46 protein-coding genes (2 of these 46 cut by a window edge) are annotated in these 57671 nt (G+C 60.8%); 14 read left to right on the top strand and 32 right to left on the bottom strand.

What is annotated here, in order from left to right; translation table 11 throughout:
* The 7 genes in view from AAF358_17450 to leuS are tightly spaced (at most 60 nt apart) and all read right to left on the bottom strand, a layout consistent with a single transcriptional unit that may run on beyond the window.
* Positions 1-381 carry the 5' portion of a Maf family protein gene (locus tag AAF358_17450; protein MEM7707348.1) on the bottom strand. 225 nt of this gene lie to the left of the window's left edge, so the window shows 381 of its 606 coding nt (coding positions 1-381); it begins with the start codon at positions 379-381; its stop codon lies beyond the left edge, outside the window.
* Entirely contained in the window at positions 374-844 is a 471-nt protein-coding gene (rlmH, locus tag AAF358_17445) for a 23S rRNA (pseudouridine(1915)-N(3))-methyltransferase RlmH (GenBank protein ID MEM7707347.1), read from the bottom strand. The genes AAF358_17450 and rlmH overlap by 8 nt, the downstream gene beginning before the upstream one ends.
* A gap of 46 nt (positions 845-890) precedes the next feature.
* Positions 891-1292 carry a ribosome silencing factor gene (rsfS, locus tag AAF358_17440; protein ID MEM7707346.1) on the bottom strand — a complete coding sequence of 134 codons (402 nt, stop codon included), beginning with the start codon at positions 1290-1292 and terminating at the stop codon, positions 891-893.
* A 60-nt stretch (positions 1293-1352) separates the two neighbouring features.
* Positions 1353-2018, bottom strand: coding sequence for a nicotinate-nucleotide adenylyltransferase (gene nadD, locus AAF358_17435; protein ID MEM7707345.1), 666 nt, complete (start codon positions 2016-2018; stop codon positions 1353-1355).
* Positions 2015-3061 carry a DNA polymerase III subunit delta gene (holA, locus tag AAF358_17430; protein ID MEM7707344.1) on the bottom strand — a complete coding sequence of 349 codons (1047 nt, stop codon included), beginning with the start codon at positions 3059-3061 and terminating at the stop codon, positions 2015-2017. Before holA ends, nadD begins: the two co-directional genes overlap by 4 nt.
* Entirely contained in the window at positions 3061-3552 is a 492-nt protein-coding gene (gene lptE / locus AAF358_17425; GenBank protein MEM7707343.1) for an LPS assembly lipoprotein LptE, read from the bottom strand. The genes holA and lptE overlap by 1 nt, the downstream gene beginning before the upstream one ends.
* Complete coding sequence (leuS, locus tag AAF358_17420) at positions 3549-6152, bottom strand: leucine--tRNA ligase (protein MEM7707342.1); 2604 nt, start codon at positions 6150-6152, stop codon at positions 3549-3551. The genes lptE and leuS overlap by 4 nt, the downstream gene beginning before the upstream one ends.
* A 195-nt stretch (positions 6153-6347) precedes the next feature.
* Between leuS and AAF358_17415 the strand changes: the two genes are divergently transcribed.
* From AAF358_17415 to AAF358_17400, 4 genes are all read left to right on the top strand, one after another.
* Positions 6348-6926 (top strand): DUF6491 family protein, encoded by a 579-nt coding sequence (locus AAF358_17415; protein ID MEM7707341.1) that lies wholly within the window; start codon positions 6348-6350, stop codon positions 6924-6926.
* Between the two features lie 224 nt (positions 6927-7150).
* Positions 7151-8659, top strand: coding sequence for a succinylglutamate desuccinylase/aspartoacylase family protein (locus AAF358_17410; GenBank protein MEM7707340.1), 1509 nt, complete (start codon positions 7151-7153; stop codon positions 8657-8659).
* 395 nt (positions 8660-9054) lie between these two features.
* Positions 9055-11178, top strand: coding sequence for a TonB-dependent receptor (locus AAF358_17405; GenBank protein ID MEM7707339.1), 2124 nt, complete (start codon positions 9055-9057; stop codon positions 11176-11178).
* On the top strand, positions 11178-12239 hold the full coding sequence (locus tag AAF358_17400; protein MEM7707338.1) for a PepSY-associated TM helix domain-containing protein: 1062 nt from the start codon (positions 11178-11180) through the stop codon (positions 12237-12239). Before AAF358_17405 ends, AAF358_17400 begins: the two co-directional genes overlap by 1 nt.
* Before the next feature lie 114 nt (positions 12240-12353).
* Here the strand turns inward: AAF358_17400 and AAF358_17395 are convergent, their stop codons facing one another.
* The gene (locus AAF358_17395) at positions 12354-12851 is read right to left on the bottom strand and encodes a hypothetical protein (GenBank protein MEM7707337.1); all 498 of its coding nucleotides are present in this window, start codon (positions 12849-12851) and stop codon (positions 12354-12356) included.
* Between the two features lie 252 nt (positions 12852-13103).
* Between AAF358_17395 and AAF358_17390 the strand changes: the two genes are divergently transcribed.
* The 5 genes from AAF358_17390 to AAF358_17370 all read left to right on the top strand — a co-directional run bounded on the left by AAF358_17390 (position 13104) and on the right by AAF358_17370 (position 19147).
* The gene (locus tag AAF358_17390) at positions 13104-15332 is read left to right on the top strand and encodes a TonB-dependent receptor (GenBank protein MEM7707336.1); all 2229 of its coding nucleotides are present in this window, start codon (positions 13104-13106) and stop codon (positions 15330-15332) included.
* Positions 15329-15610 carry a hypothetical protein gene (locus AAF358_17385; GenBank protein MEM7707335.1) on the top strand — a complete coding sequence of 94 codons (282 nt, stop codon included), beginning with the start codon at positions 15329-15331 and terminating at the stop codon, positions 15608-15610. The genes AAF358_17390 and AAF358_17385 overlap by 4 nt, the downstream gene beginning before the upstream one ends.
* Before the next feature lie 2 nt (positions 15611-15612).
* Positions 15613-17274 (top strand): PepSY-associated TM helix domain-containing protein, encoded by a 1662-nt coding sequence (locus AAF358_17380; protein ID MEM7707334.1) that lies wholly within the window; start codon positions 15613-15615, stop codon positions 17272-17274.
* A complete protein-coding gene (locus AAF358_17375; GenBank protein MEM7707333.1) occupies positions 17274-17519 on the top strand; it encodes a hypothetical protein in 246 nt (81 codons plus the stop codon). Before AAF358_17380 ends, AAF358_17375 begins: the two co-directional genes overlap by 1 nt.
* An 803-nt stretch (positions 17520-18322) precedes the next feature.
* Positions 18323-19147 carry a class I SAM-dependent methyltransferase gene (locus AAF358_17370; GenBank protein MEM7707332.1) on the top strand — a complete coding sequence of 275 codons (825 nt, stop codon included), beginning with the start codon at positions 18323-18325 and terminating at the stop codon, positions 19145-19147.
* A 57-nt stretch (positions 19148-19204) separates the two neighbouring features.
* Here AAF358_17370 and AAF358_17365 read toward each other — a convergent pair whose 3' ends face one another.
* The 14 genes from AAF358_17365 to AAF358_17300 all read right to left on the bottom strand — a co-directional run bounded on the left by AAF358_17365 (position 19205) and on the right by AAF358_17300 (position 37276).
* Positions 19205-21688: a TonB-dependent receptor gene (locus tag AAF358_17365; GenBank protein MEM7707331.1), complete on the bottom strand. Its 2484-nt coding sequence runs from the start codon at positions 21686-21688 to the stop codon at positions 19205-19207.
* An 88-nt stretch (positions 21689-21776) separates the two neighbouring features.
* Positions 21777-22799, bottom strand: coding sequence for a FecR domain-containing protein (locus tag AAF358_17360; GenBank protein ID MEM7707330.1), 1023 nt, complete (start codon positions 22797-22799; stop codon positions 21777-21779).
* A gap of 62 nt (positions 22800-22861) precedes the next feature.
* Positions 22862-23356 (bottom strand): RNA polymerase sigma factor, encoded by a 495-nt coding sequence (locus AAF358_17355; protein ID MEM7707329.1) that lies wholly within the window; start codon positions 23354-23356, stop codon positions 22862-22864.
* Between the two features lie 296 nt (positions 23357-23652).
* Complete coding sequence (locus AAF358_17350) at positions 23653-26175, bottom strand: TonB-dependent receptor (protein MEM7707328.1); 2523 nt, start codon at positions 26173-26175, stop codon at positions 23653-23655.
* Between the two features lie 117 nt (positions 26176-26292).
* On the bottom strand, positions 26293-27342 hold the full coding sequence (locus tag AAF358_17345) for a FecR domain-containing protein (protein MEM7707327.1): 1050 nt from the start codon (positions 27340-27342) through the stop codon (positions 26293-26295).
* A 76-nt stretch (positions 27343-27418) separates the two neighbouring features.
* Complete coding sequence (locus tag AAF358_17340; GenBank protein ID MEM7707326.1) at positions 27419-27910, bottom strand: sigma-70 family RNA polymerase sigma factor; 492 nt, start codon at positions 27908-27910, stop codon at positions 27419-27421.
* 71 nt (positions 27911-27981) lie between these two features.
* Entirely contained in the window at positions 27982-28560 is a 579-nt protein-coding gene (locus tag AAF358_17335; protein MEM7707325.1) for a nitroreductase, read from the bottom strand.
* Between the two features lie 193 nt (positions 28561-28753).
* Complete coding sequence (locus AAF358_17330) at positions 28754-29335, bottom strand: M23 family metallopeptidase (GenBank protein ID MEM7707324.1); 582 nt, start codon at positions 29333-29335, stop codon at positions 28754-28756.
* 678 nt (positions 29336-30013) lie between these two features.
* The gene (locus tag AAF358_17325; protein ID MEM7707323.1) at positions 30014-31045 is read right to left on the bottom strand and encodes a DUF1513 domain-containing protein; all 1032 of its coding nucleotides are present in this window, start codon (positions 31043-31045) and stop codon (positions 30014-30016) included.
* A 64-nt stretch (positions 31046-31109) separates the two neighbouring features.
* Complete coding sequence (locus tag AAF358_17320) at positions 31110-32183, bottom strand: imelysin family protein (GenBank protein MEM7707322.1); 1074 nt, start codon at positions 32181-32183, stop codon at positions 31110-31112.
* A 14-nt stretch (positions 32184-32197) separates the two neighbouring features.
* Positions 32198-33775, bottom strand: a complete 1578-nt coding sequence (locus AAF358_17315) for a di-heme oxidoredictase family protein (GenBank protein MEM7707321.1) — start codon at positions 33773-33775, stop codon at positions 32198-32200.
* On the bottom strand, positions 33772-35094 hold the full coding sequence (locus AAF358_17310; GenBank protein MEM7707320.1) for an imelysin family protein: 1323 nt from the start codon (positions 35092-35094) through the stop codon (positions 33772-33774). The genes AAF358_17315 and AAF358_17310 overlap by 4 nt, the downstream gene beginning before the upstream one ends.
* A gap of 1 nt (position 35095) precedes the next feature.
* Positions 35096-36151 carry a Fe(3+) ABC transporter substrate-binding protein gene (locus AAF358_17305; protein ID MEM7707319.1) on the bottom strand — a complete coding sequence of 352 codons (1056 nt, stop codon included), beginning with the start codon at positions 36149-36151 and terminating at the stop codon, positions 35096-35098.
* Between the two features lie 96 nt (positions 36152-36247).
* On the bottom strand, positions 36248-37276 hold the full coding sequence (locus tag AAF358_17300) for an ABC transporter ATP-binding protein (protein MEM7707318.1): 1029 nt from the start codon (positions 37274-37276) through the stop codon (positions 36248-36250).
* Positions 37277-37287: 11 nt separating this feature from the next.
* Here AAF358_17300 and AAF358_17295 point away from each other — a divergent pair, with 11 nt between their 5' ends.
* Positions 37288-38919 carry an iron ABC transporter permease gene (locus AAF358_17295; protein ID MEM7707317.1) on the top strand — a complete coding sequence of 544 codons (1632 nt, stop codon included), beginning with the start codon at positions 37288-37290 and terminating at the stop codon, positions 38917-38919.
* Positions 38920-39015: 96 nt separating this feature from the next.
* On the opposite strand, the gene AAF358_17290 is transcribed toward AAF358_17295, so the two are convergent.
* Positions 39016-39417 carry a hypothetical protein gene (locus AAF358_17290; protein ID MEM7707316.1) on the bottom strand — a complete coding sequence of 134 codons (402 nt, stop codon included), beginning with the start codon at positions 39415-39417 and terminating at the stop codon, positions 39016-39018.
* A gap of 35 nt (positions 39418-39452) precedes the next feature.
* On the bottom strand, positions 39453-41612 hold the full coding sequence (locus tag AAF358_17285) for a TonB-dependent receptor (protein ID MEM7707315.1): 2160 nt from the start codon (positions 41610-41612) through the stop codon (positions 39453-39455).
* 316 nt (positions 41613-41928) lie between these two features.
* Between AAF358_17285 and AAF358_17280 the strand changes: the two genes are divergently transcribed.
* The gene (locus AAF358_17280; protein MEM7707314.1) at positions 41929-42231 is read left to right on the top strand and encodes a hypothetical protein; all 303 of its coding nucleotides are present in this window, start codon (positions 41929-41931) and stop codon (positions 42229-42231) included.
* Entirely contained in the window at positions 42228-43826 is a 1599-nt protein-coding gene (locus AAF358_17275) for a PepSY-associated TM helix domain-containing protein (GenBank protein ID MEM7707313.1), read from the top strand. The genes AAF358_17280 and AAF358_17275 overlap by 4 nt, the downstream gene beginning before the upstream one ends.
* A 419-nt stretch (positions 43827-44245) precedes the next feature.
* Here the strand turns inward: AAF358_17275 and AAF358_17270 are convergent, their stop codons facing one another.
* Positions 44246-46471 (bottom strand): TonB-dependent receptor, encoded by a 2226-nt coding sequence (locus AAF358_17270; protein ID MEM7707312.1) that lies wholly within the window; start codon positions 46469-46471, stop codon positions 44246-44248.
* A 199-nt stretch (positions 46472-46670) separates the two neighbouring features.
* Here AAF358_17270 and AAF358_17265 point away from each other — a divergent pair, with 199 nt between their 5' ends.
* Complete coding sequence (locus AAF358_17265) at positions 46671-47237, top strand: AP2/ERF family transcription factor (protein MEM7707311.1); 567 nt, start codon at positions 46671-46673, stop codon at positions 47235-47237.
* A gap of 107 nt (positions 47238-47344) precedes the next feature.
* Here the strand turns inward: AAF358_17265 and fur are convergent, their stop codons facing one another.
* Both fur and AAF358_17255 read right to left on the bottom strand, forming a co-directional pair.
* Positions 47345-47749, bottom strand: coding sequence for a ferric iron uptake transcriptional regulator (gene fur, locus AAF358_17260; GenBank protein MEM7707310.1), 405 nt, complete (start codon positions 47747-47749; stop codon positions 47345-47347).
* A 144-nt stretch (positions 47750-47893) separates the two neighbouring features.
* Positions 47894-50224 carry a TonB-dependent receptor gene (locus AAF358_17255; protein MEM7707309.1) on the bottom strand — a complete coding sequence of 777 codons (2331 nt, stop codon included), beginning with the start codon at positions 50222-50224 and terminating at the stop codon, positions 47894-47896.
* Between the two features lie 714 nt (positions 50225-50938).
* Here AAF358_17255 and AAF358_17250 point away from each other — a divergent pair.
* Positions 50939-52759, top strand: coding sequence for an EAL domain-containing protein (locus tag AAF358_17250; GenBank protein ID MEM7707308.1), 1821 nt, complete (start codon positions 50939-50941; stop codon positions 52757-52759).
* Positions 52760-52801: 42 nt separating this feature from the next.
* Here AAF358_17250 and AAF358_17245 read toward each other — a convergent pair whose 3' ends face one another.
* The 5 genes in view from AAF358_17245 to AAF358_17225 are tightly spaced (each overlapping or abutting the next) and all read right to left on the bottom strand, a layout consistent with a single transcriptional unit that may run on beyond the window.
* On the bottom strand, positions 52802-53440 hold the full coding sequence (locus tag AAF358_17245) for a VOC family protein (protein ID MEM7707307.1): 639 nt from the start codon (positions 53438-53440) through the stop codon (positions 52802-52804).
* Positions 53437-55086, bottom strand: a complete 1650-nt coding sequence (locus tag AAF358_17240; GenBank protein ID MEM7707306.1) for an AMP-binding protein — start codon at positions 55084-55086, stop codon at positions 53437-53439. Before AAF358_17240 ends, AAF358_17245 begins: the two co-directional genes overlap by 4 nt.
* Positions 55083-56579, bottom strand: a complete 1497-nt coding sequence (locus AAF358_17235; GenBank protein ID MEM7707305.1) for a class I adenylate-forming enzyme family protein — start codon at positions 56577-56579, stop codon at positions 55083-55085. The genes AAF358_17240 and AAF358_17235 overlap by 4 nt, the downstream gene beginning before the upstream one ends.
* Positions 56579-56995, bottom strand: coding sequence for a PaaI family thioesterase (locus AAF358_17230; protein MEM7707304.1), 417 nt, complete (start codon positions 56993-56995; stop codon positions 56579-56581). Before AAF358_17230 ends, AAF358_17235 begins: the two co-directional genes overlap by 1 nt.
* A protein-coding gene (locus AAF358_17225) for a zinc-binding dehydrogenase (GenBank protein ID MEM7707303.1) crosses the window boundary here: on the bottom strand, positions 56992-57671 show its 3' portion. Its footprint extends 325 nt past the window's final position; only the last 680 of its 1005 coding nucleotides appear in the window; the start codon falls outside the window, past its right edge; the stop codon is at positions 56992-56994. The genes AAF358_17230 and AAF358_17225 overlap by 4 nt, the downstream gene beginning before the upstream one ends.

The following is a 57671-nucleotide window of genomic DNA, read 5'->3' as shown; positions in this document are numbered from 1 at the left end:
GCTGACCTGCTGACAGCTCCTGGCTTCACCCGCTTCGTTGACGACGGCCACGCTTGAGTAAACGCGGTGCGTGCGCCCCGCCAGGCTCTGCAGCATCTCACGCGCCTCGGCGGCATCGGCCGGTTTGCCGTAGATCCGGCCGTCGAGGGCCACCTCCGTATCGGCCCCAAGCACCGGCATCGCGCTGGGGCGTTGACCGGCGCCGGCCACCGCTTTGTCCTGCGCAACCCGCAGGTTGTAGTCGGCGGGCGATTCGCTTTCCCCAGGCTGCTCCTCCACATCGACCTCAAGCAAGGCAAAGCTAACGCCGATCTGCGCGAGCAGTTCTCGCCGCCTTGGCGAACGCGAGGCGAGCCAGAGAGCTGGAGCGCCGTTACTCACGATGGTAGGGGTGTCCGACCAAAATACTGTGCGCGCGGTAAAGCTGTTCAGCGAGCACCACGCGCACCAGTGGATGAGGCAGCGTCAGTTTGCCCAGAGACCAGCGCTGCTGGCAGTGCTGAAGCACCCGGGCGTCCAAACCATCCGGGCCGCCGATCAGCAGGGCCACATCACCCCCCAGGCCCAGCCACTCATCGAGCTGGTCTGCCAGTTGTCGGGTGCTGAACTGTTTGCCGGCAACGTCCAGCGCGATCACGCGCTGCGCGCCGGCGGCAGCCTTGAGCAGCGCCTCGCCTTCCTGGGCCAGACTCTTCTCAAGCGCGAGCGACGCGCGTCTTTTCGGGAGCGGGATTTCGGTGAGCTGCAGCTTGAGGTGAGGCGGCAGGCGGCGCTGGTAGTCCTGAAAACCTGCGTTGACCCAATCGGGCATTTTGCCGCCAACGGCGAGCAGCCGAATGTTCAAGGAGCCGGATGGTGGGTTTCAGCGGCAGGCCGCCGGACCCAGCCGCTCAGGGCGTCGCTTCTGCGGCCGCCTCGTCATCGACGGTCCACAGCGATTCCAGCGCGTAAAAGGCTCGCGCGCGGGGCACCATCAAATGGACCAGCACGTCGGCCAGGTCCACCAAGATCCACTCTGATTCCCGCTCACCTTCAACGCCAACCACGGGCATACCCCGTTCCTTGCTGCGAGTGATCACACTGTCGGCGAGGGTTTTGACGTGGCGGGTCGAGTTGCCTGAGGCAACAATCATGTAGTCGGTGATGGTGGTTTTGCCGCGAACATCGATCGTCTGAATGTCCACAGCCTTGGCGTCGTCGAGCGCGCCGTTGACCAGATCAGCCACCTGCTGCGGTGAAATCGCCGGTGACGCGGTGCCGGGGTTTTGGCCGGCGGGTGAGCCCTTTTTCAAATGTCTGAAAACCTCAAACCGATGCGGTGTCTAGCATTGTAGGAGGGCTGTCCCCGCGGATCAACGAACATACAGCCGTTCTCGGGTGAGGAAATCCACCACCGCGGGCGGCGTCATATAATTGATTGGGCCACCCTGGCGCACCAGTTCGCGTATCGCGCTGGCCGAAATTTCCAGCGCCACCGTCTCCAGGATCAGGCTTCGACCACCCTGCGGCGGATCCAGTTCGTCGACGCTATCAGCCGGCGCAAAGCCGAGCGCGGCAAGCTGCGACGGATCCAATCCATCGTCCATTCCCGGTCGTCGGACCACAACCAGATGCGCCAGCCGCGCCAGTTCCTCGCTGCGGTGCCAGCTCGCCAGCCCGGCCGCGGCGTCACTGCCTAGCACCAGCGATACGCCGGCCGCAGGAAACTCATTGCGCAAGCTCTCAAGCGTGTCGACCATAAAAGAAGGCCCGTCTCGGTCCAGCTCTCGCCGATCCGGGAGCAGGCGCGGATGGCCCCGCGTGGCGAGCTTGAGCATCTCCCAACGCTGCCCGGCGCTGGCCACGGCGTAATCGCGATGCGGCGGGCGGGCGGATAACAGCAGATGGACGGTGGCGTCGAGCTGCCAGGCAACCTGGCTGGCGATGCTCAGGTGGCCGTAGTGCACCGGATTGAAGGTCCCTCCAAGGACGACGAGGCGGCCTGAGCTATCGGACCCCGGCGCTGAAGCTTCGGTCACGAGCCTTGCGCGGCGCGCTGCGACACCATGGGCTTACGCCCGAGACAGAGCAGCGTCACCAGGGCCTCAACCGACTGCCAGGGATCGCCAGCGGCCAGGCCCTTGGTCTGCCGGTCCAGCAGCGCGCAATGTTCGAGCGCCTGAGTCAGCTGGCGCTCATTGAGCCGGCGCATCGCTCGTTGCAGCAGGTTCTTGCGGGCGTCCCACACCGCGTTGGCCCGGTAGATCGCCTGAACGTTGGCCCCGGTGTCCATCGCCTGGCGCAGATTCAGCAGCAGCCGCGATTCCCGCGTGAGCGTCCAGGCCACCACCGGCAGCGGCGCCGCTTCAAGCGCCAGCGCCCGTGCGACCCGGAGCGCGCGGGTGAGATCACCCTCCAGCGCTGCATCGGACAGCTTAAAGACGTCGAAGCGCGCATTGTCTGCCACGGCCTCCTCAATATCGTCGACGGTCACCGTACCTCCCGCCTTCAGCAGAGAAAGCTTGTCGACCTCCTGAGCAGCGGCGAGCAGGTTGCCTTCGATCCGGCTCGCCAGCGCCCGGCAAGCGGCGGCGTCCGCGGCGACGCCACGGCTGATAAACCGCTGGCTCAGCCACTGAGGCAGCTCCGCCGGCTTCAGCGGCCAGCACGTGACAAAAATCCCAAGCCGATCAATGGCCTTAACCCAGGCACTATTGCGTGACGCCTTTTCGATCTTCCCAGCGGTGATCAGCAGCACGTCACCATCTTCGGTAGCCTGATCGGCAAACGCGCGGATTGCCGCGCCGCCCTCGCGACCGGGCTTGCCGGTGGGTAAGCGCAGGTCGAGCAAGCGGCGTGACGCAAACAGCGACAGGTTGGCACTGTCGCTCGCCAGTCGATTCCAGTCGAAGCTTTTGTCGACTTCGAACACCAGACGCTCCACCAGGCCCTGTTCCCGGGCCGCCGAGCGCACCGCGTCAGCGGTTTCGAGCACCTGCAGCGGTTCGTCCCCGGAAATGAGATAGATGGGTTTCAGGCCCTGGCTGACCTGACCCGCAATACGATCGACACCGAGCTGCATCAGCCGGAGGACAGCGAGCGGAGGATTCGGTTTGCCATTTCCCGGGTCATCTCGTCGCGCAGAAACTCTTCTTCGCTGGCCGCACCCAGTACCTGGCCCTGGTCGAAGGTGTAGTCCCGGTAGATCTCCAGCGAAGTCAGCGGTTGGATCTCGCGCCCGTCTGCGCTGACAACACGAAACGACACGTTGTAGCGCAGCGCAAATTCCCGAACCCGCGCGGTCGCCCCAACCGACTGGACGTCGCGCAGCAGGTCGTTCTGCTCGAACTGCAGCTGCGCCGTCGCCTTGTCGGGCGCAACCACCTGCCGCCCGGAGGCTGACAGGAGCGTGGACAGCTCGCGGGCCAGCGGGTGGTTGTCGGGAATGCCCAGGTTCACGGCGTCGAGCTCCGGCGGCAGCGCAGCGCTGCCGCGAAGCTGAAACCCGCAGCCGGCGAGCACAAGCACCAGCCCTAACAGCAGCGCGGTCTGGAAGCCCCGGCGACCGCTCATCCGCCGATCACGATATTGACCAGCTTCTTCGGCACCACAATGACCTTACGCACCTGACTGTCCCCGACAAAGCGAGCGACGTTCGGTTCACCGCGAGCCAGGCTTTCCAGCTCCTCGCGGCTGGCCTCAGCCGGCGCCTGAATGCGGCCCCGGACCTTGCCGTTCACCTGCACCACAATCTCCAGCTCGTCACGCACCAGCGCCGCCGGATCGTGCTCGGGCCAGGGCTGGTCGATGACGTCACCCTCTTTACCCAGGCCCTGCCACAGACCCTGCGCCGCGTGCGGCACCATCGGGGTCAGCAGCGTCACCACGTTTTCCCACACATGCTGGAGCAAAGCACGATCCGCGTCTGTGTCGCCCTTGTGGCGGGACGCCGCGTTGACGAGTTCCATAATCGCCGCAATGGCGGTGTTAAAGGTTCGCCGCCGACCGATGTCGTCGCCGACCTTGGCCAGCGTCTCGTGGAGCTTGCGGTAAAGGTCGCGCTGAACATCGCTCAGGGCCTCGGGCTCCAGCTTACCGCCCGCGCCGTCGGCCGCATGGTCCGCAACGTTGCGCCACAGGCGCTTCAGAAATCGGTGTGCGCCTTCGACGCCCGCTTCAGACCACTCCAGCGACTGGTGCGGCGGGGAGTCTGACACCGAGAACAAACGCACCGTGTCTGCGCCAAACTGCTCAACCAAATGCACCGGGTCAACGCCGTTGTTCTTCGACTTCGACATCTTTTCGACGGCCCCGATCTCCACGGGCTGACCGTCGCTGATCAGCTTGGCCGCGATCATCGCGCCGCGATCGTCCAGCACCGGCTCGATGTCCTGCGGATTGATGAACTGCTTAACGCCGTCCTCGTCTTCGCGGTAGAACGTGTCCGCCACCACCATCCCCTGGCACAAAAGGTTGGTGGCCGGCTCGTCGGACTTCACCAGGCCCGCGTCGCGCATCAGCTTGTGATAGAAGCGGAAATACATCAGGTGCAGGATGGCGTGCTCGATGCCCCCGACATACTGGTCCACCGGCAGCCAGTAGTTAGCGCGCTCGTCGACCATGGCGTCAGCGTCCGGACTGCAATAACGCGCGTAGTACCAGGACGACTCCATAAAGGTGTCAAACGTGTCGGTTTCCCGTTCGGCCGGACCGCCGCAGATTGGACAGACCGTCTGGCGCCATTTCGGGTCGGCCTTGATGGGCGACTGCACGCCCATGAACTCCACGTCTTCGGGCAGCACCACGGGGAGCTCGTCCTCGGGCACCGGCACGTCGCCGCATTTGGGGCAGCGGATCATGGGGATCGGGCAGCCCCAGTAACGCTGGCGCGAGACGCCCCAGTCGCGAAGCCGGAAGTTCACCTTGCGCTGACCCAGCTCCTGTTCCTCCAGCCAGGCCAGCGCCTTGGCTTTCGCCTCATCAACTTCCAGCCCGTTCAGCCAGTCGCTATTGATCGCTGGCCCGTCGCCGGTGAAGGCTTCACCGTCAAAGTCTTCGGGCGGCTCCACCGTGCGGATGATGGGCAGGTCGTAGGCCTTGGCGAAGTCCCAGTCGCGCTGATCTTGACCGGGTACCGCCATGATGGCCCCGGTGCCGTAACCCATCAGCACGTAGTCAGCCAGGTAGACCGGCACCGGCTTCTGGGTAAACGGATTTAAAGCAAAGGCGCCGGTGAACACGCCGCGCTTGTCCAGCGCGCCGTCAGCCAGTCGATCAATTTCGCTGGCCGCTGCCGCTTCCTTTTGAAACTGCTCGACCGCAGCCTGCTGCTCCGGCGTTGTGATTTCCGCCACCAGCGGATGTTCGGGCGCAAGGACGCAATAGGTCATGCCGAAGCTGGTGTCTGGCCGTGTCGTGTAGACCTGCAGACTGAGCTCCGGCTGAACCTCACCGCTCTCATCGCAGATTGCCAATGAGAACTCCGCGCCCTCCGAACGGCCGATCCAGTTGCGCTGCATGGTCCGAACCGAGTCGGGCCAGCCGTCGAGATCGTCCAGGTTGTCCAGGAGCTCCTGGGCGTAGTCGGTGATTTTCAAAAACCACTGGGGGATCTCGCGGCGTTCCACCAACGCACCCGAGCGCCAACCGCGGCCGTCCACCACCTGTTCGTTGGCCAGCACGGTCTGATCGACCGGATCAAAGTTCACCGTCGCGTTGCGCCGGTACACCAGCCCTTTTTCGAACAGCCGCACAAACATCAGCTGCTCCCAGCGGTAGTACTCCGGGCGGCAGGTGGTGACTTCGCGCGACCAGTCATACGCGTAGCCCAGTCGCTTGAGCTGACCGCGCATGTGGTCGATGTTGGCGTAGGTCCAGCGCGCCGGCGGAACCTTGTTCTTGATGGCCGCGTTTTCGGCGGGCAGCCCAAAGGCATCCCAGCCCATGGGTTGCAGCACGTTTTTGCCCAGCATGCGTTGATAGCGAGCGATGACGTCCGCGATCATATAGTTGCGGACGTGCCCCATGTGCAGTGCCCCGGAGGGATACGGCAGCATGGCCAGGCAGTAGTACTTTTCCCGGTCTTCGTCTTCGGTGACACGATAGACTTCGCGGGCGTCCCAATCAGCCTGGATTTCCGGCTCCAGCTGCTGGGGGTTATAGATGGCTTCCATGGTGTTTTTCTGACGGCCCTCGGTGGGCAGCTCTGACGGTTAATCGCGCATGCTAACCCATCGCTGGTTACCACCCAATACGGTCCTGGCGGGCCGAGTCTGAACGGTGGCTGAATCGACCGCAGGGCGTGATGAATTTTGCTCGCCACTTATGGTCTGATATCACTCAGGCGCCCCATTAGTAAGGAGCGGGTTATGCGCAAGTCATTGATATTATTAATCACCAGTGTGCTGGCCACGGCTGCCGTGACGGCCCAGGAAAGCAACGCTTCGGACGACGCCGCGACGAAGGCTGAAGCCGCTGGCATGGACATGGTGATTGGATCGAGCGAGAGTCCCAAGCGCTCAGGGCCCAAAACAGACCAGGTGATCGGTGACGCCGGTCAGCGTAATCAGGCGGTTTATGGTGAACCGCTTAAAAAGCTTTGGGTACCGAACATCTCCAGCTGGTCGGTTGTCGACAACCAGCGGCTGATCCTCTACGTGAGCCCATTCCGACCCTACCTGCTCACGCTGGCCCGCAAGGCGCCGGGGCTAGGCAACAACGATCGGATCGTTTTCCGCTACGACAATAACCACATTTATGCGCGCTTTGATCGGATTGAAGTCGACGGTTTCCCGTATGTCATCGATCGAATCGAAAAGCTGGATCGGGAAACGGCACGCGCGTTGACCCGACGCGACAAGGGCCTCGACGGTCCTATCCTGGAAGATGAGGATGACGGTGACGAGGGTGACGATGCTGAAGCGGACGAGGAGGCGAAGGGCGCCTAGCAGCTGTTATGAGCACTCTGGGCTACCTATCGCGCCAGCGCCCGCCCTCGTATTTGCTCGCTAAAGACGCAGCTCAGCGGCCGAATTGCGCCGACCAGACTGGTTCCGCTTTAGTCGGCTGATCGCCGGCCGTACTATGAAATAGAAGAAGTGTGCCGGGGCGAGCGTTCGTCTTGCGCCGGTCGGGGGAGGCCACCGAGGGTGGCCCAAAGCAGGGAAATACGATGAGGACACCCCAGGCGTGCCTGCTGGCACTGCTGATGGCCATGGTAGGCGGGGCGGCAGCTAACGAGAGGCAGCTGACGGAATTGCCGCCGGCAGCGCTGCTCGGGCCTGCAGGCTTTGAAAGCGTAGCAGCAACGGTTGCCGGCGAGCCGTTTGAGCTGCTCGGCCAGCTGATACCCGCCGGCGAGCGCAGGCAGCTCAACTGGCAGATCGAAGCGACCATGGGTGCGGTCGCCATCCCGACACCGATTCTTGTGGCCCACGGCCAGCGGCCCGGACCGGTTCTTTGCCTAACGGCCGCCGTGCATGGCGACGAGCTCAACGGCGTTGAGGTAGTCAGGCAAATTCTTTTCGACATCAAGCCGGCTGACCTTGCCGGCACGGTCATCGGCGTGCCGATCGTGAACGCTTCGGGCTATCTCCGCGGCTCGCGCTATCTGCCCGATCGCCGGGATCTCAATCGGTTTTTTCCAGGCAGCAGCAGCGGCTCGCTGGCATCGCGCTTCGCCAAGGCGGTGTTTGACACGATCGTCACCCGCTGCTCGGCCCTGGTGGATATGCACACCGGAAGCTTTCAGCGCATTAACCTGCCCCAGCTCCGAGCTGACCTGACGGTTAAGTCGGTGGCGGACTTCAGCCGGCAGTTCGGCGCCATCGCGGTGCTACATGGCGCTGGGCCCAAAGGGTCGCTGCGACGAGCGGCCACCGACGTGGGAATCCCGGCGGTCACGCTGGAGGCCGGCGAAGCCAGCCGCTTCAACAAGTCGTCGGTTGACGCGAGCGTCGAGGCTATTCAATCGCTGTTGAACCGCATGTCTATGGCGCCGCGGTTCCGATTATTCGGGGAGCCGCAGCCAGCGTTCTACGATTCCGTGTGGGTTCGGGCTAACAGTGGCGGCATTCTGTTCAGCCAGATTGAGCTTGGCGAGCTGGTCAAAAAAGGTCAGATACTCGGGACCGTGACCGACCCCATTCGCAACGACCAAACCGTGCTGACCGCTCCGTTCACCGGACGCATCCTGGGGATGGCGGTTAACCAGGTGGTGATGCCGGGATTCGCTGCGTACCACATCGGTAGCCAGGCCAGCGAGGAAGAGGCGATCGCCGACGCCATCGCAGGGCCCGGCAAAGAGGCGAACGCTAAACCCGAGCCTCCGCCGGGCGACGACGGCGACCCGGCTGACCCGGGCATCGACAGTGACTCAGTAGAGATGCTGAACGATCCGATGGCGCCGCTGGAAAAGCTAAAACCTGCCAAAGACGAAGAAACCGACCTTTCCGACCTCGGCGCTAGGGATCCCTCCCTTCAGGTTTCTACGGACGATGCTCAGTCGCTGGAAAAGATGGAACTGACCATGATCGAGGTTTCAGCCACGCGACTGCCCGAAATGGGTGAGGCAACGAGAGTTCGGCCTGAACCTGAGACGCCGCTCCTGCAACAAAGTTTCGAAACGACCAGAACCGAAGAAAGCCCGGCCGAGGACACAACCGCAGCCGAAGAGGAATAGCCGTCCGGTCGGGTTCGGCTTCACTACCGATCATCCCTGCCCTCCTTCCATCATGGTGCAGGCGCCTGCTCGCCGAGAGTCTAACCACGGCGCTGGCATGCATCTCTGACTCTCACCCAACTACCCCTCCAGCACCGTAGCGACGTATTCGCCGAACAAACGGGGCAACCCCAATCTGTTCGAGAAAAGAAATCCGGTGTTTTGCCTATTGCGATCAATAATACGAATCATTATCATTTGTAATTGATGCTTCTGGACTAACGACCGGACCCCTACCCCCGGTGATTGGGATTCAGCGGCAGTCGAGACCGGCGGGGCCGCTATCGTGTGGCCGATGGTGGCTCCGCCCTTGCCGCAACAAGGCACAGACCTGCTCAAAAATCGGAGACACCGGGATGAAAACACCGCTGACCCTTGGCCTTATCGCTATCGTTTGTGCGCCCTGCACCTATGCTCAGGAAGGCGAGGAGCCGGCGGAGATCGAGCCGGTGGTCATCACTGCGACCCGCCTCGAACAGCCGGCCAGCGCCATACCGGGTACGGTTATCGTGCTGGACCGCGCAGCAATCGACGCGCAGGCCCAGATCAGTGACGACCTCGCCAGCGTCCTTGAACAAACCATCCCCAGTTTTGGCCCAAGCCTGCGCAAACTCACCGGCCGAGCAGAATCGCTTCGAGGCCGAAATCCGCTCTACCTGATTGACGGCGTACCGCAGCACAACGCCCTGAGGGACGGCAGTCGGGACGGTCACACCATCGATCTCGATTTTATTGAACGCATCGAGGTAATTAACGGATCGAATGCCATTCAGGGCGTTGGCGCCACCGGGGGCGTAGTACAGATGGTCACCCGCTCGCCGCGGTCCAACGAGCGCTGGGAGACCACACTCAACGCCCGGGTTACCGCACCGGACAACGGCGATTCTGACGGGCTCAGCTATAAAGTCAGCGCGCTGACCGGAAGACGCATCGGCGACTTCGATTTGGTTGCCGGCATCGCACTCCACGAGCGTGGCCTGTTTTTTGATGGCAACGGGGACGAAGTTGGCCTGTATCCAACGCAGGGCGACATCATGGACTCAACCTCTTTAGGCCTGTTTTTCAAAGGCGCCTGGCGCATCAGCGATGAGTCGGATCTCACCTTCATGATCAATGATTTTGATCTCGAGCGTAATGGCGATTTTCGCGTGGTCCTAGGCGACCGGAGCACTGGGCGGTTCACCAGCACCGAGGCGGGTGATCCATCAGCGCTCGTCGGCGATCCGGCGCGCAACGATGTAACCACCGCCTCACTCACCTATCGTCATCGATCACTGCTGGGCGGCAGCCTGACGGCGCAGCTGTTCGACCAGTCTTACGAGGCCAGATTTGAAGGCGGTACCTTCGGCGGGTTTTTCCGTCTCACGCCCGACGGTGCCCCGTTCCTCGATCAGTCGGCGGTGGTGTCAGACAAAAACGGCCTGCGCCTGACCTGGAACCGGCCCGTCGGCGCCCAGGGTTCGAGCGTTGCGCTTGGACTGGACTATTTCCGCGATGACTCGGCTCAGGTGCTGACGCGCAGCGGCCGGGAGTGGGTGCCGGAGACCCGGTTTGAGACTTTGGCGCCCTTCGTACAAGGGACCTGGGCGGCAGGTGACGCGGTCACTGTCGTTGCCGGGCTTCGCCATGAGGACGCCGAGCTAAAGGTTGACGACTTCACGACCATCGCTGCGGCCAACAGCACGTTTGTGCGGGGCGGCGCGCCGGATTTCTCCGAGACGCTGCCAAACGCCGGGGTGATCTGGCGGTTTGCCGAGTACTGGAACGTCTACGGATCGTTCAGCGAAGGGTTTACGATGCCGGACGCTGGACGCGTTCTCCGAGGAATCAACGTGCCCGGGCTGGACGTTGACTCATTGCTGACCGTCGAGCCGATCGTGACCGACAACCGTGAGATCGGCCTGGAGTTCGACAACGGCGCCTGGCGCGCAAGCATCGCGGCTTATGACTCAGAGGCCGACAACGGCTCGAGGCTTCTCCTCAACGACGCGGGTATCTTCGAAGTGCAGCGCCTCCGCACCGAAATCGATGGCATCGAAGTTGCTGTCGACGTACCGATCGGCGGCGCCTGGTACGCCGGCGGCAACTACGCCAATCTGGATGGGCGGTTCGATTCGGACGGCGATGGGCGAGTGGACAGCGACCTCGACGGGATCAACATCGCGCCCAATCGGCTGAACCTCTACGCGGAGGGTCCGATCGGCGACGCGATCAATCTGCGAATCCAGGCATCGGTGCTGGACGACCGAGACTTTAGCGGGCCCGGCGCACCGGTTAACAGAGACTTCGATGGTTTTACCATTTTCGATGCTTTCGCAACGTGGGAGACGCGGTACGGTCGCTTTGGGCTCGCGATCGAGAACCTGTTCGACAAAGAGTATGAAACGTATTTCTCGCAGGTCGAAACCGGTGCGCGTGCCGATACCTTTTTTGCCGGCGTCGGCCGCACGCTTTCGTTGAGCTGGCGCACCAGCTTCTAGTGCGGTGGCTCCATCGCTGGGTTGGCGTGACGCTGGCCTTGTTTATCGTGTTATCAGCGGGCAGTGGCGCCCTCTTGTTATGGTCTGACGAATACAGCCAGTGGCGATACCCCTCAATCCGGAACAACCAGGGGTCGACAAAACCGGACGCCACGGTGATCCAGGCAGTCCTGGCTCAGGCGCCCGGGCCCGTGCAGACGCTGGGCATGCCCCGCCCTGGGCTGCCCGTCTATCACCTTTATCTCAAAGGCGGTGACCAGGCTTATCACTCGATCGCTGATGGCTCGCTGATCGACACGTTTGGTCCGCTAGGACGACTCCCCGCAGTGATCTTTGAGCTTCACGTGGATTTGTTTGCCGGCGATTTCGGACACACGCTGGTGGGTATTTTAGGGTTGACGGTGACCGGACTCCTGGTGACCGGCGTCTGGATCTGGTGGCCTCGCCGACGCGTGCTGCGCCTGCGTCGATTGCTGCCCAAAGGCACCCAGCTCTCGCTCATGAACTCACACGCTGCCCAGGGTTTACTGATCAGTGTCCTGGTGACGTTCCTGGCGCTGTCAGGCGCAGCGATCGTGTTCCATCAGGAGAGTGAAGCGTTGCTGGGCCGGGTATTGGGAAGCGCTGTGAACACTCGACCTACCGTCCGAACGCTTGCCGCTGAAGCGGGCCCTGTGGCGTGGGATCGGCTCCTGAGCGCATCCCGAACGCATCTGCCCTCCGCAACCCTTCGCTATGTCAGCCTGCCCTCCCAGAAAGATCGGCCGGTGGTTCTTCGGCTGAGAAACGCTGGGGAGCTGCACCCCAACGGCCGTTCGTACCTTGTCCTTCACCCGACAAGCGGAGAGGTTCTTGAGGTTATCGACGCGACGCAAACAGGGCTCGGACCTTCGGTCTACAACACGCTTTATCCGCTCCACGCTGGCAAAACCGGGTGGGTTGGACATCGAGCGTTACTCCTCGTCGTTGCGCTGGCGTTGACCTACGTGGCCATTGTCGGCCTGCTTCTGTTCTTTCGAGGTCGCGCACGTCGACGACGTTTCCGATCAGAATCCCACTAGCAAAAGTACCGAGGCTGTCATGTGGCTATGGGCAGTTGAATACGTCTTGCAGTGAGCTTGTAGTGTTTGGGCAGGCCGGTGCAAGTTTGGGAGCGGGAGCTGCCGGGAATGGTCTCAGTGTAGGGCCAAGGAAACGCTGTGGGGCTGCTGAAAGTTGGCCACGTAAAGGTCTTTCGTCAGCAGCAGCGAAGACATTCTGTTTAGTCGACACATGATCGAACGAACGGCATCACCATGGCAGATTTCCCGGATGGGCCGACAGGCACACTGGTTAGGGTATTGCTGCAGTCGAGCAACCGGCCAAAGAAGACGTTGCTCATCCTGGGTAAGTGAACCACGCTCAACCTCTCCGACCATAACCTGCCGACTGGCCCCTAGGGCCACCGTTGCCAGCGCGTCCTGCCACGACACTAGAATCTCCGGGATACCCGCTTTGAAGAACACCTGCTCTACCTCGGCCCGATAGCAGCGGTTGTTCTCGGCAGCGCTGATCATGACCCTCGTGCCCCACAGCAGCATTTTGCCGCCTGTGCCCAGGGCAGCCTGATGGTCGAGACACGGACCGACTGAAAAAAGGTCGTTGGTGTCAGTCGTGGCGCTGATTACTCGCATTCGTTCATCTCCCTATTAAGGCCTTCAATAATAATGAGAATGATTGCTATTTACAATGAGGGTTTCACGAAAGATAGTGCGAAAGACGCGGCCGAGGCAGCGATAAGAGCTCGCGCCGCAGTGACAACAGAAATTCCTGATCGTTGCATTAGTTCCTAGGTAAAAATCCGTGTTTATAATGAGAATGATTTTTAATAATCTTCGCAACGCGGTCGACACCGTCCGGTGAACTAACAAGTGAAGGGGATTTACATGTCCAAATCGCGCAGCTTTGGCTTCGCGTCTCTCTGTCTGGGCTTTGCCGCCGTTGCTGGCGCTCAGGAAGCCAACGTAGAGCTCGAGGAAATTATCGTCGAAGGTCAGAAGATCAAGCGCTCCATTCAGGACACCAAGGAGAGCGTTGCGGTCTTCGACCAAGATTTTATCCAGTCACAGCGGCTGTTCGATCTTCGCGAGCTGTTCAATCAGACTGCGAATGCGTTTGAGCTTTTCAACGGCGAAGACTTTGGCATTCGAGGTGTCTCCGCCAGTTCAGCCTCTACAGGAGGCGGCAGCGGCGAACTGGGCAGCCTATTTTATGACGGCGTTGCGCAAACCGGCTTTGCGCGCAGATTTGGCCCTCGGGGGCTGTGGGATATCGAACAAGTCGAAATTCTGCGAGGCCCCCAATCCACCAACGTCGGCCGCAACGCGCTGATCGGCGCGGTGGTGATGACCTCCCGGGCGCCAGACCCGACCGAGTTCGACTCAGCGATCCGACTGGAGGCTGGCGACTTCGGGAAGCTGGGATTTGAGGGCATGGTGAACGTGCCGCTCACCGAAAACTCCGCTTTTCGATTCACGGCTGAGACCTTCCAGACCGACGGCTTTACCGAAAACATCACCATCCCGGTCGAAAACTTCGACGAGCGCGACAACCAGACTTTTCGCGGCCGGTATCTGATCACCCCCTCTGAGAACTTGAGTATCGGGGTGATTGCGCAGTATGCGCAGACCGAACGCGGTCAGCAGATTTACCGCGCCGATCTAAACGACGATCTCGAGGACCGAGTCAATCGCGCCAACCTCCAGGCGTTCGAAGATTTTGAGGCCTGGTCCGGATCCTTAACGGTGGACTACCAGCTCAACGATCGCTGGTCGATCCAGTCGGTCACGGCGATTCTTGACGGTGAATACGACCGGTTCGACGACGACGACGAGAGCGCCGGCGGCGGAAACGCGTTTCGCGGTCGGGTCGGAACGGAAGAAAATTGGTCGCAGGAGCTACGCTTTACCTACGAAGGAGATCGACTGAACGGCGTCGCCGGCTTCTGGTACACAGACGTTGACGTAAAGAACGATACGCTCGGCCTGGTGAACCTGGCGCCCGCAGATCTCGGTGTGCCCGCGTCCCTCCTGCCCTTCTACCCACCAATTCTTGAGATCGACGCGTTTATCCCTGCCGAGAACAACAAGTCGAACGCTGCGTTTTTCACCGAATGGGACTACAGCCTTAACCAAGACTGGACGCTGTCCGCTGGCTTTCGTTATGACTACGAAGAGCAGGACAATCTGGCAAACAACCTCAACTCGCTGGCGCCCGGCAGCGCGCTTCCCGATCCGGTCGCGTCCGGCGCGCTCGCTGAGATGATTCAGCCAGGCTTAGGGCCCGTGGTGCAGGCGGGAGTGGCCCAGGTCAACGGCCTGCTCGAGGGATTCCTGATCCCCACCGACAACCCAACCCTGAATACCGACTACACGGCTTTCCTGCCCCAGCTGGGCGCCACTTACGCAGTCAACGACGATGTGTCGGTCAGCGCCTTCTTCAAGCGCGGTTATCGGGCAGGCGGATCCGACGTGTCCCTGACCGGAGAGATCGCCAACCACGAGCCTGAATACCTCGACAACTTCGAAGTATCTCTGCGCTCCACCTGGCTGGATGGTGACCTGGTGCTCAATGCCAACGCTTACTACGGTGACTGGACCGACCAGCAGGTTGCTTCCTGCCCGCTTGGCCCACTGTCTTGCATCACGGTGAACGCGGGTGAGTCGGAGATTTATGGCCTCGAGCTGGAAGGCCGCTACACCGTCAACGAAGACGTCTCCGTGTTTGCCACCATCGGGCGCTCCGAGACCGAGTTCACGCAGTTCATTGATAATGAGCAAGATCTTTCCGGCAACGAGTTTGCCCTCTCGCCCAACCTGACGGCATCGCTTGGCGGCACCTGGTTCCTCACCGATCAGATCTCCGTTTCCGGGAATATCAACTACCAGGACGAGATGTGGAATGACATCCAGAACACCATCGAGCTGGACGCGCGCACCATCGTCAACGCCAACGTGCGCTACCAGGTCGACAAGTTTGACGTCATGCTCTACGCGCGGAACCTCACCGATGAGTTTTATCTGCAGTCCGACTTCACCGATCCCAACGGCGGCCGCTTCGTGACGCCAGGTAACCCGCGTGAGTTTGGTGTGCTGCTGCAGATGTTCTTCCAGTGAGCCAGGACACGCTGTTTCCGAGGCCGGTCAGCCGCGTGCTGGCCGCGACGCTGGGGGTACTGATCACGGCGGTGCTGATTACCACCGCCATGCCGGTTTATGTGCCCTTCAGTCAGGCAAGCAGCGTGGTAGTACCGATTGTCTTGTTCCCCGTGACATGGCTGCTCATCTTTCTTTGGGTGCTCTTTGAGCAGAAAATGTGGCGAGCCTGGCTGGGCTTATTCGCCCTTTCCGGCTTACATTTAGGTTTGATCTTATCCGGCGTTGGAGTGCTCTAACCGTGCAGCGAGATACCACCAAACGCTTTTACGCGGTCCACAGCTGGGTGGGCGCGATAACGGCAGTACTGATCTTTATCATTGCGTTCACGGGAGCAGTTTCGGTTTTCGGCAGACCGGAGATCAAAACCTGGGCACATGAGGTTTCGCACGTTCCAGCAGAGCTTGACCCGCAGCGCATCGAACAGATCTTGCGGGAGGACGCGGCAACCGTTCCAGAGGCCTATCTCGACAACATCCAGGTTCTGATGCCTGGCGTTCGGCGCAGACCCGTACTTTCCGTGCAGTTCGACCGGGAGGTCGAAACCGCCGACGGTCGAACCGAACACCACATCATTCGGTTCGACCACGACCCGAAGACCTATAAACTCGTCGACCGGCTGGAGGGCGAGCCGCGTGAGGTCTTTGAAGGCGAACAAAAAGATCTGGCCGACTTCATCATCACGTTTCATGCGGACCTCCATCTTGGCAATCCAATTGGACTGCTGCTGACCGGGCTGCTGGGACTAACGCTGTTCGCCTCGATTGTGACCGGCGTCATCACGCACCGAAAGGTGCTCAAAGAAGCCTTTACGTTCAGACCCTTCCGAAGTCTGCGGCTGCTGTTTACCGACTCGCACAAAGTGCTTGGCGTGTGGGGCCTGGTTTTCAACAGCGCCATTGCCTTCACCGGAGCCTTTCTGGGTCTAGCGGTTGTGCTGTTGCTGCCGGCCGCCGCCTACGTGTCCTTTGAGGGCGACCTGGACAAGATGGTCGAGACTTACCTTCCGCTAAACGAACCCGAAAAAAGTGGCATTCCCGCGGAGCTCAAAATCGCGGAGGTCCTGAGCGCAGTCGATCAGCCGGAGAATGGCCCAATCGTAAGCGCACAGCTCCTGACGGGCACCGACCAGGCGGGCGTCGCACACGTCTACACGCTCGCCGGCGACGGCATCGGGGGCGAGACCCATCGGTATCAGCTAAATGGAACCGTGCTTGAGAGCGTCACTTCCCAGTTCTCTCAGCTAGGCGGGGCTGCGGGCCCGATCCTCGACGCCATGTTTCCGATCCACTTCGGCAATTTCGGCGGCACGGTGGTGAAGCTCATCTGGTTTGTCCTGGGCCTAGGAACCGCCCTGCTGGCGGTATCGGGATCGATGATTTGGGTGGAGCGCCGCGTGCACGGCAGCTCCGGATCGCTATCGGTTGCTAGCTACCGACGCATCAGCCGCTTCACCGTTGGCGCCTGCTGCGGCGTGGTGCTCGCGACCGTGCTGTTGTTCCATCTACAGCTGTTTGTGCTGCCCAAAGTAGCGTCCACACAAACCTGGCTTATGGGCACCTTTTTTGGAAGCTGGGTGCTGGCGATTGCCTGGTCCATGCTGCGAACGAACGACTATCAGACAACCCGGGAACTCTTAGGACTGACGGGCGCGGCCGCTGCATTGGTCCCGCTTGCCAACGGATTTGTGACCGGCAACCACCTCTTAAACGTCTTTTCCGGCGGCCATTGGGTGACGGCTGGCGTCGACCTTGGACTTTTGCTGCTTGGCGCGGCCCTCGTGTTGATCGCGCTGAAACTACCCTCGCAACGTCCGCTGCGGAAGAGTGAAACCCGTCAAAGCGTCAACCCATCATCGGGCCTCAGCGGCGACCTGGCCTACCCGGAAGCGAGCACAAGCTAATGATCTGGTCCGTCCTGTCACTCGGGATGATGCTGGTGGCGGCTAAGCTGCTGGCCGGCAACGGCCGCAGCGTGGCGGGGTGGGCGCTAGCATTCGCCTCAGCGGCCCCACTGGTCGCGGCTATGCACCTCGCAAAAGCCATCTTCATCTGGCTCGCGCTGCTGGGTCTGGCCGGTTTTGCCATCACCCTGGCGACCGGCCTAACAAACCGGAGCGAGGGCCAGCAGGCCACCGCCGAATCCTGATGCCGGGATCCTCTGACGTTCTTCGAACGTCTACCCCGACAGAAAACCGTCGTTAGCCTCTGGACAGGCCGCGACGGCCCATCGTCATTTCACTCACGCCGGCATAGCTCAATTGGTAGATTAACCAACACGCGAGTTTTAGCCTGAAAACTTATCCGAAACCGATCGTTTAGCGGCACCCAATGACTGTGACACTAGGCCAAACGACTAAGAAAGAAAGCGTAATTGACACAAAATTGGTGTACACGAGTCTGAGACCTGCGACAAGTTAAGTCCTCGCTGATGGCGTCTTCCAGCTAGCCGATATTCTCATCCAGCCGGGTTGTTTGCGTTCTCAAAGCTTCGGTGTGCATGCCATTCGCAGTCATTTAGCTGAAAACCGCGAGGCCTTTACCTAACGCCCGCCTAGGCAAACCGCACGATCGTGTGCCTGCTATGCCTAAGGTGTCCTTGCTGACCAAGATGAGATTCCGGTCGATCCATGTTGCGAAGAGGTACTGCCAGACTTCTCCGCCCCTTAGTGCTTGGCAGTGATTTGATCGCTTGCAAGACTACGTAATGCTAATAATAATCATTTGCTTTACCGTTTCATGGTGGGTATGATGAACCTATTCGAACGGCACATCGATGACTGTCTCCAGAAAAACCGGAAATGACTGATCCGGTTCCGCCTCCGGCGGTTTCAGCCAGGTCCAGGAACCCGCCAGCCGACGCCAGGGCTGGCGGGCAACTGGGGCCTCGCTCCTTCGAATTGAATCAGCCTCGCACCAGACGGCCGGTGAACACACAGGAGGACAGCCCACATGACAAAGGCGCCCGACACCGTTCAGCTTAAGCTCGCAGGCGTTCCCGAGACGCTGCTCTGGCCGCTTTGGAATCGCGCCGTTGAAAACGAACGAGCCAAGCCTCTCCTCGACGACCCCTGGTCGACAGACCTTGTTCGCCGTATCGACTTCGATTTTCCCGGGCATTTTGGTCGACCCTCGGTATTCCACCCGATCCGAGCTCGCGTGTGCGACGAACTGATTCGAGCGTACCGCGATCGAGCAGGTACCGACGGGACCGTTATAGCCCTTGGTGAGGGACTAGACAGTCAGCGACTGCGAGTCGGCGATAATCGATTGCGTTGGTACAGCGTTGACGTGCCAGAGTCCCAGGAGGTGCGCCAGCAACTGCTGCCACCGGACGACACCGAAACGGCGGTCTCCTGCTCGGCGCTGGACGAACGCTGGATGACGTCGATCGAAGTGACCCATCCACCATTTATCACGGCACTCGGGCTGCTGATGTACTTCACCGAGGCACAGGTGGTGGAGTTGTTGACTCGACTCGGCGAGCGTTTTCCGGGCGCGGAGGTGTTTTTCGACACGATCCCGCCGTTCTTTTCCCGGAAAACCATGGCGGGATTTGAGGTCACAAACCAATACACCGCCCCGCCGATGCCGTGGGGCATTTCCTACGACGATCTGCAGGGCTTTGTTCAAACACTCGGCCACAAAATCCTGAAACTACAGACTTACGCCGAGCCCTTCCCCCAGAGGACTCGTTTTTATTGGCTGCTCGGCAAGATCCCGCCAATCCGTTCGGCGTTGGCGGCCTCACTGGTCCACATTCGCCTGAGCGAGTAACGGTCGGACAATGCGAACGCTTGTGGTTGGCAAAGTCGACCGCACACTGCAGCCCCTTTAAAACTCGTAGGCCACCGACGCAATGACCGTACGCGGCACCGAAGTGCCTACCCGAAAAGCCGCAAAAGCGTCCGGCGTCGCGCCGGCTTGCGTCAGGTTGTATTCCTCGTCGAAGACGTTGTTGACATTGAGCTGAACCTTCCACTGCCCTTTGCGGAAGTAGCTCATCAGGCCCACCTCAACCCAGCTATCGTAGACTCCGACGTTCTCGGCACTGATAAAAACGTCATCCTGGTAGTAGGCGCTGCCGCCAAAGCCCAGTAAGCCACCCGCAACCGGCACCTCGTAAAACGAGGCAAAGTTGACGTTGTGTTCGGCGATACCACCGAAGCGGTTGCCCGGGTCGAACCCGAACTGCAGCGGCCCGAACACCAGCGTGGTGCCGCCATCGATGATCTCGTTGTCGAGATAGGCATAGCCCGCCTGAATCCGCCAGCGATCGTTGATGCGCCCGACAACTTCGAGCTCTAATCCCTGAGTTTCATACTCGCCGATATTGCCAAAGCGCTGCTGTGCCGGCGGCGCGAGCGGGTTAGCAAGAAACGCGACACCTTCCTCGGTAACGCTGAACAGCGTGCCGGTGACCAGCAGCTCGTCGCCGTAAGGCTGCCACTTTACGCCGAGTTCCCAGGACGTTGACGTGGTCGGGTCGATGACCTCTTCGTTGAGATCGAGTCGACCGCCCGAGGAGGTGTAGCCCTCGGCATAGCTGAGATAGGTCGAGAGCGTGTCGTTGAAGGTATAAACCACCCCGCCACGGAAGCTGAGATCATCATCCTCGAAATTCTGGAGGTCGTCGGTAAAGTCTGAGTACCGGAAGCCGGCGAGGATGGCCCAATTATCGTTGAGCGTGATGTAGTCGAGGACGTTGATACCCAGCTCGTCGAAGTCGGACGCAATGCCAAAGCCGGTTTCAACGAGCGTCAGCAGGTCTGCCGGATTATCTACCGGAGCAAACGGATTGTTTACGGCATAGGTGCGATCCACCACGTTAAAAAACACGGTATCGGTGCTGCCAAAACCCCGACCATCCTGCTCATAGGCCTCGTAGGTCAGCGACGCCAGGATCCGATGTTCCACGCCGCCCGGGCCCTCGAGGTCGATAAAATTACGGACCGAGAGCTGTGTAGTTTCTCCCGTCGCTTCCGTCCTGTTAGCGGAGATCAGAGCGGTATTGTTAATCCCCAACGTTTCCGTTCCGATAAAACCGAAGGTCGGGGTAGCGATTCCCGCATTCGTGTCGAAGAGCTCCTTGTCGTTTTCGATTCGAGCTACCGTTGCATCGATACGCCAGGCATCGGAAAACTGCCAGTCTGCCATCAGGTAGCCCCGCGTCGCCTCGGAGACCGACTGATCATTGAAACCGGGTATGCCGTAGAACTGATCAATGGCCTGGCGCTCACTGTAGAAATAGCCGCCAAAAAGATCGCCATCGAGCACCTGGCCACGGTCCTGTGTGTAGTCGTCGTCGATGTACTCGACGCCTGCGACCAGGCTTCCCCGGTCCCCCGTCCAGGAGATACTTGGGTTGATCAACAGACGCTCACGCGACACCTCATCGCGAAAGCTCTCGGAGTTTTCGTAGATGGTCACAAGCCGGTATGCCCAGGGACTGCCTTCGGAAAAGGCGCCGGTGGTGTCGAACTCGGCCTTGTAGAAGTCATAGCTGCCGGCGAGCAGTTCCAGCGTGGAGGAACGCTCAAATTCCGGGCGCTTGGTGGTGTAGTTGACCACGCCGCCGGGGCCACCGCGTCCATACAGCAGCGCGGAAGGTCCCTTGAGCACCTCGATACGCTCAAGGTTTCCGGGCTCGGTAGACGGCACGTTGGTCTGGTTTGTCCCGTTGTTGCTCCGCATGCCGTCTTTGAACAGCGACGCCCCAAAGCCCCGGATGGTCAGTCGCTCTTCGCCCCCATTGCCGGTCTTGAAGCGGGTGAGGCCGGCCACGTTTCGCAGCGCCTCGTCTACGTTGTTGACCTGGAGATCCTGGAGCAGGTCCTGACTGATCACGCTCACCGCCGCGGGCGTTCGCAAAAGGTCCAACCCGAGTTGAAAGCTGTCGCCCCGCGTCGCGTCGTAGTCGCGGTAGTGACCGACCACGCGCACCTCCTCGAGCTCGACCGCCTCTTCTCGGCCATCTCCAGGCCGACCCCCGCTGCCAGCACGGAGCGCAAAATCCGCGCCGTTGATCTGCACAACCTCCAGGCCCGTGCCCGCGAGCAGCGCGGCCAACGCAGCTTCGGGTGTCATCGTCCCGACCACCCGCGGACTTTGCAGGCCCCGCACCGCCGCTGGGTCGACAGTGACCTGCCGCCGTGTCTGCGCAGCGAACTGCTCGAGCGCCTGCTCCAGCGACTGCGGCTCGAGCGCTATCGCGACGGCCTCGCTATCGGCTGCGTAGGCTGCGGTGTTTGCAAGGCCAATGGCTACAACCAGCAGCATGATGAGAAATGCCCGTCCCCGGCAGATTTTGCTTATCATTTTGACTCCGTCATCTTGAACTGACGGGAATAGTCGGCCCCGCCTTTCGGACAGACGGCACGGTCAGGAAAAACCCGGACGCTGGGCGTTATAACGCTCCCGGGGGCCGCAGGCGCGGTGGCCTGAGTACGAGCGTCGCACCCTTCTGCTCGACCATCAGGCGGTGGGTTTCAAACAGGGTGAACAAACCATCATCCGCCCGTTCGACAAAATAGGTTCCCGAGACTCGCGCAGGAAGGTGCGCCAGCCTGGAGGTGTCAACCGTAAATCGGCTGTAATGCTGGAGAGTCGCAATCGCCTCACTCAGGCTGACGTTACGCAGCACCAGCCTGCCGTCTCGCCAGCCGGAGAGTTCGTCCCGAAAAGTACTTGCGCTGAGCTCGAGGTCGCGTCCCTGCAGCACCACGTAGTCCCTGGCGTGGAGGGCGAGCGTTTGAGACTCGAAGCTGACTTCGACAGACCCTTCGACCACAGAAATGGCCGGCCGCTCCGACCGGCGCAGGTCGACCTCAAACTGCGTGCCTGTGACTCGCGTAGTCAGTCCGCCCGCGCTCACCTCAAAAGGTTGCCTCGTATCCGGTGCTACGGAGAACGCGGCGCGGCCCCGATGGAACGTAAGCCGCCTTTTGCCTTCCTGCATGGAGACCGAAATCTGGCTGTGCCAATCCAGCCAGAGCGTCGAACCGTCGCTGAGCTTGATCTCACGATGGTATCGGCCGGTTTCGTAGTTGACGGCTGGAGTGGCGGGAGTGGCAACAACCGATTCCGCGCCTGACGGCACCCGCTGGTCATTCAACGTCACAAGCCATGCCGTAAGCAGAGCAAGGACCCCCGCAACGGGGACCCAGCGGCGAGGTTCGGTCATGCGCGCGATTCGCACCTGACGCCGAATCGAGCGCTTTTCTTGCTTGCTGAAAGGGCGCGGGTCAGTCTGCGAGAGCATGCGCACGTAGCGCTGTGCCGATCGCAGTGCCTTTGCGTGGGCGTCGGACCCCGCAGCGAAGCTCTCAAAGAGCTGCTCGCGTTGTTCGTCAGGAAGGTGAGCGCTCTGCTCCAAAAGAGCCAGCGCCTCATCCTCGATCGTATTCGGTGCGCCCATGGGTTCGCTCAAGCGACGATGTCTTTTACGGTACACGGGTCACAGGGGCAAACGCCACCATGCGCAGCTGGCAATTAGATGGGATCGGTAGAAAGACAGCTGAAGCAGTGCCTGCGAGCGCGACGCAGATGCTTCTCGACCGTTGACAGATGGAGGTCGTGCTCGCTCGCCAGGTCCTGCTGCGTGTAACCCTGGATATAGTGCGCGGAAAACAGACTCTGCGTCAGCAGCGGGAGCTCGCCAAGCGCAGCGTCAAGCGATTCCAGGAACTGTTTCGACTCGCAGGCGGCTTCTGGTTCATCGCTGGTTGCGGGCGATACATCAGCATAATCCTGCTCCCGCGCGTCCCGTCTTTCGCTGGATCGAAATTCGTCAATGACGGTATTGCGGGCAGCACTGAGAAGAAAACGGCGCGGATCACGCACCCCGCCGCCGCGGGTGAGCAGCTTCTCCGCAACAGTCTGCAGCACGTCATCAGCGCGATCAGAGAATCTGACAAGCTTCCGCACGTAGCCACGGAATGACGTGTCCGCAAGCAGCTGCAGGGACTCATCGATCGAGTCGTCCACCCGGTAATCTCCGGTTTACAGGCAAACGCAAATTATATTGGTTCTCATTTGCGCCGACAACGGGATTGGTCGTGGAAAGGCTCAGCAAGCCCGCTTCGCAGACTTAGGGTAACGAGATTGATTTTTGGTTTATTGACTTCCTAGTCCGAGGCATGAGGGATGAACTGTCCATTGGGACGGACAGACGGTCAGCTTCAGCGCGCCGCGAACCAGTGGCGTCCTGTTTGGCGCACGATTCTGAGGTGACCGTTTTGGTGCGCTTTGGCGGGCGCGCTGGTTCAGATTCGCCTCTGACCTTAAAACCTGACGTCCAGCTGGATCCCCGCAAGCCGTGGCCGGAGGATTTGAAAACTTGGCGTACCGATCGGTAAAGCGGTTCCGCTGGCCGCATCGGCATTCACCAGCGTGCGGCTCTGAATCGCCTCTTCGTCGAGCAGATTGGTCACGTATGCCGCTACGGTGAATCGATCGGCTCGGTAACCGAAGCGCAGGTTAGCCAGCGTGATGTCGTCACTTTCGTTGATAGCTAGGTTCGCCACGTCGGAGAACTGCTCGGGCGTTACGTTGACGTTGGCCGCGGCAAAAAAGCCCCGCGCATTTTCGTAGCTGAACCCTGCGGAGAATTGATAGGACGGCGCAAATGCAAACTCATTGCCGGCAAAATCAGCGAGGCTTGGATCATCGGTGTTAATGGGATTACCGTCCGGGTCGACGGCAAACGGGAATGACGTGTACTCGGTTTCGAGGAGCCCCAGGCTGGCGAACAATGACCACTCATCGTTGAGATCAAAGTTGAGATCGAGCTCCAGACCGTATAGCTCCGATTCACCGGCATTAACCAGTTCTGCAGAGGCAAAGCCCGCCGTCACGGTGGGCAATGAGACCTGCTGGTCCTGCCAGTCCGTAAAGAACACATTAGCGTTTAACGTCAGGCGACGATCCAGCCACTGTGACCGGTAAGCGACCTCGTAGTTGGTGATGTACTCCGGGTCCACTTCTCCGAGCTGCGGGCCATCGGGTCTAATAAACAGGAAGGATCTTCCCGCCCGATAGCCTCTGGCCACCGCAAACGAAATCGACTGATCATCATCGATCGTGTAAACGGCGGCGGCGCGTGGGAGAAACGCGTCGAAGGTTGTTTCGCGCAGCGGCTCGTCCGAGGGCGGAAACACAAAGCTGCACGGGGCACCGCCGAAGGCTGGAATCGTACAATTCGGCGGCGTAATGGTCGGGGTGGTTCTAACGCCAGTGTCCTCAATCGTCTCCCGATCGTAGCGCAGCCCCACCGAAAACGCCCAGCGGTCGCTGTAGTCAAAGGTGGCCTCGCCAAACAGCGCCCAGTTATCCGTAAACGTGGCAAAGTCGACGGCCAAATTGGCGATCGAGCCCGGCGGATCTGCAGGTATACCCAGCGCCGTGAGCGGGAACTCGAAAAACCCGGAGCCTACCGAATCCTCTTCGTAGTAGTAGGCCCCGATCCAGCCTGAAAGCCGTTCATCGCTGAAGTTTGCGCGAAATTCAAACGAGCTCGCGTCGTTGTCAATGACGGTATTTCGGTCGGTGATAAAAAGATCGGGGAACAGGCTGCTGCCAGCGATATCCGTACTCTCGGAGGATTCGTGGGTTGCCAGGGCGACCAGCGACCAGCGCTCCGACAGCTCGTAGCTGGCGTCAACGATATAGCGCGTGGACTCCGTGTCCGTCACATTCGGGTCCAGCAGGTTGATGCCGCCGAATGGATCAAAGGATTGGAACGCCGGGTCGGTCACCGGCACCTGAGTCCCCAGACCTTGATTCCCCCGCTGCTCGGTATCGACAAACTCCGCCTGAATGTCCAGGCGAAGGTCCGCAATAGCATCGGGCTCGATCAGCAGCTTGGCGCGCAGGGTGTCGCCGGTGGTTTCCGAAGAGCGGGTACCGGTACTCTGGAAGCGAATATCGCCTTCAAATTCCTGCCGATCCAGCGCCAGCCGGAACGCCAGCTGCTCGTCGACCAGCGGCACGTTAACCATTGCAGAATACTGACGCTGACCGAGTTCGGCGCCCCGCACGCGACCGGCCGCTTCCCATTCATAGCTGGGATCCTTGCTGCGAATCAGCACCGCACCCGACAGCGCGTTGCGCCCCTGAGTTGTCGATTGAGGCCCCCGCAGAATTTCCACCTGATCGATGTCCCAGAGGCTATCAAGCCCGCCGATACTGCGATTGACCAGCGGCGCGCCGTCCGCGTACACGTTGGAAGTCACACCACCCTGACCCGTGGCGCCCCGTCGGCCGACGCCGCGGATCGTGAGATCAAAAGGTCGGCCCGACGACGATACGTTCGGCGTCCGGTTCACGAGGTCGTCGAGGTCGAACGCCACCTGCCGGTCGAAGCTTTCCGCGGTATAGAGAGCCACTGAGGTCTGCGTATCCTGCACTGAAAGGTTTTGCTTGGTGCCGTAAACGGTCAGCTCCTCAAGGGTACGCTGCGCAAGTGGCTCGGGGGCACTTGGCTTGGCGGCGTCAGCACGTAACGCAAAGCTGGTGCCGTTGACCTCCACCAGCTGAAGTGACGTGCCGCCGATCAGCTGACGCAACGCCTGCTCGGCGGTAAGTTCACCCTCGACGCGGCGGCTTGTGCGGTCGCGAACCAGGGCAGCGTCAGCGGCAACCTGCATTCGGGTGACCCCACTAAACGCAACAAGCGCCTGTTTAAGCGGCTGGGCCGGAATCGAAAAACGAAAGGATTCGGAACTCTGAGCTAGGGCGACGCTGCCGGGCAGAGCGCAGACAGCAAAGACAACGATAAGAGCAATGGACTGGGCGAATCTGACCACACAAATCTCCTGGCTGCTGGCGCACAGGCGCGCCGCTTACTGGAGGTACGGATGAGCGGCGCGATACCCGTAAACGCTGCAGCAAAAATTTGGAACGCGCGGGATCAGATCGATGAATCAAGGCCTTTCGGGCCGGAGCGGCCTTGGAGAACGAATCACCAAAAGGCCACGATCAAGTTTTTGCTCAAGGCGATGAGCCTGGACGAGCGTCTGGAGCGCATCATCAGCCCGGTCGGTGAAAAACACCCCGGTGACCCGCTCCCCGAGATCGATCATCTGGCTGGTATCGAGCTCCAGCCGGCTGTACCCGGCGATCGTCTCGAGCGCGTCGACCAGCGGGCGTTCATCGAACACCAGCATGCCCTCACGCCAGCGACCCAGTTCCTCGACAGACCGTTGAGATATCGGGCCCAGGCTCGAACCTTCGGCAACAATACGCTGCCCGGGCGTGAGTCGCTGTCTGGGCTCATCCAGGGTTCCGACCTCGACGGCCCCCTCGAGGACCGACACCTCAACAAGATCCGGTTTCGACCTGCTGACGATGAATTGTGTCCCCGTGACGCGGGTCTCGCTGCTTCCTGCCAGCACAATAAACGGATGGTCATCGCGCGAGACGACGTCAAAAATCGCGTTCCCCCCCGCCAAGGTGACCCGGCGACTGGCGTCATCAAAAGACGCCGTCAGCTCGGTCTCCCAATCCATCCAGACCTGAGAACCATCGGGCAGCTCTGCCGTCTGGCGCTGTCCCCATCGAGTCCGCAGGCGCAGCGGTGACGCCTGCGGTACGGGCCGGACCGCAACCGTCGAAGTAACCACCGGGGCTGGGGCCCGCAGCTCCGCCGACAGGAACCACGCACAGGCTACCAGGGCCACCGCACCCGTTCCCGGCAGCGCCGGGCGCTCGGTCAGGCGGGTCCACCACAGATCCAGATTTCTTGCGATGCGCCGAGCTGGCGAGACCGGCGTTTCGGGGAGCGCCTCGGTAAGCTGCTGTAGCTGTTCAGCTCTCGCTGCAGCTGCCGCGTGTTCCTCGCTTTCCGCTCGAAAGCGTGCCAGCGCAAGATGGTCCTCGGGCGCACCGCGCGCGGCCACCTGCTGGACGCAGGCGAGCGCCGCCTCGTTGATAGCGCTGTTTGAAGAGCCGTCTACCGGCTTTCCTGATGGCATGGCGAGAATCTCTGCTCGGCGTACCGGGTCTCATTATAGACACGTGTTCCGGAGCCGAAGTCCGTAAGTTTGGGCGTCAGAGGTAAGCGGAGAGACGCTCCATACAGTGGCGTCTGGCCTTGGCGAGGCGTTTTTCAACGGTGGAAACATGCAGCTTCAGGCGAGCGGCGATATCGCTCTGCGTGTGACCTTTTGCGTGATGCAGCAGGAAGATCTCCTGGGTCAGTGCAGGCAGGGCTTCGAGCGCAGCCAGCAGCGCGGCAAGCTTTTCCCGCGCAAGCGCGGCACGTTCCGGCGTTCGTGCGTCGAACGCGGGCTGCTCCTGGGAAAAGCGGGCTTCGTGCTCGGCACGGCAATGCTCTGATCGCCAAAGGTCGATGGCCGCATTTCGGGCGGCGCGACGCAGGTAAGGCCTAGCTGCCGGCACGGTTGCACCGGGATTGATCAGCCGTTCGGCCAAGGTCTGCAAAGCCTCGTCGGCCTGCTGTGGGTCGATCGATTTGCCGATCGAATCCATCAGCTGACGATCGGCGAGCAGTAAATTCAGTGCGGGAGCGTGGCTGGACAATGCTTTCGCCAACTTCAACAAGGGCCCAGTGTACCAAACTAATGCAAATGCGAATCAAGTGCGGTTGAGCATCAGCGCCACGACACCACGTCGTCGAGCATCGGCCGCGGCCGTTCCAGCAGCGGCTTCTCAGTCGGCGACCCGAGAAAGAAAAATCCGGCGATGCGGTCATCTGCGCGCAGCCCCAGATACGACAGAATGCCGCCGCTATACGCCGCGGGTCCCGTCAGCCACTGGGCGGCATAGCCCAACGAAACGGCGGCGGTCAGCAGGTTCTGACAGGCAGCGCCGGCCGACAGGGTTTGTTCCCAAACCGGGATTCGAGTGTCAGTATTCGGCGTGGAAGCAACGACCACCAGCGTCGGCGCGAACGAGGGAAACACACGGAGCCTGTCGAGCATCGCCGGCGTCAGCGACTCATTCTCGGCCGCCAGCGCTGAAGCGATAACTTCCCCAAACGTTTCCCGGGCTTTTCCCTGAAAGACGATGAAGCGCCACGGTGCGAGCTTGCCGTGATCGGGAACGCGGGTCGCCGCGGTCAAAATCGTCTCAAGATCCTCCCGGTCAGGACCCGGCTCGTTCATCTCCCGCGCCAGCGTCGAGCGACGCGTCAGCAGCAAATCGATGAGCTGACCATCAATATCATTCAAGTTCGTTGTATCCAAGGCAAAAGCCCCTGCGTTGTCAGAATTGTCGACCGATGGCGACCAGCGCCGCGCCGGCAGTCGGATTTAAATGATAATGATTCTCAATAACTGAAACAACCGGTCCGCCTCGGTCAGGCGCTGAGAGCCGGCTGGCTTCGGCCGGGATACCCACTGGTAGGCCGAGCCGGAATGGGACTCAGGACACCCGGACCAGCGCGTCCAGCGTCGGCACAACCTCTTGCCGTTGACACCACGCACCGCTTGGATCCCGCACCTCCAGTTCAGCGAATACGAAAGGGAGCACTTCGGCAGAGAACGGATCGACCATCTGATCGAATAGATTTAGATGAAGGTGAGGAGCCGTCGAGTTCCCGGAGTTTCCGACCGCCGCAAGCTCATCCCCTACGACGACGGCCTGGCCGGGCATGACCTTGAGTGATCCCTGGCGCAGGTGAGCCAGGAACACGATGTAACCCTCGTTCGACTCGATCATGATGAAATTTCCGGCATTAGGCCGGATGTCCAGAACGCCGTCGCGCAGCTCAGGCTTGAAGCGATACCTTGCGTAATACCATCGCTGAATCGTCGAAATAGGCCCGTTGCTGAGATGATCGGACCAATCGTTGGCACAGCGCAGGACGGTCCCCGAAATCGGCGAAAAAACCGGCTGCTCCCAGCAATAGAATCTGCTGGATGCCGTTGTGCCGAGCAGCGACTTCACCCGTCCCTGATCACAAGTCTGTCCACGCTGATCAACCTGAACAAAATCGAAGGCCAATCGATGATGTCCCGGTGGGCAAAGGGTCCTCCATTCCCCTCTGAGCGGAAAGTGAATTTGCTGGACCATGGATTGCGACATGGTGGGTCCCTGGCGGCGAAATGTCGCTCCGATGAGCTGTCGAGCTCGTAGTCACCGAGCGACCGCCTTGCGGGTCCACCAGGAAAAACGCGACAGGTACGAGCGAGCGAGCAAAACGATAGCTTGTTTGATCCAGGTATTGCAAATAAAAATAAGAATGATTACGATTAAGACCTCTCGACGGTGGCAACCCGTCAGGAGGCAAGTCGAGGTTGGTTAAGCGATGGTGGATCATGGACCGTCTTCGCAACCGCCAGCCAACGTTAGCCGGCGCCGAATTCCCCTTCCGCGCCGGCTTTTTTTGCCCGCCGAAGTGCTCCCAAGTCTTACTCGGTCATGCCGCCCGACCCCGCCATTGCTGGGAGGGGTCGACCGCAAGCGACGACAACAGCCAGGTGATTAATTCGCCAAAAGTTTGATCCAAGCAGGCTGATCGCCACCAGCCACAGCGGCGCCTTGTCTCGCGCCCTTAGCGAGGCAAACCTGGCCGCCATGGCGCGGCACAATCTGCCGGTCACGCCCATTTCGGTCGGGTTTGTCGTGCACGGCGTCGCTTTTTGAACTGGCTGAATTTGCTGGAGCGCCAAAAGCGAGCCGCTAAACGCGGACCAGGTGATTGTCCCAAGCCCAGGCAAATTGCCGGGGCGTCGCGCCGGCAGCAATCACCGTGCCCTCCCCGGTGCTCAGCACCACCCGTTCCCCCGACGCAGCGCCGCATACATCCGCCAGCTCATGCTGCTGCTCCGCCTGCTGCGTCTGAGCGTTCAGCGTCAGGGCCCGATTCCCGCGAGGAGCGGTGACGACCACCCTCTCGCCCGCCGCATCGGTGGCGATTGAACCGATATAACCCCGGAATCCGTCTGTCGAGCTTGCATGACGGCCGGGCTCGTCGACCAGCTCCAGAGGCTGCCCCTGCCGGTGGCGAACGATCAGCGGCGCCCGGCCGGGCCCCTCAAACTGCCCGCCGATCCAGATCGCACCGTCGCGGGTTTGCGTCAAATGTCTCAGCGACAGCTGATGCCAGCGCGGCGTCAGGTAGCGCTGCTCGAGCAACCGGCCATCCGCCCGGTCCAGATAACACAGCGACGGCCTCATCTCCGCGAGATTAAGCTTGATCCGCGGGAAATCCGGGTGGGTTTCGATGCCGCCGTTGGCGACCGCGATAGTCTGACCGTCCTGCATCAGAACCGCTTCATGCGCACCGATCCCTCCGGTATCGAATTCGTCGATTCGCCGATAGCCCTCGCCGGCGGCATAGACGCCGAGCACGCTGGCGGGTCGGTTGTAATCATTCTCCGTCGCGTAAAGGTAACGTCCATCAGGGCTGAACAGGCCATGGCCGTAAAAGTGCCGACCGGCGGGCGTTTCAAAACGGTCGACAGTGTCCAGTGTCGTCAGATCGATCACCTGGGCGAAGCGGCCCGGTCGGCGGGCCAGCACCACGGCGGTGCGTCGATCCGGCGAAACGACCACGCCATGTCCGCGGCCAGGCAGGGTAACCAGCCTCAGCAAATCGAGGCCTTGGGTCAGCACGGCAACGCCATAGCCGCCTTCGCCTAACGCACAGCAGCCGACCAGAGCGGGAGCGCCTTCGAGGGCCAGCGCGGGCGTTGCGAATACCCCCGGCAACAGCGCTGCGCTACGCAACCACTGACGTCGAGAGCTTCGGGCTCTAAGCCGCGAGTGCGTGCGCTCAGTCACCGTCAGCCGAGTTGAAACCCTGGGTCAGACCAAGCGCCGGCATGAGCGTATAGGCCAGCTGTCGATGGGCGCCGAGCAGCGGCTGCTGCACATAGCTGAGCCGCGACCGATGACGCTCATCCACGATCAGCTCTCGCCAGGGTCCGGCTTCGCTCAGCGCCCGAAACTGCGCTTCGCTGAGCTCGAGCTCCCGCAGCAGCGCCTCACCCTGGTAACGACTACCCTCGGGCAGCAACGCCTGGAACGGTCCGGTGAACAGCGCTCCCAGTTCGGCAGTGCCGGCAGCGAGCATGCTGGCCGTGAGCCCCGATGTCGCAAAGGGCGCCAGGCCCGGGCGCGCGTTGGCGGGGCTGTCGCCCAAAGCCACAGCGATTTTCAGTTCAGCCGCCGTTTTCAGCGCCTGATCCGCCGCCTGCAGCAGAGCGGCGAGCGCGCGGTCTTCTTCGATGAGCTCATCAGACCCGCTGAGCGCGGGCCGAAGGTTGCCAGCCGTCGACCAGTCCGACGCCAGGGCGCGGCTCTGCTGCGCAAGCTGGTCGGTGACCGCCTCGGCAAGCCGGCAGGTGTCCTGCCCCGGCTGCAGGCTTGCCGACGGCTCGCCGTAAAGCAGGTACTCCAGTGCCGGCAGGCCCTGCAGCGCCACGCTCTTTTCGCCCAGCTCAGCGGCGGTAAACGGTTCGGGCAGATTACTGGCCAGCAGCTGGAGGAGCTGTCGACGCCCGCGGCCGCCGCGATCAGGCCAGTAGAATATGCGCTCGAAGCGGTGCTCGCTGAGCACCGGCCCCAGCCGCAGCCACTCGACGCGGGACCACGCCTGGGCCAGCGCCTGAAAGGCGTCTCGAGCCTCGCGGTGAAGCGGCTCGCCGTGTTGCCCCTCCGCGGCGCAAATCCGCTTGACGGCATCGCGCTGCGTCTCGGCGCCGGTCGCCAGCGCGTCGTAGCTCGCCCTGAGAATTTCGTAGGCGTGCCCAAAGAACCGCTCCCGCGTATTGAGTTCCGGTTCGCAGCCCGCTAACGCGACCAGCAGTCCGCCAAGCAACACCCATCGACGTGATCGCCATTTCATGGACAACCAGGGGCTCAAAGCGACCTCAGAAAGCTCACCAGTGCAGACCGTTCGTCCGGGGTCATGGCGACCACGGCGTCGCGCGAAGCCTGCGCCTCACCCCCGTGCCAGACGATGGCCTCCAGCAGGCCCCGGGCGCGGCCGTCGTGCAGAAGCTGATTGTGCCCGCTGACCGTCTCGGTCAGGCCGATTCCCCAGAGCGGCGCCGTTCGCCATTCGGCGCCCGCAGCCTGGCCCACCTGGCTGTTGCTGCTGAGCCCTTCGCCGAGATCGTGTAGCAGCAGGTCGGTATACGGCCAGATCAGCTGAAATTGATGCTCAGGCTGCGCCGCATCTCGCCGCGTTACGAAGTTCGGTCGGTGACACCCGCCACAGCCCACCTCATGAAACAGCGCTTTGCCCGTCAGCACTGCGGCGTCGCTTTCATTGCGCCGCGCAGGCACCGCCAGATTGCTTGAGTAGAAGGCAACCAGGTCCAGCACTTCATCAGACGCCTCAAAAGGGCTTAACGCTTCCTGCACGCCGTGCGGGCCTTTTAGGCAATCCGGCTGCTGCGCGGTGCACTCGCCGGCCGGTGCGGGGTGCAGGGCGCTGGAGATGCCCATATCGTTCGCAAAAGCGCCGGCGGACTGCGCCCGAACGGTCGGCGCACCAGCCTTCCAGCCAAAGCGCCCGATGGTCGGCTCGCCCGTTACGGGATCAGCAGCACGCTGAATGCGGCCTGAGATTCCGTCGCCGTCGCGATCGTCAGGATCGGCACCCGCAGCGATATCACCGGGGTGAATCGCATCGAGCAGTCCGAGGCCGATCATCGGCTGGGCGATCCTCGGCGACAGCGATGCGCCTTCGCCGAGCGGTCCGTACCCGAGGTTGGTCAGCTCGTAGTGGGGCTCGCGCAGCGACACCGTCTCGCCACCGTTTAGCGCCACTTCGCGCTCCGTGTAGCGCACCCGGACCTTACCTTCTGCCGGCAGCCCCGGAACGGCGACGTCCTGGATCTGGCCGCCATAAACGGGATCTGGGACCGACGGCTGAAGGCCCTCTTCGCCCGACGGCAAAGCGATCCGCAGCAGAAATGATGTCGCTTCATCACCGTCGTGAGCCGGCGGGTGACCACGCCCGTCCTTTAGATGACAGCGCTGGCAGGACCGCGCGTTGTAAAGCGGCCCGAGGCCGTCAGACGCCTGCGTTGATGATGGGGAGGACACCCAGATTTTTCGGAACAGCGCGTTGCCCAGCGCAAACAGCTGCTGGCCCTCCAGCGACAGGTTGGCTGCAGGCATCGAAAAGGCGTTCCGGGTCACGCTGCCGGCGTAGGTGGCGGCGCCGCCGCTGTTGCGCTCGAACGGCTGGGCCGCCGCAAAGCTGGCGGGCACCGTGGTCACCTCGAGCACCTTTTGCCGGTCTTCAGCGGTCAGGTCTCCGCGCCAGGGGAGCGCCGAGTCCTGTGCCGGGTCGCGCCCGACCATCGTCCAGACCGCAGCCAGCGCCGCAAGCACAACGATCACTGCCATAACACCGAACCACGGCGCACCGCGTCGTGGTTCGCCGCCGGCTTCGCGAGGCGTTGTGGCCGCGGCGTCTCGACTCACTGAAATACCGCGGCGGGATTGTCCAGAACGTCAGAACCTTCAATGTAGACGCTGCCCAGGTTCAGCGCCGCGACGAGCTGCTCAAGCGGCCGGGTCTGGGCGATCAGGGCGTTGACGCCGGCCTCGATCACCTGCTGTCCCTCGGTGTTGCCCTCTGCAATCATCTGGTCGTAAGCCTCGACCGAATCACCGCGCTCTTTGAGCGCCGTAAGCGCCTCGGTGGCCGCCGCGATCGCGGCGTCAATTTCCTGGCTCAGCGTCGGCAGATGCTCCGCGGCCAGCGCAGCCAGCGATGGGCCGCTGATTTCGCTGCCGTCGATGCGGCGGTAGCTGCCGCGATAGATGTTGCGAATGCCCACCTGATTGTAATAGTGCGAGTTGTGCGTGTTGTCTGAAAAGCAGTCGTGCTCCTCCTCAGGATCGTGCAGAAGCATGCCCAGCTTCATCCGCTCTCCGGCAAGTTCACCGTAGGAAAGTGACCCCAGCCCGCTGATCATGGCGTTCACGCCGGTCACCGGGTCGCGCGTCAAGTTCAGGCGCGCTTCGCCCTGCTCGCCCCAGAGCGCAACCACGTTCTCAAGATCCTCGAGCAAAAGCGCCGTCGCGGCCCGCAGATACGCAGCCCTTCGATCGCAGTTGCCGCCGGTGCAATCATCACCAACCGCAAAGTCGGTTGCGGGGCGACTCCCGGCACCCGGCCCGGTACCGTTCAGGTCCTGCCCCCAGAGCAGAAACTCGATGGCGTGATAGCCGGTGGCCACGTTGGCTTCGACCGACCCCGCCTCGTGCAGCACGTCCCGCAGAAGCTCGCCCGAAATTTCTGCAGCGTCAACGGCTTCGCCGTTGATCAGCGGGGCCGCGTTTGCAATGACGTTGACGCTGTAGAGCGGATTGGCGTCAGACTGCTGGCCGTAGCTGGCGTCCACGTAATCGATCAGGCCCTCATCCAGCGGCCACGCGTTGACTCGCCCTTCCCAGTCGTCGATCAGCGGATTGCCGAACCGAAACGCCTCGGTTTGCTGATAGGGCACTCGCGCATCGAGCCAGGACTGACGAGCAGCCGCAAGCGAGGACTCGGTCGGCTCAGCGATCAGCGTCTCCAACGCTTCGGCCAGTGCACGGGCCGCGATCAGGCTATCGCCATATTTGGCCTCGGCGATATCCGCATAGTTCGCAACGATCGGGCTGGCCGCGGCCGCGGTGAGCTCATAGGTTGCGGACTGCTCGGTCGATGCCGCGCCTTCAGGCTCCGAGGAGTCGTTGCCGCAACCAGCAACCATCAGCGTGCTGGCGAGCGCAGTCGCGAGCGCCGCTTTCACGCTAGCGCCAGCCCGCACGGTCAAAGACCCGAATCGCTTCCGCCTGGTGCTCGCCGAGCAGCGAGGCGTTGAGTGGGTCCTCAAGGAAGTCGCCGAGGCGCTCCACTGCCGAGGCGGCGTTGAGATTGCGGACCGCCGGGTATTCGTTATTGCCGTTGGCAAAGTAGCCTTGCGCTTCATCACTGGTCAGGTACTCCAAGAAACGGACCGCGTGGTCCGGGTTCGGCGAGGACGTCACAATGCCCGCGCCACTGATGTTGATATGGGTTCCGCCGGTTGCCTGGTTGGGGAAGACGATTCCCACCGCGTCCGCCAACGCCCGATCAGCTGGATCTTCGGAGGCCGCCAGGCGAGCCAGATAGTAGGTATTCACCACGGCAATGCCGCACTCCCCGCTGGCGACGGCGCGAATTTGCCCGGTGTCGTTGCTCTGTGGCGGGCGCGCAAAGTTATCAACGACGCCTCGCGCCCAGGATTCGGCGGCTTCGACGCCCAGGCGGGCAATCAGGCTCGCCATCAGCGACACGTTATAGATGTTGGTTGACGAGCGGATACAAACCCGCCCGCGGTGCGCAGGGTTTGCCAGATCCTGGTAAGTGGCCAGGGGCTCGGGCAGCCCGCCCGACTTGTGGTAGATAATGATACGAGCCCGTTTGGAGAGCCCAACCCAAAGGCTGTCAGGGTGGCGGAGGTTTTCTGGAATGCGCTCGGCAATGGTCTCGGAGCTGAACGGCTGCAGCACCCCAGCCTGCTCGGCGCGCCAAAGGCGCCCCGCATCGACCGTGATCAACACGTCGGCCGGGCTGAATTCGCCCTCGTTTTTGATCCGTTCAATCAGCTCATCGGCGCCGGCCTCGATGAGATTGACCTTAATTCCGGTTAGCTCGGTGAAGTTGTCATAGAGCGCGAGGTCAGTGTCATAGTGGCGCGATGAATACAGGTTTACCTCGCCAGCGCTTGCTGTATCGGGAGCCTGCCCACCAGGGCCGTCATCGCCACAGGCCTGAAGCATGGCAGCACCAACCAACAAAACCGCAGCGGCGGCAGCTTTCCTCAACGTGTCATTCATAGCGGCGGGATGTGACTATCGGCATGAGCAGGTCTACGACTTTAATGAGAATCATTCTTGTTTGCAACATTCGTTCGATGGCTGTCAGGAGGCCGGCACCGCGGCAAACACGCTGCTATTTTGCGGCAAAACGGTGACCGCTGCGTGAACATGAAAACGATGGGGGCGGGCCTGCCGCACATAAAGTTTCTTGTTCGAATCGCTCTCGGCAACCAGCAGCATGTCATCGCTGTCGGCCGTGCGGATTTCCGTGACGGTAAGGCCCTGCTCAGCCGCGCTCACCGCCAAGCAATCGGGACGCACCACCAGTTCGAGCGGGCCGTCCGGTAAGTCGCCGTTTTCCAGACACGCCCGCGGCCACACCCCAAAAGGCGTACGAAGCGTGGGCCCGGAAAGTTCGCCGACAAAGCTCTGCGCCTGACCGAACAGCCGCGCCACGGCCAGCGTTGCCGGCGCGTCGTAGAGCTCTCGGGGTGATCCCTGCTGGACCACCTGACCGAGGTTCAGCACCACAACCTGATCGGCGAGCGCCATGACCTCTTCCGGGTCATGAGTGACAAAGACACCGACGGCCTGGCTGTCGCGAATCAGCAAGCGGGCCTGCTCCCGGAGCTGGCGACGCCGGTGAATATCCAGGTTGGCATAAGGCTCATCGAACAGCAGCGCCTGGGGTTGCGGCGCGAGCGCGCGGGCCAGCGCCACTCGCTGGCGCTGACCTCCGGAAAGCGTATGCGGATAGCGCTCGCCAAGGCCAGCCAGTCCGACGTCGGCCAGCAGCGTCTCAACCCGCTCCGGCTGCTCGCCACTCAGGCCGAAGCCCACGTTTCTGGCCACGGTTAGGTGGGGAAACAGCGCCCCCTCCTGAAAAACGAGTCCAACCGGACGGGCTTCCGGCGACACCTGCCTGGCGGGCCTGGAAAGCACCTCGCCGTGAAGCGAGATCTCGCCGGCCTGCAGCGGCATGAGACCTGCGGCGAGGCGGAGCAGCGTGGTCTTGCCGCAGCCCGACGGGCCGATCAAACAGGTTATGCTGCCCGCTTCTGCGGCAAACGATACGTCTCTTAAGGCCGGTTGCCCGCCGTAGTCGTGGGAAACCTGTTCAAATTTCAGCATCGCGCGAGTCTATGTCCAAACTGTCCTCACGATCCAGCGTTCTATGGAATATCCCTGCGGCGGCCACAGCGCTGGCGCTGGCGGTGCCTCTACTGGCTGTCCTGGCCGCTTTTCTTACCCCTGCCGGACCCGCCTGGGACCACCTCAAGTCGACCGTGCTGACCGACTACGTGATTCACTCGCTGCAGCTCATGGCGCTGACCGGCCTGCTGGCCGCCGTGTTCGGCGTCACGGCCGCCTGGCTTGTCGGCGCCTGCGAGTTTCCCGGTTGTCGCACGCTGAGCTGGCTGCTGGTGCTCCCGCTGGCGGCGCCGGCGTACGTCGTGGCCTACGCCTACACCGACCTGCTGGACGTTTCGGGACCGCTGCAGACGGCGCTGCGCGCCGCGCTCTCGCTCAGCCCGGACCAGCTCAGGCTGCCGCCGGTGCGTACGCTGCCCGGCGCCGCGCTGCTGCTTTCGCTGGTTCTCTACCCGTACGTCTATCTGCTCGCGCGCAACAGCTTTGCCGGTCGTTCGGGCGTGCATTTTGAGGCCGCCCGCGTGCTCGGTGCCAGCCCGCGCCGGGCTTTTTTTGCCGTGGCGCTCCCGGCCGCGAGGCCCGCCATTGCCGGCGGACTGGCGCTCGTGCTGATGGAGACGCTGGCCGATTTCGGTGTCGTGGAATACTTCTCGGTACCCACCTTTAGCACCGGCATCTATCGGACCTGGATCGGGCTCGGCGAAAAAACCGCAGCGCTCAAGCTGGCCGCCATAATGCTGCTGTTTGTCCTCGCGCTGGTCAGCTTTGAGAGCCTCAGCCGCCGTGGCGGGATCGACCGTTCGGACCTGTCTCGAGCCACTCCGCTTCGACTCACCGGCTGGCGAGGCTGGTGCGCCCTGGCGTTTTGCGTGACGCCGGTCATGCTCGGCTTTGTGATCCCGGTCAGCCTGCTGGCCTACTACACCCTGACAACGGGCGACGCCATGCTCGGGCGCGGCTTTTCAGGCTACCTGCTCAACAGCGTCGGCGTCGCCGCCGTGACCGCCGTGGCGGCGACCGCGATCGCTCTGCTGCTGAGCTACAGCCAGCGCCTCGGAGGCGGGACGATCAATGCGGCGATGATCCGCGTATCGACGCTGGGCTATGCCCTGCCCGGTGTGCTTCTTGCCATTGCGCTGCTGGGCCCGCTAGGCGTGTTTGATCGGTGGCTGTCGGGCTGGTGGCCAGGGCGATCCCCGGGCGGATTGCTGCTGTCAGGAACGGTGTTTGTGTTGCTCTACGCCTACGTATGCCGCTTTCTAACGGTCGCCTTCCAGTCGGTCAGCGCCGGTCTTGGCGCCGTCTCCGCCGATATGGATTTCGCTGCGCGAAGCCTCGGCGCCAGCCCGGGTGGGGTGGTGTATCGGGTTCATTTGCCGCTGCTCAGATCCAGCCTGGCGGCGGCAGCGCTGCTGGTTTTTGTGGACGTCATGCGAGAGCTGCCGGCAACGCTGCTGCTGCGGCCCTTTAACTTCGACACGCTGGCGACCCGGGTTTATCGCCTGGCAAGCGACGAACGCCTGAACGAAGCGTCCACGGCCGCCCTGGCGATTGTGCTGGTGGGCGTCGTGCCGGTGCTGCTGCTCAATCGCGTTGGGCGCAGTCGCTCGCGAAAATCGTGACCCAGTCCCAAGGCTGGGCCCGCACACCCGCGAAAGGGTCGGAGCCCAGCCGTCTAGTGGGCCGCTTGAAAAAAAGGGTTCCTTCAGCCGCTTGCTCTAGCCGGCCGACGCCTTTCGCAGCTGCCAGACCAGCCACACCCCGATGCCGCTGGGCAGCAGCATGGTGACCGCAATGAGCGCGAGCAGCGGGTAATCCCCGGCCATCGCGTGCTCGACGACATGCAGCGCGTGAAAGAGCGTCATGAGGCCGGCAACGATCAGGGCCAGCCAGCGTGCTCCCGCATTGCCCGAGACGCAAAGCGCCAGCACCGGCAGCGCAGCGACGCACAGTAATCCGATCAGCAGTTCCGTGGGCGGCAGGGACGACGCGTCGTAGGCGCCGGTGCCCAGCGACCCCATCACCTCGAATACCACCAGGGCAACGACGCCCGCCAGCGGAACCGTGAGAACGAGCGCCGCTCGGGCGCGTAGCGGGTTGGCTTTGCTGAGATCCGTCATGATTTGCTTTCTCGCTTTCGGTGGGGTCAGGTAACTTAGAAGCTGGCGGTCACGCTGATTCCGACGACCCGGGAGTCGCCGGCCGAGCTGAAGCCGTCCGCCCGTTTGCGCGCAAGGTACTGCTCGTCAAGGACGTTTCGGCCGTAAAAGTTGGCGCTCCAGCCGGAACGACTCTGATAGCCCACCTGCAGGTTGACCAGCGTAAAAGGCTCATTGAGCTCCTCAGGCACGTTGTTCACCGTATAGAAGCTGCTGTCGGTGTAGTTCGCGTTGAGATCGATATAGAAACCGCCTTCAAAGTCGTAGCGGCCGCCGATCGATCCGGTGATCTCCGGCGCCTGGGGAAAGCGATTCCCGCTGAGGTCGATCGGCGTGTCACCAAAGCCGCCGATGTATCGATCGAACTCGGTATCGGTATAGCCCATGTTGGCAAACAACGAGAGCTGATCCGTCGGTCGCCAGTCAAACAGGAATTCAATACCCCGAAGCGTGGCCTCACCGGCGTGTTCAATACGAGAATCGAGGAAGGTGCCCGAAGGCCCTGGGACCCCAACCTGCATATCCGTATAGTCCGTCAGGAAAAGGTTGGCGCTAAGGCTGGCCGCTCCGTCTAGCCACTGATTGCGGAACGACAGCTCAAAGTTATCCGCATACTCAGGGTCGTATTCATAGGCCGTTCCCTGGAAATCACTCGCGGCCCCGCCGGCGCGGTAAGCGCGCTGCGCTGTGAAACCCAGCGTCATGTCACTGTCGAAGTGATACACGGCGCCCACCTTCGGCAGGAAAGCGGAATAGCTGGCGTCCAGATCGACCGGAGCGGGGTTGGCGGAAAGGCCAAACGGGTCAGGCGTGAATTCGCTGAAGTTGGTGGTGGAGATATCCTGGTCCTCTTCGTCGTAGCGAAAGCCACCGATCAGAGACCAACGCTCGTTGATGTCGTACTCCAGTTCGCCAAACACGGCCAGGTTTTGGATCTCGTTATCGAACGTGTTGCCGAAGATCGCCGATCCGGGCGGCAGACCGAATTGGGAGGTGTCGGGAATGATCGCCTGGAAGAACAGATCTTTATCAAACTGCTGGTAGTACCCGCCGACGACACCCTGCAAATTTCCGTAGTCAAACACCAACTTGAGCTCCTGACTGATCGACGTATCGTCAACCGTCCGACCGCCGGGCGTGTTTGCCGGGTTGGCCGGCTGGATCGGGATAAACAGCTCGTAGTCGCTACTCAGGAAACCGGTTTCCGAACTCAGGCTCCAGGCGTTGCCGAAATCGTAGGACACTCTCAACGTCGTCGAATCCGTCTCGCCAATCGTGCTGTTGCGCTGCGTTGCCAAACGCTCGGCGGGGAATCGCGTATCGATAATCGACTGATCACCCAGCTCGTTCTCCGAACTGGTGCAGGTGAGTACCATGTCCAGAGCTTCGCTCGGCGCAAAACGAAGCTTGGCGCGGTAGGTCGTCAGCGACTCAAACGCGTTGTCCTCGCCGGTGAAGACGTTGGTGATATCCCCATCCGAGTCGTAGTCCTCGGCCGTGAACCGGAAAGCCCAGGTGTCCGACAGCGGCAGATTGGCCGCCACCGCCAGGCGTGTTTCGTTGAAGCTGCCGTAGTCGGCCCGGACCTTATATTCCTGCTGAAAGATCGGGTCCTGACTACGGAGCACGATAGCACCGGCCAGCGCGTTGGGGCCCTGCTGGGTAGACTGCGGTCCACGCAGCACCTCAACCTGTTCAAGGTCCCAGGTGCTAAGCGAGCCAGTCCGCAGCGCCTGGCCATTGGGCACTGACGCTCCGTCAATCTGAACGCTGACGGCCTGAGCAGAACCTCCGCCGACGCCGCCGTCGGTAATGCCTCGGATCACAAAGCCAAAGCCACCGCCTTGCGCGTTGACGTTGGGCAGTCGATCGATGGTGTCGAAGAGGTCTTTGTCCGTGCTCCGATCCAGTTCCTGCCCCGTCACGATGGAGACGCCGGTTTGCGTTTCCAGCAGAGTCCGCTCAAGCAGCTCGCCGCGAACGACCAGTACATCGAGTTCCTTGGCGTCGCCCGCCTCGTCCTCAGCATCGATGGAAGATTCTTCACCGGTCTGGGCTACGGCCAGGCCTGGCTTCAGACCAATGATCAGACCAAAAAGCAGTACGGCCGCCCCCGACCACACCCGCAGCGTGTTGGCGTCGATAAGGTTTTTCATTAACGCCTCTTTTTTCCGTGTATTCGAGCAGCAACGGCTGCGGCCGAGCGTGCCACCACACCGATTGCGCGGCCGGTATTTGATCAGGCCGAGAGATTTAATGCAAATAACAATCGTTAGCATTTATTGCGGCACTCGGGGGCTGCGGCGGCCGATTCGGTTACTTGAGGCGCGCCGGTAGTTTTGATACTGATTATCATTTAGACTCTAAGTCGGGCTTGGGTCCCGACACTGCGGTGCTCCGTTGCGGCGCACGCCTACAGACATGCCGCCTGATTCATCAGGCCACAGTGACGAGCTCTGGATCGTTTGAACTATGCCTACAGCCGCCTCCGTCGGACTCAGCCGCTGGCACGTAGCGTCGCGGGTTTTCGCCGCGACTATTCCCGCATTCATTCTGGCTAATACCTTAAGCATCGCCTTGGGGTTTCTGGTGCCCGGCATCAAAGCTAATGGCGTGGCGTGGGCCACGCTGCTCAGCTACGCGATCTACACCTGCTTGATCATGTGGATCTTTTCGGTGAAGCGACTCAAAACCGTTTGGCTGAGCATCGTCGGGGGAATTGTGGTCACCAGCGGCGCAGCCTGGCTCTTTTACTTCTTGGAGAATCGACCATGATCGGTGGCTTTCGACAAAACATGACCTGGCTTCACACCTGGGCCGGGCTGGTGTTCTGCTGGATTCTGTACTTCATGTTTGTGACGGGCACGCTGGGTTATCTCGACCTGGAGATCGATCGCTGGATGGAGGAGACGCCGCCGAGCGCCGGCGCCGCGCCGCTCGAGCAGGCGACGAATTCGGCCATGAACCGGTTGAACTCCGAAGCTCAAGGCGCCGAGCGCTGGATGATTTTCCCACCCGACGGCAGGGAGTCGCCAAACCTAGGCATTTTCTGGAGTATGCCCAAAGTAGAGGGCAGCGACGAGCCGATTCAACGCGGGAACGAGCAGCTGGATAGCTTCACGGGCGAACCAATCGCCGAGCCGCGACGCGATACCGGCGGCGGTCAAGTGCTGTATCGGATGCACTACCTGCTTCACTACTTCCCGGGGCAGTCCGGCTACCGACTGGTTGGGCTCATCACCATTTTGATGTTTGTGGGGATGATCACGGGCATCGTCGTCCACAAAAAGATATTCCGAGAGTTCTTTACCTTTCGGCCCGGGAAAGGCCAGCGTTCCTGGCTAGATGCTCACAACCTTTTCAGTGTGTCGTCGCTGCCGTTCCAGCTGATGATCACCTACAGCGGACTGATTTTTACGGTCGGTCTGTGGATGCCGATGATCGGTCTGGCCAGCTACGGCTTCGACACCAAAATGGCCGCAAACCTCGCCAATGAACTCATCGGTGAAGTCAAAGTTGAGCGCACCGGCACGCCTGGGCCGCTGATGAACCCCATGGAGCTGGTGCCAGCCGCCGAAGCCGAATGGGGGGCTGACGAGGTGTCCTACTTCGAGATCCTCAACCCGGGCGATCAGGACTCCCGGATTGTGCTGCATCGCGAAGCCGGCATCCTGACCCGCCTCGGGGGACGCATGGTGTTCGATGGCGCCACCGGTGAGCATCTGGAGACGATGCCGCCCACCAAGCTACCGGTTCTGACGTTTGCCATCGCGATGCTGGGTCTGCACGAAGGCACCTTCGCCGGTCCGTTTCTTCGGTGGCTTTACGTGCTGTCAGGGATACTCGGCACGGCGATGATCGCGACCGGCGCCGTGCACTGGACGTCGAAACGGCGCAAGAAAGCCGAGGAAGGGGCCGACAGCTTCGGTTTCAGGCTCGTTGAATGCCTCAACATCGGAACCATCGTTGGATTGCCGGTGGGTATCGCGGCGTTCTTTCTGGCCAATCGGATCCTGCCCGTTGAAATGGAGACCCGCGCCGATTGGGAGATCCACATCATGTTTTTAACCTGGCTGGCCTGTTTGATTTATCCGGCGATTCGCGGGCGTCAGCACAGCTGGCGTGACCTGTCCTGGCTCGCTGCAGCAGCCTATGCGGCGGTGCCCGTGGTCAACCTGGCGACCAGCGAGATGCATCTGGGTAACACCATCGCCAACGGTGACTGGGTGCTTGCAGGCTTTGACCTGACCTGCATAGCCACCGCCGCCGTGTTTGCCGGTGTTGCGGTCTATCTCAGCAAAGACAGCCGCAAGCCAAAGCGCGAAGCAACGATCGGTGCGGCCGAACAGATTCCGCTGGGGTCGTCGTAACCATGCTCGTTACTCTGGCCAGCTTGGTGACTATCGCTGGCGTTGTACTGCTGGGACTGGCCATGCGCAGACACCTGGAGGCTCTTTTGCCTAAGGTCTCCCATAGCCGCGGCTGGGCGTTTGCCTGCCGACTTTTCGCCTATCCGCTGCTGGCCATTGGCCTTTATTTGTGCATCCGGGCGCAGGGCGTCGGCATCGGGTCAACGCTTTTCTTCGGCTTGTTCAGCGCGGCCCACTTTATCTTCGCAATGCTGTTGCCCGCGTTGCCTTCTCCCCCCGCTAGCCGCCAAGGTCGAGCCACCTGACGGTCGAAGTAATTGACCACCACCAGCGTTGGGGTGCGCTGAGAGTACCTGTCGTGATGCCCAATCCTTGTGACGCTGCTGGCCGACCCGGACGGGCCGGCCAGCGACGCTTTCTTAGAACCGGAAGTCGAGATTCAGCGTGACCGCGCGCCCGGGGCCGGAGAAAACGCGCCCCGGAATGAAGCTCGCTTCACCCGCGGGGATGTACTCACGGTTGAACAGGTTAGTGATCTGTAGGCCAACGTCAAAGTTGTCGTTGTAGCGATAGCTGCTGCCAAGGTCGAACAACGTATAGCTTTCCACGGGCGCGGGATCCGTCCCGTCCTCAAATGCTTCGTCGCGGTCAGCCACGTAGAATAGCTGCCCGAAGATGCTCCATTTTGACGTGATCTGGTAGCGTGGCGTGATCCAGAATTTCACTGGCGGAACGTCCTGAGTCGTCACATCAAGCTCGTTGCCGTCGTTGTTCGGATCCACCTCTCCCTCAACCCACGTGATGGCGCTCTCGACGGAAAACCGGTCGTTGACGTTCCACAGTACCGACGCCTCGACACCATAGATATCAATCGGAGCCCGGTCTCGTACAGCAAGACCGGTCGCCGGATCGACACCAATAGCTGTGCTGAAATCCGAGTCGGTGGTGTAGGCGGCGGCCGCAAATTGAAGCGGTCCGGCGTTGCCGCGGATGCCAACCTCAATGCTTTCGGTGATGATCGGTTCGACGAGCCGCGAGTCCGAAACCGGCACGCCGGGCGGTACGTTGTTGCCAATGAAGCCCAGCGACGGGATCGTGAAACCCTCTGAGTAGTTGGCAAAGAGCACCGTGCGATCTGTCAGGTCAAAGTTGATGCCGGTATTCCAGGAAATATCGTCGGAGCTACCGCTGCCGCCCGGCCGCTCGCCAGGCTGAAAGGTGAAGACCACGTCGTAGGGTCCGATAACCTCGTAGTCGAACTCATCCCAGCGAAGACCTGCGGATAGCGATACACGATCTGTGACCGGCATCCCGGCCTCAACGAATAGTCCGGTTGCGTCGAGCGTATATGGCGGTGTCTGCTGAGCGCGCACCGCGGCGTCTAGGAAAAGCGTCTGGTCGAAGTCAGCTTCGCTCGAAATGGGCAGCAGGCTGTCGCTCTCGGCGTCGTTGTAGTCAAGGCCGACGGTGATGTTGAGACCGTTGTCGAATTGCCGGCTGAATTGCGTCCGGAGGCCGAATTCGTCGGTGATGCGGCCCGTTTGCCACAGGCCGGGAAAGAAATCCGGAAAGGGTCCACCAAACCTCATCAGCAGCGGTCGGATATCGCTCGCGGGGTTCAGAAACTCCGACTCGCTGTAGTAAAGCTGAGCTGACACCCGACCGCCCAGCACGTCCTCATGGGCGTAGTCGAGGCTGGCAAAGAAAAACTCATTGGTCGGAGGCTCAGCGTAGGACAACGGCGCCGGATTTCGCGCGGCAATGACGGTCCCGTCATCGGCGATCGATCGGCTGAACTCAAAGGAGGCGTCCTGATAGTCGAGCTCGGTGGCGTTCAGCGTGAGCGTCAGTGCCTGCGCTTCGGTCATCTGCAGTCGCGCTTTGCCGAGGAACGAAATATCGTCGACAAACTGGCTTCGACCGGGCAGCAGGTCACCCTCTGCGCGTGCCACGCCGCCCGTGTCGGCATAGCTCGCGTAGCCATAAACCGAAAGGCGGTCATTTACGGGCCCGCTGACGCTGGCGTAAAACTGCCGGAGCTGGCTGTCGCTGTCGAAGTTATCCTCGCCGGTCACATAGGCCCGCAGCTGACTCCCGGCCTCAATTTTCAAGCTGTCCGTGTTGGCCGGCTTGGTAAAGAACTGAATCACCCCGCCGGTGGCGCCGGCACCGTAGAGCGCGGTGGGTCCGTACACCACCTCAATCCGATCGATGGTCATCGGATCAAATTTATCGAGGTAGCGGGAAAAATTGGTGTTGCTCGCGATAGGCACACCGTCGATCAGAAACAGTGGCGCCCTGCCCCGCAACGTCAGCGATCCGGCGCTGCCTTCGGTCACCGGCGGCGCAAAACCCGGTATCAACTTACCCAGAATCTCCTGCACGCTGTTAGTTTGGGCCTGGAGATTCTCCAGCTCCTCGCCGTCGAATACCCGGACGGACCGTGGAATATCGGAAAGCGTTTGATCGCGACGGGTTGAGGTAACCACCAGCGACCCGAGGTCTGTCGCACGCTCGCCGGCATCGCCACCGGTCTCCTGTGTGGGCTGCGCCTGGGCGGCCAGCGGAGCCGCAATGAGCAGCGCGAGAGTTGTTCTGGGGAGGCCAGAAAGACGATTGGCAGCGGTCAGCTTTATTTTTGTCATCGTTGGAATCCTTAAACACGATTGGGGCGGGAAAGTCGCGGTGTCAGCAGGCGAAAACCGTGCGTAACGATAATACAAACGATTATCATTAGAGAAAAACTTCAAGAGAAGTCCGCCTTAAAGTTGAATAGTAATCATTCTTATTTGCGTATTATAATAACTCCCATTAGCAACAAATCTCGAAATCCGGAGTAAATAAATGACGCACGACGCGAACGCAGAACTGGGCGAGTATGGTTGGTACGGCCTGAGCCGCATCGATGACCAGAAAAGCCGCTGCTATGGCTGGCGGGTCAGCCTCAGACGAGATGGAACACAGTACGTAAAGACTTTCCACGACAAAAAATGTGGGGGGCGGGACACGGCGCTTGAGCTAGCAAAAGAGTGGCGCGACCATATCGCCGAGACGGTTGCACCGATGTCGCGCTACAAACTTGCGCAAATTGTCCGGGCCAACAATCAATCTGGTATTACCGGCGTTTGTCGCTATACCAAACGCCATCGTCGCGCGGACGGCTCATATGGAGAAAACAGCTACTGGGAAGCCAACTGGCCCACCGTTCCCGGCAAACATGGTCGAGCGACTTATGCCGTCAAAATTTACGGTGAGGCCAAAGCGCGAGAACTCGCCATCATGGCACGGAGCAAAGCGCTTACCGCCCTCGAAGGGTTTTATTGGAAATCGGATACGCCAGGAGCTGTTCGTTCAAACTTTGGCGACGACACCGCAATTGATTGCAACGAAGGCAGAGCTGAAGGCGCGTAGCAAACTGGTGCGCCCGTCGCGGCGGGGCGGCACCATAACGCGGCTCGGCAGCTTGTTGTCGACCGTTTGTGTGTTGACCTGTCGCGAGCGCGTGATTGGGATCGGTTTTAGTCTTTCTTGCGTACGTAGAGCACCATGGTGTGGTCTGCCAACTCATAACCCCGCGCTTCGCACAGCTCGTGCTGTAGCCGCTCCAAAGCCTCGGAGAAAAACTCGGTCACCTCGCCTGAGTCGATGTCGACCATGTGATCGTGGTGCGTACCCGTATCGAGCTCAAAAACGGACTTATCGCCCTCAAAGTCGTGTTTGACCACCAAACCCGCCGCCTCAAACTGGTTGAGCACCCGGTAGACAGTTGCCAGGCCGATGTCCTCCCCTTCCTCCAACAGCCGGCGGTAAACATCCTCGGCACTGAGGTGGTGGTTTTCACTCGAATCCAGTATCTCGAGGATCTTTACTCGTGGCAGAGTGACCTTTAGGCCGGCTTTGCGAAGTTCGTTTCGATCGGGCATGGATTATCCTTTTCCGCTTCACTTGGGCAAACGCGCCACAAAAAGCAGAAAAATACGCGGCACGTCGGCTCGCATAGAACCATAACGCGTGCGTTAGTTCTACCCCGCGCTAGTGGGCCGGGCGGATCAACCCAGTTGAAACGTTCAAAACGTCATGGTTGCCGTCAGCAATACGGTCCGGGGCTGACCACGTCGCGCAAAAAGTGTATTCGAGGTGTTCAGGACGTAGTCGCGATCGGTCACGTTGGTGAACCCAAGGTTGAGATTGAGATTCCCGAAATCGGTATCGGTGACGTAGCCGATGTTGGCGTTATGGACCACGCCCTGCGCCGGCGTTACGACGTTACCAAAGGTGAGCGCGATAGGATCTACCAGAGCTCCCGCCAGAGCTTCGCTCATGTAGTCGACGCCGTAGCCGAAGGTCAGGCCAGTGATGCCTGTCCAGTCGAGCGAGAAGTTATTCCACAGCACGGCTTTGTGCCGCGGGACGCCGGGAAACCGATCGCCTTCGGTCTGGCTTGAGCTACCTGCGTCCACAACTTCGGTGCTGGTGTAGGCGTAGCTGAAGTACAGGTCCCAGTAGTCGTTTACTCGGCCGGTCAGGTCCAGTTCGATACCCTGGCTGCGCTGCTCGCCGGCCACGTCAGACACGTTGGGCACACCCGTTGCCACGATGATGTTTTCTTTTGTCAGGTCATAGACCGCCAGGGTGGTTGCGAGGCTGTCATTGAAAAACGATCCCCGCCAGCCAAGCTCATATTGGACGCCAACTTCCGGCTCCGTAATCGGGTTGCCGTTTCTGTCCAGGCTGTTGGTAAATGGCGGTTGGAAGGTCTCGCCATAGCTCACGTAAACACTCTGCGTATCGCTGAAGTCGTAAACGGCGCCAACCCGAGGAATCAGCGCACTTTCGTCTGTGTCGGGGCCAAACCCCGGCCCTGGGCTGCCGTCTTCCTCCAAAGACAGGATTGTCTCAGCACCTGAGGTGGTATAACGCAAGCCCAGGAGCAGCTGCAGGTTCCAGTCGGGGATTTCGATCGCATCCTGGAAATTCAGTCCAAGGTTGTCGTATTGCCAAATGTCCCGGTAGAAAGGCGGCGAGTCGCCGAAGTTCGTGAGGTGGTTGTACGAAACAGTCACCGGGTCAAACACGTTTGCGCTGGGCGGTAGCGTGGCCAGGACGCTGAAATCACCGCCAAGCAGTGCGGGAAGCACGCCGATCAGGCTGTTGAAGTAACCGATGTTGGTGATCTCATTTTCGGAGTAGTTCAAGCCGACGACAATGTCGTGGTTGAGCCCGGCAAACTCGGTGTCCCATGCAAGGTGCGCTGCGAAGTATTGTGACTCCGCCTCACGTCGTTGATCAAAGGCCGAACGCGCGAGAATGCCGTTGGCAGGATCGTTGATCCCGGGGATGACAAAAGGCAGCGGCACCATGTAGCCGGAGTTGCCGGCGTCCCGACCGCCATCTTTCCAGCCCAGTTGCGCTCTTAGCTTGAGCGTATCGCTGAAAACATGATCGAGGTGAAGCTGCACCCCGAGGCTCTCCTGCTCTTCGTAATCCGTTGAAAAGCCGTAGTAAGTGTTTTCAGGCGCATCAATGTAGGAGCCGTTCAGGAAAATCGCGTCCTGGGACAGGGGATTGCTTTCGTGCTCCACGTACTCACCGATGAAGCGAAGCGTCGTTTTCTCAGACGGCTGCCACTGCAGCTGGATGGTGGGCGCAAAATCTCGAGCGTAATCAAAATCGACAGGCCCTTCCGAATCCCGCCAACCCAGGGTGAAGCGATAGAGCAACTGGTCGGAACCCAGCGGGCCGGTGGCGTCGAGCTCTGCCCGGTAATCGCTGTATTCGCCAATGGTCGTCGAAATTGAGTATCGCGCTTCATCAAGGGGCTTTTTGTAGACGTAGTTAATGATGCCCGCTGGTTCACCGGCCCCGTAGTACAACGTCGACGCGCCCTTGAGCACTTCAATTCGCTCCAGAGCCGATATGTGAGCCGGCGGCGCATCATTGGCCGCCACCGGCACGCCGTTGATCAGATAACCCAACCGGTCGGCGTTCAGGCCGAATCCACGGATGTTGAACTGGCTTGACGTGCTGCTGTGGGAATGCGTTCGAGTGACGCTTGCATTGGAGAGCACCGCATCGCGGAGCGTGAAAATCTGGCGATCTTCAATAAATTCCTCGGTGATGACGCCCACGTTGAACGGCGTATCGCTAAGCGCCATGTCGAATAGCCCCGCGGTGCTGGTGTCTTCCACTCGATAAGAAGACTCCTTTTCTCCCCGGACGACCACCTCCTCGATTGAGTCGTCCGAGTCAGCGTCCTCTTCAACCTGTGCAGTTGAGATTGGAGGCGTAAGCGCCAAGGCAGCAGCAGTGGCAAGCAGTAAGATCCTAGGATCGACTGTTACCCCACTAGCGCCTGCTGAGATCGACGACTCTGCAACCATGGCAACTTCTTTGAACATTGCGAACAACTCCAACGGATATCGGCGTCGAAGAGTATCAATAATTGCGAATCATTTGTATTTATATTTTTGTTAGCAGCTCCGTCCGCAGCGATCACCTCACACTCTCTAAATGTCCACCCGAACAGAAAACGCTCGCCAGCAACTGGACAAGCCGTGAAGGTCCATTATCATTTCCCCCACGCCGGCATAGCTCAGTTGGTAGAGCAACTGATTTGTAACCCGGATTTTCGTCAGAAAAATATTTTAAAAACAATCGTTTAGCGGCGGCCGCTCACTGAAACACGACGCCAAACGACACAGAAAAACAGCTTGTTTGACACAAAATTGGCACACCCTATTCTGGGATTTTCGACCAGGTAAAGTCCTACCTATGGCGCCCTTTGGCGAGCGAGTTGTGGACCCTAACTCGCCCGCGGCGGAACATGAACCCTCAACAAGTTCCGATCGATCTTCAAATCGTTTCAGCTTCCTAAAGGTTCTTTGCCAGCAGCCGAACTTCGTCGATGGAAGCGGGATGTGGGCAATCGATGACGAGTATCGCCACACGAGCAATCGAGTTCAGCATCGGCATACGATGGATATGGACTTTAGCGCTGTTGGGGCATACATTGGTCCAGCCCGGCGGGCGCTGCCGATAACATTTCTACAACGTTCCCGCCCATGTTAGGTTGCGCAACGCTCGCGGTCGCGCTTTTTATTGGATGGCGCTTAGTGCGTCGCTACCAACTCAAAGTTCGTGAGCTGAGCGACCAAAGAAAAGCGCTGGAGGAGTCTCTGGCGAAGGCCCTTCAACAGAAGCAGCAGGCGTTGCTCAGGTGTGCTGACCTGGGGGCCATGGCGAACCAGGCGATTGAAAATACGCCAATTGGCGTCGCCTTCATACGAAGTTGCGGGGAGATCTTTCGTACTAACCCTGTCTTCTCTCGGATGTTTCTGAACGAAGCGGCCCCCGCTGGGCAGAATCTCCAGGAATTCGTGGCCAAACCCGACCATGAGCTATTCGGGGCTTTCCTGCGGCAGCTGGTCGACGCTGCATCTGCGCCTGAGCATACAAACTTTGACTGCGTCAACGGTGCCGGTGACCCCGTGAGAACGCTGATGACGGCGTCAGTGGTGCGCAATGACCAAGGCGAATTTCGCTTCGCCGTTATTCAGATTCAGGATGTCACTGAGGCGTCTGTGCTGACCGACAAGCTGAAGTATCACGCAAATTTCGACGAGCTCACCGGCTTGCACAATCGACGGGCGTTTCAAGCTAGCCTTCGGAAGCTGTGCGACGAAACACAAAACAAGTCCGCGTTCCTGATGTTCATGGACTTGGATCAGTTCAAAGTCGTCAATGACACCAGCGGCCATGCTGCGGGTGATGAGCTTCTTCGCTGCGTCGCCGAACTCCTGCGTCAGTCCGTCCGAAAAGGTGATCTGGTAGCCCGTTTAGGGGGAGACGAGTTTGCGATTCTCCTGGACCAATGCCCAGAGAAACGCGCGGCTTCAATCGCTGAATCGATCTGTACTCGAATCTCAGAGTATGCGTTTCACTGGAACTCGGACACGTTCCGCGTCGGCGTGAGCATTGGCCTGGTTCCGGTCGGGGAACACGGCAAGGATCCCGAAGAATTGCAGCAGCTAGCTGACGCGGCTTGCTATGCCGCCAAGGAGGCGGGACGCAATCAGGTACACCTGGTGAAGGGGGCAAGCGATCGGGTCGAGGCCAAACGTGGGGAAATGCGCTGGGTTGCGCGTCTCGGCGACGCCATGGATCAAAATCAGTTTGCGCTTTTTGGGCAGCGCATCATCCCGCTTCAGCCGCGCAGCAAAGAGCCTGAGAGAATTGAAGTCTTATTAAGGCTTCGCAACACCAACGAGCGGGACCTGGTCTTGCCGGGGGCTTTCCTCCCGGCGGCGGAACGCTATGGTTTAAGCAGCAAACTTGATGAGTGGGTGGTGCGCAATCTGCTGCGATCGCTTTATATCTATAGAACGGTAGGTGCTGAGCATCGTCGATACTGGGTCAATCTGTCGGGTGCGAGCATCGGAGATCGAAAATTCTGCCGGACTTTGCTGCATATGATGGAGGAATCCCCGCTCCCGCCAGGCATGGTGAATTTCGAGATTACCGAGACGGCCGTCATTCGCAGCATTGGCGCCGCACGCGAACTGATGACGGCGCTCAAGGCGCTGGGGAGCGAGTTTGCACTGGACGATTTTGGCAGCGGTTTGTCCTCGTTTGGGCACCTAAAACACCTGCCGGTGGATTATCTGAAGATTGACGGGATGTTCGTGCGAGATATCGTGCAAGATGAAACTGACCGCGTGTTTGTGAAGTCCATTATCGACATTGCCCACACGATGGGTATTCGAACCGTCGCCGAATACGTCGAATCGGCTTCCATCCTCGACGCCATCACACAACTGGGCGCCGACTTTGCTCAGGGTTATCACGTTCACGCACCGGAAATGCTTGCGCCAGTTTTCCCGGGCGAGCTGCAAAACGCGGATTCGAAACTTCGATCCAAGATGACAGAACTGTAGCTGGCCCGATCCTGGTAGTGAAAGCCTGTCAAACCTGCAGCGCTAGTGCCATGACTGAATACCCTCGAGGTGGTCTGAGACACTGCTTAATGACCAGCGTTCCGCACCACTGATCAACTCGATGCTCCACGAGCCCTGAGCGGCTTCCTCGATTTGTACTTGAGGCAGCGGCTTCAGCCAAGCTGCCAGCACATTGGCACGAGGGGTCCTGAGCCTGATTGCCGCGAGTCGCCCCGATGCCTCCAGTTGTTTTCCGGGTGATGGGGTGTCCCCCCAGTCGATAAAGAACGGTACCAGAGCGCCTAGGTCAGACTGGGGAAACATCAGATGCCACGTCAGCTCAGACCCGTCGGACAGCCTCCGGCGACCCGGGACCCAGCTTTCCGGCAGAATGCCATCGACCCTGGAAAGCGGCGCCGATTGAGGGTGTGAGACAGCCCAGTGATACAGCGTCACGCCCCCCAGCGTGCGCAGCTTTTGAGCCAGCCCAGTGCTGACTCCTTTCGCGTCTGGTGCCAGAAGCTCAAGATAAGCGCCCTGATTCAAGCCGGCCAGCGCGTTGTGGGTGCCCATGTTCTCGTGTCGCCCCCCAGTCACCAGCTCGATGCCGAGGCGGCGCTTTACCTCTTCGCACCCCGCTTCAAGGTCGGGGCATGCCAGGATGATATGGTCGAGCTTCACGAGCGAAGGGCCCGCCGCTGGACTTTCCCGATGGGCGTTTTGGGCAGCTCGTCCAACCGATGAAATTCTTTTGGGCATTTGTAAGCGGCGAGTCGCTCGCGGCACCAGGCGTCCAACTCGTCGAAAGCGACTGCCGACGTCCGCAGGACCACATAGGCCACAACTTTCTCCCCGCTGTCTCGTGAGGGGTGACCGACCACTCCCGACTCGAGAACCCCAGGATGTTCGTTCAAGGCCGTCTCCACTTCGATCGGATAGACGTTGAATCCGCTGACCAAAATCACGTCCTTCTTGCGATCGACAATATAAAGGTATCCGTCCTTGTCCAGATAGCCGATGTCGCCGGTGCGCAGCCCCTGCAGCGCAAAGGTATCCGAATCAGCGTCCGGTCGATTCAGGTAGCCGGCAGCCACCTGGGGTCCTCGGGCAACGATTTCGCCGGGCTGATCAGTCGGCATTTCGCTGCCGTCGACGTCGAGGATACTCACCGTCGTCCCAGGCAGCGGGATGCCGACACTGCCTTTGCGGTGTCGACCATCTGCCGGATTGGACGTCAGCAGCGTCGTCGCTTCAGTAAGACCATAGTTGCAAACCGGAAAGCTCCCGGTGAGCTGCTCCCACCTTTCCCCAACCTCCGGATCCAACGCCGTCGCTCCGGTTGGGGTGAATTCCAGCGCCGGCGGATTAGCTTGAAACCAGGGCTCTTCCATCAACTTCAAAAACAGTGTGTTGACCCCGGGAAATACGTCCGGCTTATAACGGTCAAAAGCCACCTTCAGGATAGACAGCGGGCGCGGATTGGGCACCAGAACGAGGTGACCTCCGGTCATCATCGTAGCAAGGCACATGTACAGACCGAACATGTGATACATCGGCATCACCAGCAGCGATGTGCGTCCGCGCTTCGCCACAACTTCGGGACAGAGGCTTGTGCCTTGAGACAGGTTGCTGAAGAGGTTGCCCCTGGTGATCACAACGCCCTTGGAGCGACCTGTCGTACCTCCGGAGTACTGGTAAAGCATGGCCGTATCGAGCACGGAGGGTTCCTCGGGGAGTTCACCGGAAGCGGACTGGACAATGTGGGTCAGGCTTACGGCGGCTGAAATCGGCTTCGGAAGTTCACGCTTGGCGCGCAGAATCAGCCGAACGAGCGTCCTCTTGGGCCAGGAGAATCCCTCCGTCACGGAGATCGCGATCCATCGTTTTACGGGAGTGCCCTTGCACGCCTCCATGACCTGATTGGCAAACAGGTCACAGAACACCAGGGTCTCAGCGCCGCAGTCCTTCAGCTGCGTTCGAGTTTCGGTTGGCGTGTAGAGTGGATTGATGTTGCTCACCACCAGCCCGGCCCGCAGCGCACCGACAGCGCAAATCGCGTAGCCAAGACAGTTAGGTGCCTGGATAGCGATCACTTCCCCCGAGGCCAATCCGAGGGTACTGCGCAGGTAGGATCCAAAACGTCGGCTCTGACGGGCAAATTCCACGCCGCTCACCTGCCCGGCTATTCCGCCGGGGAGCAGCGTCGTGATCAGCGGCCGCTCGCCTGGATCCGCTTCAGCCTCGGCCAGGATTTCCTCGATGCTGTTTTTACAGCGCCCCTCGTACGCGTCCTCATCGCCCCGGTACCACTGTTTCCAGGCAGTCATCGCTGGAACGTTTGCTCCGCCAGGCGTTGCAGCTTCTGGCGATCCACCTTGTTGGTCGAACCGAGCGGCAGCTGATCAAGAAAATAGACGGCTCTTGGGTGCGCGTAGGCCGGCCCTGTGCGCAGCGCGTGGTCGCGAAGTGTGGCCTCGTCCGTGTTTTCTGCCACGACAAAAGCGACGGGCAGATACCCCTTGAGCTCGTCCGGCACCGGCACGACGGCCACGTCCCTCACGGCCGGATGCTGGAGCATTCGCCGCTCAACCTCCTGGGGATAGATGTTTTCGCCCGCACACACAAACATGTCGTCAGCGCGGCCGTCGAAATAGAAAAATCCGTCCTCGTCACGAACCATCCGGTCCTTGGTGCAGTACCAGCCATCGCGAAAGGCCGCTTCGGTCTGGGCCACATCGCCCAGATAGCCTGTGGCCGTCATTGGATGTTTGACCCAGAGGACACCCTGGCTCTTGTCGCTGCCGTCGCGCAGATCCCAGCCGGCCTTAGCAAGCGGGTAGCCGATAGACTGCACCGGTGTTGGTATGCCGTCGGGGTGAGCACCGAACAGGGCGGGCCCCGTTTCGGTTGTGCCGTAGCCGTTGCTGATAACCGCCTCCGGAAACAGACTCTTTACTTCTTGAACCAGCGCCTCGCTGAGGGGTGCAGACCCCATGGCCACTGATTGGACGTGCCGCATCGGCCTGACGCCGCGGCGGTCAGCCTCCCGCACCGCCAGCGCCAGCATTGTCGGTACTCCGGTTACGCGGGTGACCGACTCTTCCACGATCAGCTCCAGAAACCGGCCAGCCTCGAATCGCCGCATGACCACCGCCGTTGCTCCGCCTGCCAGCGCAGCCTGCACGTGGAACTGCGCGTTCATGTGAAACAAGGGCGCAGCCGCCAACACTGTCTGCCCGGCGAGACTGTCGATCAGATCGGCGAACTGCCGCATGGCCCAAAGGTATCCGTTGTGAGTGATCGGCACCGCCTTCGGCAGGCCCGTGGAGCCCGACGTGAACATTACGACCGCCTCATCATCACCGCCTTGGGTTGCGGGCCGCGGTTCCCGACCGGCGTAAAACGTGGGCTCATCGAGAGCCAGCAGACGAGTTGATGAGGCGAGACTAGCGGGCAGCGCTTCCAGACCGGCTCGGTCGGCGAGCGTCGCGGCGATGTCGCAGACCCGGTAGATGTGCTCCAGCGCCTCGTGTGAGAGCTGGAGATTGACGGGGACCGCGACGTAACCGCCGTGCATCAAGCCATAGCTCGCCAGCACGTGGGCGGACTGGTTTTTACCCACGACGGCGACACGGTGCCCCGGTTCAAGCCCGCTCTTCCCTCGAAATTCCTTCGGGAAAGACTGAATTGCCTGCTGCACGTCGCCGTAACTCAGGCGCGAGTTAATCGTATCCGGGCCTGCATCGACCAGAGCAATCTGCTCCGAATCGCGATTACCCCAGACAATATCCGCCAGGTTGCTTGAACTCTTGGATAGCATCAGCCCGTTTGAGAAACGTAAGTTCCCCGCCCCAGTGCACACACGCGCCGGCGTTCATCGCGCACCGTGACGTCCGCCACCGACAGTAGCCGACCGACCTTCTGTACCTGGGCGTGGGCCATCAGGAAAGCACCGGTTGCCGGGCGAAGATAGTCGGTTCGAAAGTTGACCGTGGGCACACCGCCGCCCACTCGCAGCGCAACGGCCAGATCTCCTGCCGTGTCGATCAGGCCGGCCACCGGACCACCGTGAAACATGTCGTCGTCTTCGCTGCGCATCAGCGACGGGGAGGCCGGCATGCGTAAACTGATCGAACCCGCCTCAACGTCCATATCGGCCACCGTTAGCTGAAGGCCCCGAATGTAGGGCGACGCATCCAGCAGCGCCTGCAGGCGTTCTCGGCTCCAGGCGGTCATAGCGTCAGCACCGACTTGCCGAACACTTCGCGGTCGATTAACTCCTGGAACGCGTCCGAGATCTTTTCAATGGGGCGTATCTGGTGCACGACAGGTGTCAGTGTCCCCGCCGCCACGCGTCTAAGCAGCTCCTGCTGATCCTCCGGTGTCCATCCATTGGAGCCGATCAGGTGCTGCTCGAAGCTCCAGAGATAGCGCAGATCAGTTTCTGGCTTAAAACCGGCCGTGGCGCCACACACCAGTGCCCGCCCATGCCGCCGCAACAGCTTGAGGCTAGGCGCCCAGGTGTCCCCGCCGATGTAGTTCACTACGACGTCGAACCCACCGTCTCCGCTCCCGTCATAGCTGGGCTTGCCGTAACGTTCGCGCGCGGCGATAAAAAAGTCGTCCTGAGCTGTATCGATCACGTCGTCAGCGCCCACCGCTGTCAGACCGGCTGCCTTGCTGCCTCGACCGCAGGCCACCACAAAAGCGCCGGCGGCCTTCGCCAGCTGAATGCAGGCAACGCCCACGCCACCGGTTGCGCCAAGAACCAGAACCCGCTCATCCCGGCTGATCTTGCCGCGGGTTTCCATCATTCGTAACGCGGTACCGTAGGCGACAGGCAGCGCCGCGGCGTCGGTCATCGTCACGCCGTCGGGGATCGGAATCAGGCAGTCCGGCGGCATGTTGATCA

This window comes from Pseudomonadota bacterium (assembly GCA_039033415.1).
Lineage (GTDB): Bacteria > Pseudomonadota > Gammaproteobacteria > Xanthomonadales > SZUA-38 > JANQOZ01.
The sequence above is the reverse complement of the archived record's forward strand: the minus strand, read 5'-3'. Positions and strand labels throughout refer to the sequence as shown.

Coding starts and splice junctions, on each gene's coding strand:
- AAF358_17285 (MEM7707315.1), bottom strand. CDS start 41,612: ATGAAAAACCTTATCGACGCCAACACGCTGCGGGTGTGGTCGGGGGCG.
- AAF358_17410 (MEM7707340.1), top strand. CDS start 7,151: ATGAGGACACCCCAGGCGTGCCTGCTGGCACTGCTGATGGCCATGGTA.
- AAF358_17395 (MEM7707337.1), bottom strand. CDS start 12,851: ATGCGAGTAATCAGCGCCACGACTGACACCAACGACCTTTTTTCAGTC.
- AAF358_17405 (MEM7707339.1), top strand. CDS start 9,055: ATGAAAACACCGCTGACCCTTGGCCTTATCGCTATCGTTTGTGCGCCC.
- AAF358_17375 (MEM7707333.1), top strand. CDS start 17,274: ATGATCTGGTCCGTCCTGTCACTCGGGATGATGCTGGTGGCGGCTAAG.
- AAF358_17320 (MEM7707322.1), bottom strand. CDS start 32,183: ATGAAATGGCGATCACGTCGATGGGTGTTGCTTGGCGGACTGCTGGTC.
- AAF358_17275 (MEM7707313.1), top strand. CDS start 42,228: ATGATCGGTGGCTTTCGACAAAACATGACCTGGCTTCACACCTGGGCC.
- AAF358_17235 (MEM7707305.1), bottom strand. CDS start 56,579: ATGCTATCCAAGAGTTCAAGCAACCTGGCGGATATTGTCTGGGGTAAT.
- lptE (MEM7707343.1), bottom strand. CDS start 3,552: ATGAGCGGTCGCCGGGGCTTCCAGACCGCGCTGCTGTTAGGGCTGGTG.
- AAF358_17240 (MEM7707306.1), bottom strand. CDS start 55,086: ATGACTGCCTGGAAACAGTGGTACCGGGGCGATGAGGACGCGTACGAG.
- AAF358_17290 (MEM7707316.1), bottom strand. CDS start 39,417: ATGACGGATCTCAGCAAAGCCAACCCGCTACGCGCCCGAGCGGCGCTC.
- AAF358_17365 (MEM7707331.1), bottom strand. CDS start 21,688: ATGATAAGCAAAATCTGCCGGGGACGGGCATTTCTCATCATGCTGCTG.
- AAF358_17300 (MEM7707318.1), bottom strand. CDS start 37,276: ATGCTGAAATTTGAACAGGTTTCCCACGACTACGGCGGGCAACCGGCC.
- holA (MEM7707344.1), bottom strand. CDS start 3,061: ATGCAGCTCGGTGTCGATCGTATTGCGGGTCAGGTCAGCCAGGGCCTG.
- AAF358_17345 (MEM7707327.1), bottom strand. CDS start 27,342: ATGCCATCAGGAAAGCCGGTAGACGGCTCTTCAAACAGCGCTATCAAC.
- AAF358_17230 (MEM7707304.1), bottom strand. CDS start 56,995: ATGACCGCCTGGAGCCGAGAACGCCTGCAGGCGCTGCTGGATGCGTCG.
- AAF358_17415 (MEM7707341.1), top strand. CDS start 6,348: ATGCGCAAGTCATTGATATTATTAATCACCAGTGTGCTGGCCACGGCT.
- leuS (MEM7707342.1), bottom strand. CDS start 6,152: ATGGAAGCCATCTATAACCCCCAGCAGCTGGAGCCGGAAATCCAGGCT.
- AAF358_17255 (MEM7707309.1), bottom strand. CDS start 50,224: ATGTTCAAAGAAGTTGCCATGGTTGCAGAGTCGTCGATCTCAGCAGGC.
- AAF358_17295 (MEM7707317.1), top strand. CDS start 37,288: ATGTCCAAACTGTCCTCACGATCCAGCGTTCTATGGAATATCCCTGCG.
- AAF358_17390 (MEM7707336.1), top strand. CDS start 13,104: ATGTCCAAATCGCGCAGCTTTGGCTTCGCGTCTCTCTGTCTGGGCTTT.
- fur (MEM7707310.1), bottom strand. CDS start 47,749: ATGCCCGATCGAAACGAACTTCGCAAAGCCGGCCTAAAGGTCACTCTG.
- AAF358_17270 (MEM7707312.1), bottom strand. CDS start 46,471: ATGACAAAAATAAAGCTGACCGCTGCCAATCGTCTTTCTGGCCTCCCC.
- AAF358_17265 (MEM7707311.1), top strand. CDS start 46,671: ATGACGCACGACGCGAACGCAGAACTGGGCGAGTATGGTTGGTACGGC.
- AAF358_17370 (MEM7707332.1), top strand. CDS start 18,323: ATGACAAAGGCGCCCGACACCGTTCAGCTTAAGCTCGCAGGCGTTCCC.
- AAF358_17280 (MEM7707314.1), top strand. CDS start 41,929: ATGCCTACAGCCGCCTCCGTCGGACTCAGCCGCTGGCACGTAGCGTCG.